Here is a 56,644-nt window from a genome sequence, read left to right on the forward strand (position 1 = left end):
GCCCGGTCCCATTCCGAACCCGGAAGCTAAGCCTGCCAGCGCCGATGGTACTGCACTCGACAGGGTGTGGGAGAGTAGGACACCGCCGGAACATAATTCCCTCTAGGGGCCCACATTTGTGGGCCCCTAGAGTGCGTTTCGGGGTATGTATCCAAGCCTGTCCGCGGCCCTGCTGGTCCGCTTGTGCTGGGATCGGCCGGATTGCACGGCCGGCGCTCATGGTGATCGCTGCGCGGAGATCTGGCCATGCGCCTCGTCGAGGCGCCGTTCCGGAGCTCGCACGCGCAGGGCCTAGACTCTGCCGGATGCGACTCGTGATTGCTCGTTGCCAGGTCGACTATGTGGGGCGGTTGACCGCTCATCTGCCGATGGCTCGCCGACTGTTGATGTTGAAGGCGGATGGGTCGGTGCTGGTGCATTCGGATGGGGGGTCGTATAAGCCGCTGAACTGGATGAGTCCGCCGTGCTGGCTGGAGGAGCGGGAGCCGGATGCCGCGGCGGGGCAGTTCAAGGAACTGTGGGTGGTGAGCAATAAGGCGGGGGAGGAGCTGCGGATCGGGATCGAGGAGATCGAGCACGATTCCAGCCATGAACTCGGGGTGGATCCGGGGCTGGTGAAGGACGGGGTCGAGGCGCATCTGCAGGAGTTGCTGGCCGAGCATGTGGAAACCCTCGGTACGGGGTTCAGCCTCATCCGTCGCGAGTACATGACCGCTATCGGGCCGGTGGACCTGCTGTGCCGGGACGCGGACGGGCGGACGGTCGCGGTGGAGATCAAACGGCGGGGCGAAATCGACGGGGTGGAACAGCTGACGCGCTACCTGGAGTTGCTGAACCGGGACCCGCTGCTGTCGCCGGTGGCGGGGGTGTTCGCGGCGCAGCAGATCAAACCGCAGGCGCGGACATTGGCCGAGGATCGCGGGATCCGGTGCTTGACCCTGGATTACAACGCTCTGCGCGGGACCGAGAGCAACGAATTCCGGCTCTTCTAAGCTGGAAGCCATGCCACGACGAAAACCGCGCAGCGGGCGTTACGGAGCGCAGCCGCAACGGTTGGGCACCGGGCTGGGCGATGTCTACCGCCGGACCGAAGCCGGACCGGACGGCGACGAGTACGTGGTGCGGACGGTGCCCGGCGCCCGGGCGGTGAAAAGGTACCGCTGCCCGGGCTGCGATCACGAGATCATGCCGGGAGTTCCGCATGTGGTGGCCTGGCCTGCCGGTAGCGGGGAGACGGACCGCCGGCATTGGCATCGGGGCTGTTGGAGCGGGCGGGGCACCCGGGGGATCACGCGACGGTGGTCCTGAGCCGGTCGTCGTGTCGGCCGCTTTCGTAACCTCGGACTACCACCGGGCTGTCCCGACACGGGATCGTCTGCGATACGCCCCACGGATGGACCTCGTCTTCGCCGCCACCGCCGGGCTCGCATATCTCACCTTCTGCACGACGGCCACGACTTCGAGCTCATCGGGGATCTCACCGGCCGACCCAGGGAACGGATCGTGCCCCACGGAACAGTGGGCTGAGCGGTGGAGAGCGTCCGGGGAAACGGGCCGGGTGAACACGGGCGCTACAGCGGCGTCGCCGGCTTCGTGGGCGGGTGCCCCAGCCGGACTCGGGGTGCTGATCAGAAGTCCGATATGAACCGGCGGGATGCGGCGACACAGCGAACTGTCCGGCGCCGGGGCGCACCCGGGCCGGACATGTCCGGTGGAGTGAGAAGGGACGCCGGGGATCGGCCACAACGATGTGCTGGGCTTGCTGCCCTGCCCGGCAGGGGGCGACGACACCCACGCGGTGGAGACCGCCATCGCCCGGCTTCGGGCGGGCGGGGGTTTTCGGTATGAATCCGGCCTTTGCAAGGCCGGGCGCGCGGTGTCTCGATATGAGGAAGGCCGCCCCCGTGGGGGCGGCCTCCGGAGTGATTTGTCGTGTCGCCGTACACGTTCCGACAGCAGCTCTGAGGGAGCTCTAGTTGCTGATGTCGGCGTTTTCGCGTTCTTCGTCGACGATATCTTCCGACTCGTCTTCGGCGTTCACCTCGGGGATCGCCTTCTGATTGTTACGGCCGGATACCGACTTGTTCTGCCCACTGCCGATCGATTTACGCGACTGTTCGGGCACCCCGTCGAGCAGTTCGCTCTCCCGGTTGACGGCAGCCAGCATGGCCGGCACCGAATCGAGCTGGCCGCGGATACCGAGCAGCTGGGCCAGGACGCGGCCACGCAGGACGCGCATCTCCTCGGCCAGTTCCTTGGCGTGCGCGATCTTGCGCTCGGAGGTCTGGGTGGCGGAGGTGATGAGGCGGTTGGCCTCGTCGGTGGCGTCCTTGATCCGCTGTGCGGCCTCGGCGCGGCTGGTGGCCTCCAGCTCCTCCATGGCGCGGGTCAGCTTGGTGCGACGCTCGGCCATGGTGACCTCGAAGTCCTGCTGCGTGGCCTTGCGCTTGGCGTCGGACTCCTTGGCCAGGCGCTCGGCCTCGGCCTGGGCGGCTTCGATGATCTTCGAGGATTCGGTACGTGCGTTCGCGAGGGTCTGCTCGTACTCGATTTCGAGGGCTTCGCGCTTCTCCTTGGTTTCGGCGAGCAGCGATTCGTACTTACCGCGCATCTCCGCGGCCTGCTGCTCGGCGATGGAAACCATCTCCGCGGCCTCGGCCTGCGCCAGCGCGCGGACCTCGGAGGCCTCGTCGGAAGCCAATCGCAGCATCCGGGAGATGCGATCGCTCATCCCTTCCGCGGTGGTCGGCGGGACGGACAGCCGGTCGACTTCCTTACGGAGCTCGTCGATTTCGTCGCGGGCATCCTCCAGCTGACTGGCGAGGTTGCGGGCCTGGGCGGCAGCGGCATCGCGGTCGGTGGCGGTGACCCGCAACTCGGCATCGAAACGGTCGAAATAGTTACGTACCTCGTCTTGCGCATAACCCTTGCGCACGACGGTGAAGGGCAGCGCAACGAAGCGATTGCGATCGGACTCGGGTGACGACATGGCCAACAAACTACAGCCTGAGACCGGCCCATGGTGAGCCGACCGGGAATGTTATCGGAGGTACGCCTAACGGTCCGATTACGATACTAGTGCGTAACATTCGGGTCCGGCTCGACCAACTCGACCAGCACACCGCCAGCATCCTTCGGGTGGACGAAATTGATGCGGGAATCGGCGGTGCCGCGGCGCGGCGCCTCGTACAGCAAACGCACGCCGAGATCGCGTAGATATGCGGAAACGGCGTCGATATCGGTGACCCGGAAAGCCAACTGCTGCAGGCCCGGTCCGCTGCGGTCGATGAATTTCGCGATGGTGGAGGTCGCATCCAGCGGTGCCAGCAACTGCAGAGCAGTCGAATCGTCCTCGGCGGCGGGAGCGGACAGCATCGCTTCCTGGACGCCCTGTTCGTCGTTGACCTCGCGGTGGGTTTCGACCAGGCCGAGGTTCTCGGCGTACCAAGCCACGGCCGTGTCCAGATCGGGTACGGCGATGCCTACGTGATCGACTGCGACGACGTAGTCGGCGGGAATGAATTCTGATGACGGGGTAGCGGTGCTCACTCTTCGAACGTAGCGCGTTCTGGTGCGCTGCCGGTGTGTACCCACCCGGATACCGGAAACTGATGGCGACTGCCGTCATGTCCTCGCAGGTGATCTGCGCATCCCTGCGGGCGGAATGCCGGGGTCGGCGGGTTACCGTGGAGTCGTCCGCACGATGCGTTACTCCCGGGTAGCGCGTCCGGTCGGCCTGGACGTCTCCAGGGGTCAATAGGGCCCCGACCCGTGCCGCCGGAGGCGGCGCCATAGATACAGGAGGCTTGTCGTGACCAACTCCGTGATCGTTGCCGGTGCGCGTACCCCGGTCGGCCGGCTGCTGGGTGGCCTGAAGGATTTCAGCGGCTCCGCACTCGGTGGTGTCGCGATCGCCGGTGCCCTGGAGAAGGCCGGCGTCCGTGGCGACCAGGTCGACTACGTGATCATGGGGCAGGTGCTCACCGCGGGCGCGGGGCAGATTCCGGCTCGGCAGGCCGCGGTCGCCGGCGGTATCCCGATGGATGTTCCGGCACTCACCCTGAACAAGGTGTGCCTGTCCGGTATCAACGCCATCGCGCTGGCGGACCAGTTGATCCGGGCGGGGGAACACGAGATCGTGGTCGCCGGCGGTCAGGAATCGATGAGCCGGGCTCCGCATATGCTCGAGAAGAGCCGCGAGGGGTTCAAGTACGGCGATGTGACGCTGCGCGACCATATGGCCTACGACGGCCTGCACGATATCTTCACCGATCAGGCGATGGGCGCCCTCACCGAGCAGCGCAACGAGACCGACCCGGTGACCCGCGCCGATCAGGATGCCTTCGCCGCGGCCTCGCATCAGCGGGCGGCCGCCGCATGGAAGAACGGGGTGTTCGACGACGAGGTGGTGCCGGTCGAGGTGCCGCAGCGTAAGGGCGACCCGGTGCAGTTCCGGCAGGACGAAGGTATCCGCGCCGATACGACCGCGGAATCGCTGTCGAAGCTGCGGCCCTCGTTCAGCAAGAACGGCACCATCACCGCGGGCTCGGCGTCGCAGATCTCCGACGGCGCGGCGGCGGTCGTGGTGATGAGCAAGACCAAGGCGCAGGAACTCGGGTTGAGCTGGATCGCCGAGATCGGTGCTGCCGGTATGGTCGCCGGCCCGGATTCGACGCTGCAGGATCAGCCGGCCAACGCCATTGCCAAGGCGTGTGCCAAGGAGGGCATCGCCCCGGCGGACCTGGATCTGGTGGAGATCAACGAAGCGTTTGCGGCGGTGGGTATCGCCTCCACTCGCGCGCTCGGGATCGACCCGGCGAAGGTCAATGTGAACGGCGGCGCCATCGCCATCGGGCATCCGCTCGGAATGTCGGGTGCGCGGATCGTGCTGCATCTGGCGCTGGAGCTGAAGCGGCGCGGCGGCGGGGTCGGTGCGGCGGCGCTGTGCGGTGGCGGTGGCCAGGGTGATGCGCTGATCGTCCGGGTCTGAACGTCCGGTATGACCGGTGTGACCGGTTCGACTACGACGCGGCGTAGTGGCTAGGGCACAATGGTGCGCATGAACTTTCTTGGTCTGCGCACCACCGCCGGCAGGTTCCGTTTCTTCGCCGTGCTCGAGGCGCTGTCCTGGCTGGGCCTGTTGACCGGAATGGCGTTCAAATACCTTCCGGAAGAGGGCAACGAGATCGGCGTGAAGATCTTCGGCCCGGTGCACGGCGGCGTTTTCGTCCTGTTCGTTCTGATCGCGCTCGTGACCGCGCGCGAGTTCGAATGGAACTGGAAGACCACCGTGCTGGCGCTGCTGTCCAGCATCCCGCCGTTCTTCACCGTGTTGTTCGAGGTGTGGGCCGTGCGTACCGGCAAGTTCGACCGGCAGGGTGCGGCCGGCACCGAGTCCCCGAAGACTCTCGCCGCCTCGTCGTGACAGACTGGAACCCGTGACTCGACCAGCACCACGCCGTCCTTCACCAGCCGCTGCCGCCGCCATGTCCGGGGCGGTGGATCTGTCCGCCCTGAAACAGCCGCCCGCGGGTGCGGCGGCCGCGGCCGGTGACCATACGGTCACCGAGGCGGATTTCGAGACCAAGGTTCTGCGCCGCTCCATGCAGGTGCCGGTCGTGGTGGCGCTGTATTCGCAGCGCAGCCCCGGCAGCATCGAATTGGTGCAGCTGCTGGAGCGGCTCCTGGACGAGGCGAACGGCACCTGGGATCTGGCCGCCGTCGAGGCCGAGAACAATATGCGGATCGCGCAGGCCTTCGGCGTCCAGGGCATTCCCACGGTGGTCGCCGTCGCGGGTGGCCAGCCGCTCGCCGATTTCCAGGGTGGCCAGCCGGAGGATCAGGTCCGGCAGTGGCTCGCCGCCGTCGTCCAGGCGGTGGAGGGCAAGCTCGAAGGTGATCCGGATGGTGAGCCGTCGGAGCCGCCCGCCGACCCTCGATTCGCCGCCGCCGAAGCGCTACTGGAGCAGGGCGATTTCGCGGGTGCGGAATCGGCCTACGAATCGATTCTTTCCCAGGAACCGGCCAACGCCGAGGCCAAGGCCGCGCTGCGTCAGGTGAAATTCCTCGGGCGGGCCCAGCAGCTGCCAGAGACGGCGACCGCGACCGCGGACGCGGATCCGGGCAATGTGGCGGCGGCATTGGACGCCGCCGATGTGGAGATGTTCCAGCAGCAACCCGAAGCCGCATTCGACCGGCTGATCGGTCTGATCAAACGGACCTCGGGCGATGAGCGGGCTACGGTGCGCACCCGGCTGGTGGAACTGTTCGAGCTGTTCGACCAGTCGGAGCCCTTTGTGGTCGCGGCCCGCCGGAAGCTGGCGACTGCCCTCTACTGACGTCGACAGGTACCGGGTATCAGCTCGGTGTGCCTCATGCAACTGGGCCGCCGCTGCGCCGAACGTGAGTGTGGACGGACGTTGTACGAACCACGAGGCGGCCGAAGCCGGGCCTTGCTCGCGAACTATGGGCGCGAGCGGCTTGCCCGGACGGTAGGGCCCGCGGCGGCGACTACTGCGGCCCCGGCACAGGAACCCGTGACGGCTCGAGGGCGTGTGTCTACGGACCGACCGGCGGATAGTGACCCGGCTGGTCCTGGATCGGTGCGGGAACTCTGAGGCTTCCGGGGACGGGGTGATCCGGTCAATGCCGGGGGACGAGCCAGATGACGCTGAGTGGGCCCACCGTGACCCCGGCGGATGCGGGGCGGTCGTGCAGGGGTACAGGCTCGGCGTGGACGACGCCGAGGTTTCCGGCGCCGGTTCCGCCGTACTCGAGGGCATCGGTGTTCAGAATTTCCAGCCAGTCGCCGGGGAGCGGCAGGCCGATCCGGTAATCGGTGTAGGTGTTGCCGGAGAAGTTGCAGACGCAGGCGACGACGCTGCCATCGGCGGCGTGCCGCAGGAACGCCAGCACGTTGGCGTCGCGGTCGTCGCTGCTGATCCAGGAATGGCCGCCGGGGGTGGTGTCCTGGCTCCACAGGGCCGGGTGTTCGCGGTAGCCGCGGTTGAGGTCGGCGACCAGGAGCTGGATACCGCGGTGCAGCGGGTTGTCCAGTTCGTGCCAGTCGAGGCTGTGATCGTGCCACCATTCGCGGTAGTGGCCGAATTCCTGACCCATGAACAGCAGCTGTTTACCGGGATGGGCCCACATGTAGGCCAGTAGCGCGCGGACGCCGCCGGCCTTGGCGAACTCGTCGCCGGGCATCCGGGTCCACAGGGTGCCTTTGCCGTGCACGACCTCGTCGTGACTGATGGGCAGCACGTAGCTCTCGCTCCACGCGTACATCAGCGAGAAGGTGATCTCGTTGTGGTGCCAGGTGCGGTGCACGGGGTCGCGGCTCAGATAGCCGAGCGTGTCGTGCATCCAGCCCATATTCCATTTCATGGTGAAACCCAGGCCGCCGACCTCGGTCGCCCGGGTGACACCGGGCCAGGTGGTGGATTCCTCGGCGATCGTCAGCACACCCGGGTACGAGCCGTGCAGGCTCTCGTTCAGTTCGGCGAGGAAATCGACTGCTTCGAGGTTCTCCGGGCCGCCGTGGATATTCGGCTCCCACCCGCCGTCGGGGCGGCCGTAGTCCAGGTAGAGCATGGCGGCGACCGCGTCGACCCGAAGCCCGTCGATATGGAATTCCTCGATCCAATAGCGGGCGTTGGCGACCAGGAAGTTGCGGACCTCGGGACGGCCGTAATCGAAAACGTAGGTGCCCCAGGCGGGTTGTTCACCGCGGCGGGGGTCGGGGTGTTCGTAGAGCGGGGTGCCGTCGAATCGGGCCAATGCCCAGGCGTCGCGGGGGAAATGCCCGGGCACCCAGTCGAGGATGACGCCGATCCCGTCGCCATGCATGCGGTCGACGAAGGCGCGGAAATCGTCCGGGCTGCCGAACCGCGCGGTGGGGGCGTAGTAGGAGGTGACCTGATAACCCCAGGAGCCGCCGAAGGGATGCTCGGCCATGGGTAGCAGTTCCACATGGGTGAAGCCGAGGCGGCGTACGTATTCGCTGAGTTGTTCGGCGAGTTCGCGGTAGCCCAGCCCCGGCCGCCACGAGGCGAGATGCAGTTCGAACACACTCAGGGGCGCGCGCGCCGGATCGGTGTGGGCTCTGTCGGTGAGCCAGCGCTGATCGGTCCAGTTGTGCTGTGTCGCCGTGACGACGGATGCGGTGGCCGGGGGGAGTTCGGTGGCGAACGCGACGGGGTCGGCGTGGTCGGCGACGCGGCCGTCGGCACCGTGCACGCGGTATTTGTAGCGATCACCGGGTGCGGCGCCGGGGACGAAAACCTCCCAGACACCCGAAGTGCCGAGGGCGCGCATCGGCCAGGTACCGCCCTGCCAGTGGTCGAAATCGCCGAAAACGGTGACGCCGCGGGCATTGGGTGCCCACACCGCGAACGACACCCCGGTGACCTCGCCGTCCAGGCCCGGATAGCGGCGGGGATGCGCACCGAGTACCTCCCACAACCGCTGATGGCGGCCTTCGCCGATCAGATGCAGATCGAGTTCGCCGAGGGTCGGTAGGTGGCGGTAGCCGTCGGCCAGCACCGTGGTCGGGTGGTGCGGGTAGGCGGTGACGACCCGGTAGTCCAGCAGTTCCGGGTAGGGGAGGGTGCCGCCGAAGACCCCGTGGCCCAGCGCAGCCAGCCGATGGTCGGCGCCGCCGACCCGGATCGACACCGATTCCGCTTCCGGCCGCAGCACCCGCACGATGGTGCCGTCCGGTGCCGGGTGGGCGCCCAGCACGGTATGCGGATCGGGATGGCTGCCCGCGGCCAGCAGCAGCAGATCGCGCCGGTTCACCGCAGCGTCCGCCGGTAGGCGAGGCCGGCGCGGGCATGATGCGGCACCGGCGGCAGGGCGATGACGTGGGCGACCGCACGGGCCGGGTCCAACCGGATGTAGTTGGTCTGCGCCCAGTGGTACTCCTCGCCACTGATCTCGTCGTGAACCACCGGATGGTCATGCCATTCGCGGCCGATGGCGGGCAGGTCCAGGGAGAGCATGCCCTGTTCGGCGGTGAACGGGTTCAGGTTCACCACCACCAGGGCGGCATCGCCGGTCGCCGGGTCGATCTTCGAATACGCCAGCAGGTTGTCGTTGTCGATGTGGTGGAAATGCAGGCAGCGCAGCTGCCGCAGCGCCGGGTGGCGGCGGCGGATCTCGTTGAGCCTGGTCAGCCACGGCTCCAGGGATTCGCCGCGGGCGCGGGCGTCGGCGAAGGGACGGGGGCGCAGTTCGTACTTCTCCGAATCCAGGTATTCCTCGCTGCCCGGGCGTACGGGTTGGTGTTCGTAGAGTTCGAAGCCGCTGTAGACGCCCCAGCTCGGGGCGAGGGTGGCGGCGAGGACGGCGCGGATGGCGAACATGCCCGGGCCGCCGTGCTGGAGGCTTTCGTGCAGGATATCCGGGGTGTTGACGAACAGGTTGGGTCGCGCCTCGTCGGCTTTCGCGGCGAGTTCGCGGCCGAACTCGGTCAGCTCGTGTTTATGGGTGCGCCAGGTGAAATAGGTGTAGGACTGGCTGAAACCGCGCCGGGCCAAACCGTACAGGCGGGCCGGATAGGTGAAGGCCTCCGACAACAGCACCACATCCGGGTCGGTACGGCGGATCGCGGCGATCAGCCATTCCCAGAAATCCGCCGGTTTGGTGTGCGGGTTGTCGACCCGGAAGATCTTCACGCCCAGTCCGGTCCAATACCGCACCACCCGCAGGACCTCGGCGTACAGGCCGTCGGGGTCGTTGTCGAAATCGAGCGGATAGATGTCCTGGTACTTCTTCGGCGGGTTCTCGGCGTAGGCGATCGTGCCGTCCGGCAGGGTCGTGAACCATTCGGGATGCGCGGTGACCCACGGATGATCGGGCGCGCACTGCAGCGCCAGATCCAGGGCCACCTCGAGCTTCAGGTCGGCGGCGGCGCGGACGAACGCGGCGAAATCGGCTTCGGTACCGAGCTGCGGGTGGAATGCATCGTGGCCGCCCTCGGCCGCGCCGATCGCCCACGGGGACCCCACATCGCCGGGACCGGCGGTGAGGGCGTTGTTGCGGCCCTTGCGGTTCACCCTGCCGATCGGGTGGATCGGCGGCAGGTAGACCACATCGAAACCCATTGCGGCGATACGGGGCAGCTCGGCGGTTGCGGTGGCGAAGGTGCCGTGCACGGGGTTGCCGCCGGCATCGCGGCCGCCGGTCGAGCGGGGAAAGAATTCGTACCAGGAGCCGGTGAGCGCGCGCGGCCGTTCCACCAGCACCGAGAACTGCGGGCCGCGCGTCACCAGATCCCGCAGCGGATTCGCGCGCAGGATCTCGGCCACCTCGTCGGTGAACGCGGGCGCGACCCGGGCGGGCAGCGGCTCGGTGCCGCGCAGCGCCGCCGCCACCGCCCGCAACCGCTCGAACTGCTTCTTACCGACCGCCTGCGCCGCCCGGTCGAACAGGCGCGCCCCGATCTCCAGATCGTTGGCCAGATCGGGTGCGCTCTGCCCGACCGCCAGTTTCGCCTCGACCGCCGACCGCCAGGTCGCGATCGAATCGGCCCAGCCCTCCACCCGGTAATGCCACAACCCGGGCCGGTCGGGGGTGAAGATGCCGTTGAACACGTCGGGTTCGTAGTCGGGAGTCATCGGGGCCCGGACGGACCGCGTCGACCCCGGTGCGCGGACCGCCAGGCTCGCGCCGACGGCACCGTGGCCGTCGCGCCATACGACGGCCCGCACCGGGAACACTTCCCCGACCACCGCCTTCGCCGGATACCCTCCGGGGATATACGGGGCGGTGTCATCGATGGCGATGCGTCCGGTCATCCACGCGATGATATTTGCGGCGCCTCCGGCGCCGCGGGTTCGGGGCCCTGAGGTCTCGAATCTTCCCTCCTCCGCTCCTCCGCTTCGCTCCCCCGCTCCGTCAGTCCAGATCCGAGACGGGCCCCGAACCACGGAGGTGGGCCCTTTGCTGTGGGCACCGAAATCGCGATCATCGTCGGTGGTGATCATGACTCGTGTTCGTTTGCCGTTTGGTGCAGGGGGAGGTGAGGCCAGTGTGCGAGGTCGGTGAGCATTTGCCTGTCGTGGGTGGCCACTACGACTGCTGCGGGGGTGTCCGAGAGGGCGGCGGTGAGTTCGTCTACCAGGGATATCGAGAGGTGGTTCGTCGGTTCGTCGCAGATCAGGACCATGGGGCGGAAGGCCAGCTGGAGGGCGAGGTGGAGTCGGCGCTGCTGACCTTGGGAGAGTCTGCCGACGGGGGTGTGCCGCGACTGTTTTCCAGCAGCCCGGTTGCGGTCAACGGGATCGGGTCGACGTCGTGGTGCAATTCGAGGCCCCGGATATGGCGGTCGTAGAGCTGCTGCGCGGTGAGTTCGGGCTCCCAGGCCGGCACCTCCTGATCGATCCGGACGATCCGGGCCGCGCCGTGATGGTGGATGCTGCCGGTGGACGGTTCGAGTTCACCGGCCAGAACAGCCAGCAGAGTGGACTTACCGGCGCCGTTGCGGCCGGTGACCAGTAGCCGATCACCCGCCACCAGAGCCAGACCGACTGGGGAATGCAGCCGCCCCGCCACGGTGACCTCCGCGCAGTGGAGCAATGGTGCGCCGGGCCGGACGGTGAGTTCCGGGAAACGGAGCCGCAGCGGGGGTTCCGGCACGGTCACCGTGTGGGCGTCGAGATCGGCCTGGCGCCGATTCAACGCCTGCACCAGACCCGGAGTGCGGGACTGCCGCTGATGTTTGCCGTGCCCCTTGCCGGGTCGCCAGCCGGTGCTGAGGCGGTCACGGGCGGTCGTGACGGCCTCGCGCAGGCGGGCGCGTTCGGCGAGTTGATCGGCGTACTCGTTCTCCCAGCTCTCCCGGGCCCGGCGCCGGCCCTCCTGCCAGCCGGTGTAGCCACCGGTGAACAGTTGCGGGCGGCCGTCGCGGCTCGGGTCCAGGTCGAGGAATTCCGTGGCGATATCGCGCAGTAGCGCGCGGTCGTGACTGACCACGGCCAGGCCACCCGCTCGGGCCCGCAGGCGTTCGGTCAGGAACACCAGCCCGTCCCGGTCGAGATGATTGGTCGGCTCGTCCAGCAGCAGGATGTCGTGGGCGGCGCCGAGCAGGCACGCCAGCCGGACCCGGTAGCGCTGTCCCACCGACAGCGTCGCCAGCGGGCGTTCCCGGTCGGTGCACGCGTGCAGGGCGGACAGGGCGATATCGACCCGCCGCTCGGCATCCCAGGCGTCGAGCCGGGTCGCGGCCTCCAGCGCTGCCGCGTACGCGTCGTCGGCGCCGGGCGCGCCGTCGGTAAGGGCGACGGTCGCGGTGTCGAGATCCCGCAGGGCGCGCAGGGCCGGTGCGATGGTTTCGGCGACCAGGGCCCCCACCGTTTCGCCGGTGCGGAACGGTACGGCCTGGCGGGCCACCCCGATGGTGCCCACCCTGGCCACCGTGCCGCTGTCGGGCCGATGCAGCCCGGCCAGTACATGCAGCAGGGTAGTTTTGCCCCGCCCGTTCTCACCGACGACGGCGAGCCGTGAACGCGCGGATACGGTGACGGACACGTCGGTGAGAACCGCGCGCGGCCCGACGGTCACGTGCACGGACGTCGCCCGGATATGGGCATGCGCGCCCGCCGGCAGGGCACTCGGTGCGAGGTCTTCCGGCAGAGGTCCGGGTGTAGACGGACCGCTGTGGCCGGAATGGGAGACAGAGGTAGGAGAAAGAGACACTGAAGCTCCGCGGCTCGAGTAGGGAGCCGGGACAGCGCAACGGCACCGCCCGGCACGACAGCTCGGACGGCGGCTTCAGAAGAACGTCGGAATTCCGGTCGCCGCCGTCAGCGGCGCGACCAGGGCTTCATCGACACAACACAGGAAATCACGCCCGAAACGATAACGAAGACGTCGCTCGATCGGCAATGTGTTTTCCACCGCGCCGCCGCGAGTGTCGAGTGCGGAAAGCAGGGACCGAGGGGGGCCAAAACCCCGCGCGCCGCAGGCGCGCCAGAATTACCTCATGAAGGCACTGCGTCGGTTCACCGTCCGCGCCCATCTGCCGGAGCGTTTGGCCGCGCTGGGCGAATTGTCGACCAATCTGCGCTGGTCGTGGCATGGCCCGACGCAAGATGTTTTCGCCGCACTGGACCCGCTGCGATGGGCGGAGTTCGGGCACGACCCGGTGCGGATGCTGCAGGAAGTGCCGGCCGGGCGGCTGACCGAGCTCGCCGACGATGCCGAGTACTGCGCGTCGCTGGACGCGGCGGCTGCGGACCTGCGGGATTACCTGGATCGGCCGGGGGCGGATTTCGGGGTGGGGGGGATCGCGTACTTCTCGATGGAGTTCGGGGTCAGCGAGGTGCTGCCGAACTATTCCGGTGGTCTCGGGATCCTGGCCGGCGATCATCTGAAGGCAGCCTCGGATCTGGGTCTTCCGCTGATCGCGGTCGGGCTGCTCTACCGGTCGGGATATTTCCGGCAGTCGCTGAGCGCCGATGGCTGGCAGGTCGAACGGTATCCGGCGCTCGACCCGCAGGGGCTGCCGCTGCGGCCGTTGACGGCCGACGGTTCGCCGGTCCTGGTGCATGTGGCGATGCCGGATCGGCGGGTGCTGGCGGCGCGGGTGTGGATCGCGCAGGTGGGCCGGGTTCCGCTGCTGCTGCTGGATTCCGATCTCGCCGCCAACGACCCGGATCTGCGTGCCGTCACCGACCGGCTCTACAGCGGCGACCAGGATCACCGGATCGAACAGGAGATCCTGGCCGGTATCGGGGGAGTGCGGGCGGTACGGGCTTACACCGCGGCGGCCGGTCTCCCGGATCCGGAGGTCTTCCATATGAACGAGGGGCATGCGGGCTTCCTCGGGCTCGAACGAATTCGCGAATATCTCGCCGCCGGGCACGATTTCGATACCGCGCTGGCCGCGGTGCGGGCCGGGACCGTGTTCACCACGCACACTCCGGTCCCCGCCGGTATCGACCGGTTTCCGGTATCGCTGGTGCACCGGTATTTCGGGGGGTCGGCGGGGGAGGCGGATTCGCCGCTGCTGCCCGGTATCGGTGTGGACCGCATCGTCGGGCTGGGCCGGGAAGCCGATCCGGCGGTGTTCAATATGGCGCATATGGGGTTGCGTCTCGCGCAGCGCGCCAACGGTGTTTCGCGGCTGCACGGGGAGGTGAGCCGGGAGATGTTCAATCCGCTGTGGCCCGGTTTCGATACCGCCGAGGTGCCGATCGGTTCGGTGACCAACGGTGTGCACGCGCCCACCTGGGCGGCGCGTGAATGGGGTGAGCTGCTGGAGGGTGCCGGCGGGTGGGCCCAGCTCGGTGACCTGGCGCCGGAGCGGCTGTGGGGGGTCCGCAACACCCTGCGCGCGACGCTGGTCGCGGAGGTGCGCCGGCGGCTGCGTGTCTCATGGTTGCAGCGTGGTGCGGCCGAAGCGGAATTATCGTGGGTGGACAATGTTTTCGACCCGCAGGTGCTCACTGTCGGCTTCGCGCGGCGGGTGCCGACCTATAAGCGGTTGACGCTCATGCTGCGCGACCCGCAGCGGCTTCGCGCGCTGCTCTTGGACCCGGACCGTCCGGTGCAGCTGGTGGTGGCGGGTAAGAGCCACCCCGCCGACGAAGGCGGTAAGGCGCTCATCCAGCAGGTGGTGCGTTTCGCCGACGACCCGGCCGTCCGGCACCGGATCGTTTTCCTGCCCGATTACGACATGTCCATGGCCCGGTACCTGTACTGGGGTTGTGATGTGTGGCTGAACAATCCCCTGCGCCCCCTCGAAGCGTGCGGAACCTCGGGGATGAAATCGGCGCTCAACGGCGGTCTGAACCTGTCCATCCGGGACGGCTGGTGGGACGAGATGTTCGACGGCGAGAACGGCTGGGCCATCCCGTCCGCCGACGGTGTCGGCGACGAACGCCGCGACGATCTGGAGGCCACCGCGCTCTACGACCTGATGGAACGCACCGTCGCTCCCCGGTTCTACGAGCGCGATACGCACGGTCTGCCGGTGCGCTGGCTCGAGCTGGTGCGCCACACCCTGCGCACTCTCGGCCCGAAAGTGCAGGCCGACAGGATGGTGCGCGATTACGCGCAGCAGTACTACGCTCCGGCCGCGGCCGCGTACCGGCGGGCCACCGAGTCGGAGCTGCGCGGTGCGCGCGAGGTCGCGGAGTACCGGAACCGGGTGACGCACGCCTGGTCGCGGGTGCGGGTGCTCCAGGCCGACGCCACCGGCCTGCCCGACGCTCCGGTTCCCGGTGCGCCCCTGTCGCTGACCGCACGCGTGGACCTGGGTGGGCTCGCGCCACAGGACGTGGTGGTGCAGGCGGTGCTGGGCCGGGTCTCGCCCGACGACGAGCTGTTCGACACCACCCTCACCACGATGTCGTCGACCGGCCGGGAGACACCCGAATCCACCGTGGAGGTGTTCACGGTCGAAACCCCGATACCGCTGCCGGGCTCGATCGGCTATACGGTCCGCGTGCTACCCGCCCACGAACTGTTGTCCTCGCACGCGGAGCTGGGTTTGGTCGCGAACGCATGAGTTGCGTCATATGGCTCGGCGCAGGGTGAGCCCGGGTAGTGCCTCGCCGGCGAGTAGAGCGGGCTGGTCGTATCGCGCGCCGGATTCAGACCCGTCGTCGTGGTCGGAATCGGGCGCGCACGAACTTTCGCGTGAGTCTACGGAACCGAGTGCGGCCGGGCGTCACCGGATCGCGGGTTTGCGGTCTGTGATTTCGGCCGTCGCCGATGCGCTACAGGACTACCGGCCCGGCGGGCGCGGGCGCGGTGCGACTTCGGTTCGTAACAAGTTTCCGATACCGTTCCACTGGCGCTGACCTGCGTCTAACCGCACCGGGGTGGGCGGCAACCGCCGGGACGGAGTTTTGCTAGCCGACTGGAGATGCCATGGCCACAGGTCTTCTGACCCGGACTCGCGGACGGGTGGATTCGTTCTTCGGAATCGGGATCCACGGCTCGACCATGCGACGCGAGTTGATGGCGGGGACTGTGACGTTCCTGGCGATGTGCTACGTCCTCGCGGTCAACCCCTCCATCCTCGGCGACCAGGGTGATCTCGGCGCGCAGGGTATCCCCACGCAGGCGGTGTTCACCGCGACCGCGGTGGCGGCGGTGGTGGGGACGCTCGTGATGGGCTTGTGGGCCCGGTATCCGGTCGCGCTTGCCCCCGGGATGGGCTTGAACGCGTTCTTCGCCTATTCGGTGGTGCTCGGCATGGGGATCCCGTGGCAAGTCGCGTTATCCGGCACGCTGCTGTCGGGTGTGATCTTCTTCGTTCTCGCGGTCACCAAGATCCGCGAGAAGATCCTGAACGCGATCCCGTTGCAGTTGAAACTGGCCGTCGCGGCCGGGGTGGGCACCTTCGTGGCGTTTCTGGGACTGAAGAACGCGGGCATCGTGGTGGACAATTCGTCAACCCTGGTCGGGCTCGGTGATTTCACCCAGGGCACCACGGTGCTGGCGTTGTTCGGACTCGTGCTGACCGTCGTCTTCCTCGTCCGCGGCTGGCACGGCGCGGTGCTGTACGGCATCGTGGCGACGGCGGTGATCGGCATGCTCACCGGTCTGGTGGATATCCCCGACGGGGTGGTCTCCATGCCGCAGGGTCTCGATGAGACCTTCGGCCAGGCGGTGGTCCATCTGCCCGACGCGTTCACCGCGCAGATGGCGGTGGTGGTGCTGACCATGTTGTTCGTGGATTTCTTCGATGCGTCCGGCACGCTGATCGGGGTGGCGAACCAGGCGGGCCTGCTGAACGCGAAGGGTGAGTTGCCGCGGGCGTCGAGTGCGCTGTCGGCCGATGCGGTGGGCACGATGGCAGGTGCGGTGATCGGAACCTCCACCACGACAGCCTATGTGGAATCGACGGCCGGTGTCTCGGCCGGCGGCCGGACCGGGCTCACCGCGGTGGTGACCGCCGCCTGGTTCGCGGTGGCCATGTTCTTCTTCCCGATATTCGCGGTGGTGGCGGGTTCGGGTGCGGTAACCGCGGCGGCGCTGATCGTGGTCGGGGTGCTGATGGCGCGTTCGCTCGGCGATATCGACTGGAGCCGTTTGGAGTTCGCGGTCCCGGCGTTCATCACGATCATCATGATGCCGCTGACGTATTCGATCGCCAACGGTCTGGCCATGGGGATGATCTTCTATCCCGTGGTGATGGTGGCGCGGGGCCGGTTCCGGGAAGTGCATCCGGTGATGTGGGTCCTGACGGTGATCTTCCTCGCGTACTTCTTCCTGCTCGCGGAATAGCCCGAAACGTGGCAAGGTTAGGCTAACCTGGCCGCGTTGACCGGAGCTCGCTCGTTTCGTCTCCCCGGCTGGGTAACTGCGACAACGAGGGGTTCCCGTGACTGCCGATACGACGCTCGAACGCGCCGCCACGACCCAGGGCGGGTCGATATCCGGTGATACCGGCCTGCTGATCCTGCGGCTGGTCTTCGGCCTGTTGTTCGCCGCCCACGGCGCGCAGAAGCTGTTCGGATGGTTCGGCGGCGAGGGTCTGGCGGCGAACAACGCGGGGTTCGAGAAAATGGGTTTCGAGCCGGGCAAGATATTCGGAACGCTGGCCGGAGTGAGCGAATTCGCCGGTGGGCTACTGCTCGCGTTGGGTGCGTTCACCCCGCTGGCGGCAGCAATCGTGCTGGGTACCGGAATCGTCATCGTCAACACGGGTTTCGGCAAGGGATTACTCGGCGGCTACGAGATGGGCTTGTTGTTCGCCGTGGTCGCCTTGGCGTTCGCCTTCACCGGTCCCGGGCGGTTTTCGGTGGACTACGGTCGCCCCTGGGCGCGCACCGGTCTGACGTGGGGTGTGCTCTCGGTGGTCACCGCGGTGGTGGCGGCCGGTGCCACGTTGATCGGCAAAGCGGCCCTCTAGCCCGGGCGGATATCGGAGCGGCCGGTGCCGGCCCCGCGGCCGGCGGGCTCCGGCACTGGCAGGCCGAGGCAGCTCCGGTGCCCACGGCAACCGTAACCAGTGCGGCGGCACCGATTGCATCAGCACTCGAGCGGCAAGCCGGTAGAACCGGAGCGGCAAGCCGGCGATCGGTCTCGAAGGCCCTACGGCGTCACTGAACTCGGTGCTACGACTGGACATTCCGGGCGGTCGTGTGGGTGCGGATACAGGTGTCCGCCCGGCTCGGCCGCGCCGCAGACATCAGACCGTTGCGGCGGAGTCCAGACGGTGCAGGGCCTTCAGCACGACTTCCGGGTCGGCGGTCTCCCAGTACGGGGGCAGTGAGGCACGTAGGTAACCGCCGTAGCGTGCGGTGGCGAGGCGCGGGTCGAGGATGGCCACGACGCCGCGATCGTCGACGCTGCGCAGCAGGCGCCCGGTGCCCTGGGCCAGCAGAAGGGCGGCGTGGCTGGCGGCGACGGTGAGAAAGCCGTTGCCGCCGCGGGATTCGACCGCGCGCTGACGGGCCGCCAGCAGCGGATCGTCGGGGCGCGGGAAGGGGATCCGGTCCAGGATCACCAGGCTCAGCGACGGGCCGGGGACATCGACACCCTGCCACAGGGAAAGGGTGCCGAACAGCGAGGTCTCCGGGTCGTCGGCGAATTTGCGCACCAACGCGCCGGTGGAATCCTCACCCTGGCACAGGATCGGTGTCTTCAGCCGGGAACGCAGGGCCTCCGTGGCCGATTTCGCGGCGCGCATGGACGAGAAGAGCCCCAGCGTACGCCCGCCCGCGGCCGAGACCAGCCGTTCGATTTCGTCGAGATAGGCCGGCGGCAGACCGTCACGGCCCGGAGCGGGTAGATGTTTGGCGACGTAGAGGATCCCGGATTTCGCATGGTCGAACGGCGAGCCCACATCCAGCGAGGACCAGCGGACGGTATCGGTATCCGCGGGGGCCTCCGCACCGTTGGCCAGTGCGGGATCGACCTTGCCGCCGGATTCCGGCGGCAGGCCCCAGGTGCGCGCCAGGCCGTCGAACGTACCGCCGATCTGCAGGGTCGCCGAGGTCAGGATGACCGTGGCCGTTCCGAACAACTGGCTGCGCAGCAATCCGCCGACGGCCAGCGGTGCCATATGCAGCGAGCGGCGGGTGACACCGCGGATCTCGTCGGCCGATAACCACACCACATCGCGGCGCGCCGCGGGATCGGGTTCGTCGAACGCGGTGAGGGCGCGGACCGCGCCGTCGTGGATCTCCTCGACCGCGGCCACGGCCATATTCCGGCCGGCGGCGGCTTCCGGATCGGATCCCGGCGCGGCGGAACCCTGCGGGTTGAGCGCGGTGCGTGCGTTCCAGGCGGCATCCCGGATGAGGGCGAGCACCTGGCCGATTCCGTCGGGCAGTGCCTCCCAGCGGTTCGGGCCGAGATCCTCGAGGGCGCCGTGCCAGGCTTCGGCGGCCGCCTCGAGCCGATCGACCTCCTGCTCGTCGATGAGTTTGGCGCAGCGCCGGGCGGCGGCGCTGATGGCCGTCGCGGACAGTTCGGCGGTCGCGACGCCGGTGACCCGGTCGACCAGTTCGTGCGCCTCGTCCACGACCACCACATCGTGTTCCGGCAGCACCTGGATACCGCTGATGGCGTCGATGGCCAGCAGCGCGTGATTGGTGACGACCACGTCGGCCTGCGCGGATTCGGCGCGGGCGCGTTCGGCGAAACAATCCTGACCGAAGGGGCAGCGGGATTTGCCCAGACATTCCCGCGACGAGACACTGACCTGCCGCCAGGCGCGGTCGCTGACCCCGGGGGCGAGTTCGTCGCGGTCGCCGGTCTCGGTATCGGAGGCCCATTCGTTGAGCCGTTTGACCTCGCGACCGAGCCGCGAGACCGCGAAGGCGTCGAACAACTCCGCTTCGGCCGGTTCCTCGGGGATGGCGCTGTTGATCTTGTTCAGGCAGAGATAGTTGTTGCGGCCCTTGAGGATCGCGAATTCCGGTGGCCGCCCGAGTGGTTTCGCCAGGGCCTGCGCCAGCCGGGGTAGATCCCGGTCCACCAGCTGCCGCTGCAGGGCGATGGTGGCGGTGGAGACCACCACCGTGCGCCCGGTGCGGACCGCATGCCGCAGGCTGGGCACCAGGTAGGCCAGGGATTTCCCGGTGCCCGTACCGGCCTGGACCGCGAGATGGCGTTTGGTCTCGATGGCATCGTCCACCGCGGCCACCATGGTCATCTGACCAGGGCGCTCCTTACCGCCGAGTGCGGTTACGGCGGTCGCCAGCAGGGTCGATACGGGCGGGAGTTCGGGCACTCGGGCAGCCTACTGCGCCCCACCGACACCCGTGCGCGGAGTCGCGAACCGTGCGGTCCGCCGAGGTGTCGAGAGGTGGGTGTCGCCCTTCACAGCGATCTTACTCGGCAGTAAGGTCGGGTCATGGCGTGGAAACCCGATCAGATGCCCGACCAGCGCGGGCGTACTTTTGTCGTCACCGGAGCCAACGGCGGCCTCGGTGCCGAGACCACCAAGGTCCTGGCCGGTAAAGGGGCCACCGTGGTGATGGCCTGCCGCAACACCGAGAAGGCCCGCGAGGTCGCCGACAGCATCGGCGGTGATCTCCAGGTCCGCCGGCTGGACCTGGCCGATATGTCCTCGATCCGCGAATTCGCCGAAACCACCGGTGAATTCGATGTGCTGGTCAACAATGCGGGCCTGATGAATGTGCCGTTCTCCCGGACCGTGGACGGTTTCGAAACCCAGTTCGGGGTGAACCACCTCGGGCATTTCGCCCTCACCGGACTGCTGCTGGACCGGATGCGCGACCGGGTGGTGACCCTCGCCAGCATCGCCCACAAACAGACACCCAAACTCTGGATCGACGACCTGAACTACGAGAACCGCCGCTACCAGCGCAACCTCGCCTACGCGCAGGCCAAACTGTCCAACCTGATGTTCGCGCGCGAACTGCAGCGCCGGCTGGCGGCCGCCGGCTCACCGAAACGGTCCTACGGGGTGCATCCCGGGGTATCGGCCACCGAACTGTTCACCCGCACCGAAACCCCGCTCGACCTGGTCAGCAAACCGGTGATCCGGCTGGTCGGGCACGCCCCGGCGAAGGCGGCGCATTCCACCTTGTTCGCGGCGACGATGCCGGATGCCGATCCGCAGACCTATTGGGGGCCGACCCGGTTGTTCCAGTCCCAGGGCCCGGTGGCTGCCTCGCCGTCGACCCGGTTGTCGAGGAACACGGGCCTGTGGCGGCGGTTGTGGGAAGAGTCGGAGCGGATGACCGGGGTCGTCTACGACCTCTGACCGGCGCCGACGGCCGGCCGCGCGACGCGCACCTCACACTACGGCCGGTGTAGTAGACGGGTACCGTGGTAGCCGTGTCCGAAACACCCCGCCGTACCGTGCACCGCCCGGCTCTGATCGTCCTGGCGGTTGTGCTCGCGGTGGCCGCGCTGGCATTGGGCTGGTGGCAGATGGAGCGGTTCTCCTCGGCCAGCGGGACAGCGCAGAACCTCGGCTATGCGATGCAGTGGCCACTGTTCGGCGCATTCGCGCTCTTCGCCTACTTCCGCTTCGTGCGGTTGGAGCAGGAAGCCGGGGCGGAGGATGCCGCCGGCGGCGAAACTGCAGACCAGGCCGCGGACTCGGCGGGCACAACCGGCGCGGCGGGATCGACACCGGCCGGTGCGGAACCGGCCGGCAACGACGGACCGGCACGGCCGGGTCGCCGTCGCACCACCGCTGTCCGGGAACCGCGCGAAATTCCGGCCGGTTTCCTGCCGGAACGGCCGAAAGCCGCCCGCGACGCCGACCCGGTGCTCGCCGAATACAACAGCTACCTCGCCCGGTTGAACGCCGGCGACCAAGCGGGCAGCGAAGCCCGCGATCCCGAGAGGAGCGCCGGTTGACCGCCAGCGAGAAAACCACCGTCGCCGCCGAGCCCGCGCGGCCCGCCGGAGACCGCAAGATCGCGGGTGCGCTGCTGCGCTACCGCGTGCTCGCCTGGGTCACCGGTCTGTGGCTGCTGCTGCTCACCGCCGAGATGATCGCCCAGTATGGGTTCGGCGTGGACACCCCGTCGTGGATCGCGCTGGTGCACGGCTGGGCGTACTTCATCTACCTGATCCTCACCGCCGACCTCGCGGTCAAGGTGCGCTGGCCGATCAAACGCACCATCGGCACCTTGCTCGCGGGCACGATCCCGCTGCTGTCGTTCTTCGTCGAGCACCGCAACACCGTGCAGGTGAAACGCGACTTCGCGGTCTGATCGGGGTACTTGCTCAGCCGGCCAGCCGGGTGAGCGCCGGCAGCAATTCGGCCAGCGCGCGGCCGCGGTGCGAGACCGCATCCTTCTGGGCCGGGGTGAGCTGAGCCGCGCTCAGCTCACCGCCGTCGGGATGGAACAGCGGGTCGTAGCCGAAACCGCCGTCACCCTGCGGTGCGCGGGCGATGGTTCCGGGCCATTCGCCGCGCACCACGGTCTCCGCGCCCTCCGGCAGCACCAGCGCGCACACCGAGACGAAGTACGCGCCGCGGCGATCGTCGGGCACATCGGACAGCTGTGCGAGCAGTAAGGCGTTGTTCGCGGCGTCGTCGCCGTGGCGGCCGGCCCAGCGGGCCGACAGGACGCCCGGCATCCCGTTCAACGCGTCCACCGCGATCCCGGAATCGTCGGCGATACACGGCAACCCGGTCGCCCGGGCGCCGTCGTGTGCCTTGGCCAGCGCGTTCTCCTCGAAGGTCGCCCCGGTTTCCGGAGCCTCCGGGTATTCCGGGACATCGTCGAGCCCGACGATCTCGAGCCCGGCGACACCGGCCTCGTCCAGGATCCGGCGCAGCTCGTTCAGTTTCTTGGCGTTGCGGCTGGCGAGCAGAACGCGACGGGTCATCTACTTCTTCTTCGCCGGTTCCGGCGCTTCGGGCAGCACACCCGGATAGGGCAGCGCCAGCGCTTCCTTCTGCACCGCGAACAGTTGCTCGCAGCCCGCGAGTGCGGAGTCCAGGAGCTTGTCGAGGGTGGAACGCGGGAAGGTCGCGCCTTCGCCGGTGCCCTGGATTTCCACCAGGGTGCCGGTATCGGTGGCGACGACGTTCATATCGACCTCCGCGCGCGAGTCCTCCTCGTACGGCAAGTCCAGCCGGACCCGGCCGTCCACGACTCCGACGCTGACCGCGGCGATCGCGCAGGAGATCGGCTGCGGATCGGCCAGCCCGCCCGCGGCACCGAGGTAGGTGACGGCATCGGCCAGCGCGACATAGGCGCCGGTGATCGCGGCGGTGCGGGTACCGCCGTCGGCCTGCAGGACATCGCAGTCGACGGCGATGGTGTTCTCGCCGATGGCGGCCAGGTCGATACAGGCGCGCAGGGACCGGCCGACCAACCGGCTGATCTCCTGGGTACGTCCGCCGACCTTCCCTTTGACCGATTCCCGGCTGCTACGGGTGTGGGTGGCGGCCGGCAGCATCGCGTACTCGGCGGTGAGCCAGCCCAGCCCGGAATCGCGCCGCCACGGCGGTACGCCCTCGGTGACGCTGGCCGTGCACATCACCCGCGTCTGCCCGAACTCGACCAGCACCGAACCGGCCGGATGCGTGGTGAAACCTCGGGTTATCCGTACCTCGCGGAGCTCGTCGTCCGCCCTGCCATCGGCTCGTCTCGACACGGGCTCAGCGTAGTGGGGTCCCCGTGCCGGTATCCGCCGGGGTCGCAGCGTCGGATCGCCGCGCCGGACCCGGTGAGAATGCTCCTGTATCTGCCCGGTGTGACCGAGCCTGCCCACCGGAACGGGTGGGCACTTCCGTCGTCCCAGGACCGATCGAGCACAGCGACACTACCGGTGCCCAAGGAGACCGAAGCTCCCCACCGAAACGAGCGGACACCCCGGTCGTCCCAGGACCGATCGTCCACAGCAGCGTTACCGCGGCGTGTGGCACAGGGTGCTCCCGGCCCACAGCCGACGTAATCGGCGGTGCCGAGCCCTATCGGACACCCGGCGGCTACACAGGCGTGGAAGCCCCACGCAACCAGCGGCGGCGCCGAGTCTTACGAGGCCCTCGAAGGTTTTGGCCCGTCCCTGCTGTCAGTGCTCGATGGGATGCGGCGCAGCCGCGAGTGTCGAGTGCTGACAGCAGGGACCAAAGGGGGCCAAAACCCCGCGCCGACGAAGTCGGCGCCAAAATTACAGCTCGAAGGTTTCGCCCGGTGTCACGGCGTGCACGGGGCCGGTGAATTCGGCTTTGGCCTCGGCGATGACGTCTTCGCGGGAAGTCCACGGCGGGATATGGGTGAGGAGCAGTTCCCCGACGCCCGCCGCGGCCGCGATCCGGCCGGCTTCGGTGCCCGAAAGATGTATGCCTTCGGGACGATTCGCCGGATCGTGGGTCCAGGAGGCCTCGGCCATGAGAACGTCCGCGCCCTGGGCCAGTTCTTGAACGGCCGAGCAGACGGCGGTATCGCCGGTGTAGACGAAGGTGCGGCCGGCCGCGGTGACGATACGCAGTCCGTAGGACTCCGGCGGATGGAACATACGGCGCGCGGTGAGAGTGTGGCCGGGACCGAACTCGACCGTTTCTCCCTCGGCCCACGGCCGGAAATCGATCACATCGGACCAGTCGTCGCATTCGCCACCGACCTCGGCGGAAGCATTACCGATCCGCAGCGGGGCGTCGGAGGGCCCGCGGACGATGGCCTGCCCGGTGGGCGGTGTCGGATGGTAGCGCCGCCAGACCAGCAGACCCGGCAGATCCAGGCAGTGATCGGCGTGCAGATGAGTGAGGAAGATGTCGACCTCGCCCGGATCGGCGTATCGCTGCAGCGCGCCGAGGATCCCGGGACCGAAATCGATGACCACCGGCGACATATCCGGGCCGGTGAGCAGATAACCCGACGCTGGGGAATCCGGGCCGGACACGCTGCCCGAGCACCCGAGGACCGTGAGGCGCATGCTCCCATGCTGCCACGATGTTTCCCGATTCAAGACTGCATCCCCCGAAAATACTGGCCGCATCCACGGTCACCGGGGTGGGACGGTTGTCCCGGTGCGCAGTTGCCGGCGGTGTCGACGTTCATCAGTGGAGAGTACCCAGCCGGCGATCACTCCACCCATTGCGCCGAAAAGGTGCCCCTGCCAGGAGATTCCGTCTTGACCTGGGAGAACGCCCCACAGTAGGGAGCCGTAGAAGACGAGGACCACCACGCCGAGAACGATCTGGCCGATCCGGCGGGCGAACCAGCCGCGGCAGATGAGGTAGGTGAGCCAGCCGAAGACCAGCGATGACGCGCCGATATGTATGGAGTTCGTGCCACCGGTGAGCCAGGTGCCCAGGCCCGCGACGATCCAGACGATCGCGGTGGCGGCCAGCCCGCGGCCGATACCGGTGGCCAGCGTCAGGAAGCCCAGGATGAGCACCGGCAGCGTATTGCCGATCAGATGATCCCAGCTGCCGTGCAGTAGCGGAGCGAACAGGATGCCGTCCAGGCCGTCGACGACACGCGGTTCGATCCCCGCGGTGCAGTCGAGGCAGTAGTCGATGATCGAATCCACCGATTCGATCAGATACAACAGGACGACGAACGCGGCCATCAGCACCGCGGCCCGCCCCCAGTCCCGGCCGGCGGTGAAACGGGGCCGACCGGCGGGTGCACCGGCGCCGCCACCGGAGGCCGGCCGGAGCCCGGAAATACGATCGGGGTCGAACGAAGCGCCCAGGGGTGCGCCACCGGTCATGACGATCTCCTCCTCGGCGCGACCAGGTCTCCACGCGCCTGATACCGAGGGTACTGGGTCGCCGACCCTGCCCCACGGTGTCGCGTGTGCCGCCCGAGGTATCGAAACGGCGGAGGAAGCCGCACCGCGCGCAGTCCCGCGTATCTCCGACCGACAATGCCATCGGCGGCAAGCTCGGCACCCCCGAGTCACCCACCCTGACTACAGCGGTGCCGCACCCCTCATCACCGCCGTACGAGGCCCACATACCCCGAAACCGGACGCAACCACGGCTGTGCCGAGTCTTACGAGGCCCTTGGAGGTTCACATAACCCCGAAACCAGAGGTAACCAGCGGCGCAGCCGAGTCTTACGAGGCCCTGAAAGGTTTTGGCCCGTCCCTGCTGTCAGTGCTCGATGCGATTGCGGCGAAGCCGCGAGCATCGAGTGCTGACAGCAGGGACCAAGGGGGGCCAAAACCCCGCGCCGCCGGAGGCGGCGCAGAAAACTCAAGCCCAGAGCTGGCCTTCGAGGCGTTCCTCGGCCTCTTCGAGGGTGCCGTCGTAGGCGCCGGTGGACAGATATTTCCAGCCGCCGTCGGCGACGACGAAGGCGATATCTGCTCGTTTACCGGCCGCGACGACTTTGCGGGCCACGCCCAGCGCCGCGTGCAGGATCGCGCCGGTGGAGATACCGGCGAAGATGCCCTCTTCCAGCACCAGCTCACGGGTCCGGCGGACCGCGTCGTACGGACCGACGGAGAACCGGCTGGTGAGTACCGATTCGTCGTACAGCTCCGGGATGAAACCCTCGTCGATATTGCGCAGCCCGTAGACCAGTTCCCCGTACCGGGGTTCGGCGGCGACGATTTCGATACCCGGGACCTTCTCCCGCAGGAACCGCCCGGTACCCATCAGCGTGCCGGTGGTGCCCAGACCGGCCACGAAATGGGTGATCTCCGGTAGATCGGCGAGGATCTCCGGGCCCGTGGTCTCGTAATGGGCGAGCGCGTTCGCGGGGTTGCCGTACTGGTAGAGCATCACCCAGTCGGGGTTCGCCGCGGCGATCTCCTTGGCCTTGGCCACCGCCTGGTTCGAACCGCCGGCGGCGGGCGAATCGATGATCTCGGCGCCGAACATGGTGAGCAGCTGACGCCGCTCCACCGAGGTGTTCTCCGGCATCACACACACCAGGCGGTAGCCCTTGAGTTTCGCCGCCATGGCCAGCGAGATCCCGGTGTTGCCGCTGGTGGGTTCGAGAATGGTGCAGCCGGGGGTGAGCCGGCCGTCGGCTTCGGCCTGTTCGATCATGCGCAGCGCCGGACGGTCCTTGATGGACCCGGTGGGGTTGCGGTCCTCGAGTTTGGCCCACAACCGCACCGGCAACTCACCCTCCCACTGCGGGGAGAGGTTGCGCAGACCGACCAGCGGCGTATTGCCGAGCGTCGCGATCAGGGATTCGTAGCGTGCCACCGGACCGTCAGGCCCCGCCCGCGACGGCCGGCAGGATCGTCACCGTCGCACCCTCGCCCACGGCGGTCTCGAGGCCGCCGGAGAACCGGACATCCTCGTCGTCGACATAGATATTGACGTAGCGGTTCAGCTTGCCCTCGTTGAGCAGGCGCTCGGCCAGACCCGGATGGTTGGCCTCCAGATCCTCGATCACCGCGGCGAGCGTGGACCCCTTGGCCTCGACACGTTTCTCACCCCCGGTGTGGGTGCGCATGATCGTCGGGATGGACACGGTGACCGGCATGAGTGCTCCTCGCTTGTTTTCTTCTCGGAAGTCGGTCGGAAGTTGTGGGGGTCAGGCGGATTCGTAGGCGGCGACGATCCGCACCGGTTCCTCGGTGACCTCGCCGTCGAGGATCCGGTAGCTGCGCAGCTCATGCTGCTCCGGGTCACGGGTCGAGACCAGCACATAGTGCGCGCCGGGCTCGGACGCGTAAGAGATATCGGTGCGGCTCGGGTAGGCCTCGGTGGCGGTATGTGAGTGGTAGATCACCACCGGCTCCTCGTCGGCGTCGTCCATCGCCCGCCACACCTTCAACTGTTCACCGGAATCGAACCGATAGAACGTCGGGGAGCGTTCGGCGTTGATCATCGCCACGAACCGCTCGGGACGATCGGACCCCTCGGGCCCCGCGATGATGCCGCAGGCCTCATCGGGATGGTCGGCGCGGGCATGCGCGACCATCGCATCCACCAGGTCGGCCCTGATCACGAGCACAATCGAACCTCTCCACACATCGTCTCGGCTCTCGCCGACCCATCACAGCCGACAACCGTCGAGGATATTCGGGTATTCCCGTGTTGTTGGCGCCGCCTCCGGCGGCGCGGGGTTTTGGCCCACTAAGTCCCTACTTTCAGCACTCGACACTCGCGGCTGCGCCGCATCGCATCGAGTGCTGAAAGCAGGGACGGGCCAAAACCTTCGAGGGCCTCGTAAGACTCGGCGCGCCTGGGGGTGCGTTCTCGAGGCGCGGTGCGTTGGTCTCGCCGCGTTCTCGAGCGGGCTGCATTCGGCGTTTTCTCGAGGCCTGGGCTGCATTCGGCGTGTTCGGGTGGGCTGGTGCTGCGGTGGGTGCGGTCGGGGGCTGGTGCCGCTGTGGGTGCGGTCGGGGGACTGGTGCCGCTGTGGGTGCGGTCGGGAGGGCTGGTGCTGCTGCTTTGTGTGTGTTCGGGTGGGCTGGTGCTGCTCTGGGTGAGTTCGGGAGGGCTGGTGCTGCTGCTGTGTGGGTGGGGGCGGTTGGGAGGGGCGGTGGTGGTTTCGGCGCGGTCGGATCGAGTGCCGGTGGTTCGGAGCCTGCTGACGGGCGGCCGAGCTAGGTAGATCACCGGGGTTGTCCACGTCGAGCGGCTGGGGGCTCAGCTTCCGAACAGTTCGCTGTAGGTCGGGATACCCGCGACCGGTACTGCCGACCGGATCGCGTCGACCACCGCCCGCTCCACGCAGACTGCGGCGGCGGTGCAGAGCTCGTCGAGCAGCGGGAGGTCGCCGGGGAAGGTCGCCGGAAGGGCCGGGAGGTCCGGTGGTGTTGCGGTGCCGGTGGCCAGGGCGAAGAATGTATCGCCGTCGAGGGGGGAATGCGCGGGGCGCACGGCCCGGGCCAAACCGTCGTGCGCGGTGGTGGCGAGGCGGCGGCAGCCCAGGGTGTCGAGTGGGGCGTCGGTGGCAACGACGCCGATGGTGGTGTTCAGGACGGTGCTCTTGACCGGGAGCGCGTTGGCCGTGGCCAGTTGTTCCGGTGTGGCCGGGCGTAACCCCGCGAACTCCGGGCCGTCGGTGCCGACGCCCCACGGCAGCCCGGTGCGCGGGTCGAAAACCGATCCGACCGGGTTCGCGACCACCAGCGCGCCGACGGTGACCCCGGCGGCGATACCGTCGGTGAAACGGATACTCGCGGTGCCGATACCGCCCTTGAGCGCACCCGCCTGCGCGCCGACTCCCGCGCCGACGCAACCGCGCAGGAAATCGGGTCCGGCCGCGTCCGCGGCGTGGTAGCCGAACTCGGCGGTGGGGCGGGTGGACCAATCGCCGACCGGTAGATCGAAGATCACCGCGCCGGGCACGATCGGCACCACCCGGGTGGGGTCGGCCGGGTCCATCGGGATGCCCTCGCCGTGTTCCTCCAGCCAGCGCATCACACCGTCCGCGGCCGCCAGGCCGTACGCGCTGCCGCCGGTGAGCAGGATCGCGTGCGCCTGCCGCACCGTATTGGCGGGGTCGAGCAGATCGGTTTCCCGGGTGCCGGGGCCGCCGCCGCGCACATCCACCGCGGCGACCGCGCCGCCGGGCGCGCGGACCACCGTGCTGCCGGTGGCGGCGCCGGAGCCGCGGGTGGCGTCGGGGTCGAGGACGTGGTGGTGGCCGACCAGCAGGCCGGCGATATCGGTGAGCGCGTTACGCGGTCCGGGTGCGCCGGTCACGGGGCCATCGCCTGCAGTAGGGAGTCCTGCATCCAGGTGAGCCAGTGATAGACATCCAGATGGGGGGCGCGGGGGTCGTCCGGCGGGAACTGCTCGGGGGTGTCGGCGTCGATTTCCAGGACCACGCCCAGGGCCAGCCGGATATCGGTGAGGGCGGCGAGCCAGGCGTCCGCTTCCTCGGGTGTCAGCGCGACCTTGCCGCCGTCCTCCGGCACGGTGCGCAGGACGACCGCGGCGGCCGCCAGCTTCTCGTCGATGATCTCCGGTTCGTGCAAACCCCGTAGCGCGCTGTTGAGATCGGCGCGATCGGCGTCGGGGGAGCCGGGTTCGGCGCGATGGAAATCGGGGAGCAACCGGGCCAGCCGGGGATCGTCCGGCGGGAGGGTGTTGCCGCTGCGCAGACCGGTGAGGGCGGCGAGTTCGTCCTCGGGGGCCGACGATGCGCGCTCACCCAGCAGACCGGAGACCGCGCCGACCAGCGAGCGCAGCACGCTCGCTTCGCGCGCGTCCAGCTCCGACCGCAGCTTGAGACCGCTCAATGAGTTCTTCCGGCTCCATTTACGCACGTCGCTACGGTAACCGTCCGATCAGTCGTCTCGTTGCATGGTCGCCCACAGGCCGGCCGCGTGCAGCCGGCGGACATCCTGTTCCATTTTGTCCCGCGAACCGGACGATACGACGGCTTTACCCTCGTTGTGCACTTTGAGCATCAGCTCGGTCGCCTTGGCTTTGCTGTAGCCGAACAGCTTCTGGAAGATGTAGGCGACGTAGTGCATCAGGTTGACCGGATCGTCCCACACCACGGTGACCCAGGGGCGGTCCTCGGCCTCCAGGATCTCGGTGGCCTCCACGGCCTCGGGGGTCGCCTGTGCCGCCGACAACGTAGCGCCGGCGGCGCCTACGCGGACCTCGATCGTCCGGGAGCGGGGTGCTGTGTTGCACAAGGCCATGAAACCAAGGGTACGACGCGCGGAGTAATTCACAACACCCGGAGCAGGAACAATACGGCTGCCTCTGGCCTTACCGGAGTCCGCGCGCAGCCCGGGCGGCACGGCCGGGAAAGCGGTGCCGGATTGCCCGTCGTCCCGGGCGTGGCGGGTGGTTCACCCGAACGGTGGCCGGGCCTGTTTACAGTGACAACCGTGGACCCGCGCGATACCGCCGCCAGCACCGCACTGCTGACCGACCAATACGAGCTCACGATGCTGGCGGCCGCGCTGGCCGACGGTTCCGCGGCGCGGCGCTGCACCTTCGAGGTGTTCGCCCGGCGTTTGCCACACGGTCGCCGGTACGGTGTGGTGGCCGGGACCGGCCGTCTCCTCGACGCCCTGACCCGCTTCCGGTTCGGCGAAGCGGAGCTGGAGGTCGCCGCCGGGTTCCTGGATACCAAGACCATCGATTGGTTGCGGGATTACCGCTTCACCGGCGATATCGACGGCTACCGCGAGGGTGAACTGTATTTCCCGGGATCGCCGATCCTGTCGGTGACCGGGACCTTCGCCGAATGCGTGGTACTGGAGACCCTGGTGTTGTCGGTCCTCAACCACGACAGCGCGGTCGCGTCCGCGGCCGCCCGGATGGTGAGTGCCGCGGCCGGGCGCCGCATGATCGAGATGGGGTCGCGCCGCACACACGAACTGGCGGCACCGGCCAGTGCGCGCGCGGCTTATCTGGCCGGTTTCCACGCGACCTCGAATCTGGAGGCCGTACGCCGCTACGGAGTGCCGGGCGCCGGTACCAGTGCGCACGCGTTCACTCTGGTGCACAGCGGACCCGACGGGGAACACGAGGTGGCGGCGTTCCGCAGCCAGGTGGCGGCGTTCGGCCCGGGAACGACACTGCTGGTCGACACCTTCGACATCACCCGCGGTGTCGACCTCGCGGTGCAGGTGGCCGGACCGGAACTGGGGGCGGTGCGCATCGATTCCGGTGATCTGGGCGTGCTGGCCCGGCAGGTCCGGCAGCAACTGGACGGACTGGGGGCGGTGAACACCCGCATCGTGGTCTCCGGCGACCTGGACGAATACGCGATCGCGGCCCTGCGCGCCGAACCCGTCGATGCCTATGGGGTCGGTACGCAGCTGGTCATCGGTTCGGGTGCCCCGACGGCGGGCATGGTGTACAAGCTGGTCGAGGTCGAGGGTTTACCGGTGGCCAAGAGGTCCAGCCACAAGGAGTCGCGGGGCGGGGCGAAACGAGCGGTGCGCCTGGCCCGGTCCACCGGGACGATTGTCGAGGAGATCGTGTATCCGGCGGCCGGCCGATACCCGGACCCGGGCGACCTCGAGGTGCGCGAGCTGCCGGTCCCGCTGGTCCGCGGTGGTGAACTGCTCGACCGGCCGCCGCTCACCGAATCCCGTGAGCTCGTGGCGCGCGGCCTGGTGAGCCTGCCCTGGGAGGGCATCAAACTGTCCGGCGGTGACCCGGCGGTCTCCACCACTTTTGTGGCCTGACCGGCCGGGTCGGGGGAAAATGGGGGTATGGAACGCGCGCTGATCGTGGTGGATGTGCAGAACGATTTCTGTGAGGGCGGTTCGCTGGCCGTCGCCGGGGGCGCCCGGGTAGCCGGGCTGATCAGCGAATATCTGCGCGACGCCGAGTACGACGCGGTGGTGGCGACCCGGGATTTCCATATCGATCCTGGTGGCCACTTCTCCGCGACCCCGGACTATGTCGACAGCTGGCCGCCGCATTGCCGGGTCGGTACTCCGGGCGCGGAGTTCCATCCCGAATTCGACACCGCCACGGTGCAGGAGATCTTCTCGAAGGGTGAGTACTCGGCCGCCTACTCGGGTTTCGAAGGCGCCGCGTCCGACGGCACGCCCCTCGCCGTCTGGTTGCGCACCCGGGGGATCACCTCGGTGGATATCGTCGGTATCGCCACCGACCACTGTGTCCGGGCCACCGCCCTGGACGCGGCCGGAGCCGGGTTCAGCACCCGTGTCCTGCTCGGCCTGACCGCGGGCGTCGCACCGGCGACGGTGGAATCGGCCCTGCACCAGCTCGATCGGGCCGGGGTCGAGCTCGCGGGTACGGTGGGCGGCGCGTGAATCCGCGTTCGGCGCGATCACGCCTGTCGGTGTGCCGGGGCACAATCCGTCCATGACTGCTTCCGGGGATGACGCACGCGCTTATGCTCTTTCGCTGCCGGGGACGTGCGAGGAGTTCGCCTGGGGGATGCCGATCTTCCGGGTCGAGCGCCGGTTGTTCCTCACCCTGCCCGAAGACGAGACGTCGATGGCTGTGCGCTGCCCGATCGTCGACCGCGACGAGTTGGTGGTCGCCGAACCCGCCAAGTTCTGGATCGCGGGGCACGAAGCGGGGAATGCGTGGGTCCGGGTGCGGCTGTCCGCCCTCGACGACCACGATGAGCTGCGGGCAATAGTCCGCGATTCGTGGCGTCAGGCCGCCCCACCTGATCTACTCGATCGCGTCTGATCCGGCCTACGGGTCGCCAGTGCGCGAGTGTGCTCGTTGCCCGGTTCCTGAAGTCGCTGTTGCCAGTGCCGGGACCCGCGGTCGATCGTCACTGTGTATGTCCAGGTGAGAATGGCAGGCATGTCAGGCGTCATGAGGGCCATGTGGGCTGCGGCCGACAGACTGTTGAAGACACTTCCCGACGAGGCCCGGTACTTCGCCGGCCACTTGGAAAGTACGGGGAAAAGCCTGAACAAGTCCGCGGATATCTTCGAGGCGGCCGAGTGGAAGCAGCTCGTTGCCGACGGAAAATTCAAGGAAAGAACACAGGCCCGGCTGGCCGACGGTGCAGACGAGAATCGGCCGCATTGGTTGCTGTCGGAGGGCGACAACGCAGTTGTGTTCACAGTGCATTACAAGAAGCACAATCTTCCACAATCAGGCGGTTTGTTGAAGGAATTCAACAAGTGGCTCGCGAGGACCGAAGGCAAGGATCGCGTCGTTCGCCACGAAGGTCGCCGGCCGCCGGAAGCGACGAATGTCAAAGAGGCTTTCAGGTCTGAGCGAGGCGAGATCGCGGCCCTCATCCACATCGCCGACAAGAAAGGCGTCGAGTCCACGCCGACGGAGGAGGACGAAGGTTTTCAGTTCTCCGAGCTCCTGAAAAACCATCGACCGGAACATGTTCTCGGATATTACGTGCTGCGCCAGATGCCGCAGGGGTTGGCCGCTAAGAGGAATGACCCCAGTTTCGACATGGCGGCCTATCTGGATCAGACACTCGACAGGTTCGCGCCCTACCTGCCCGAGGGGCTCGATGCCCGGCAGACGTTCAACGACTTGATGGCCCGCGAGTACGCCCACACCGGCTTCGCAGGGGTTTTCCGCATCGAGGATGAGGGCTGGCTGATGCGCGAAACGAACGACCCCGGTGTGACCGGGAAGGCCGAGACCCCGGTGCAGAAAGTTGCCCTGGAATGCAACGAGCGACGGGACGCGCACTTCGTGAAGGAGTTTCAGCGGGATGTGGATGCGGGTAAGGCGGTGTTCGGGCAGTTCGGCGTGATCCACGTGAGCGGGATCGCCCCGAACATAGACGCATTGGCCAACGGTTCGATGAAGGCGGTCTACAAGCCGTGATCCATCCGGGCAGGCTGTCCTGTGCCCGGAGTGACGGCAGTGTCGATTCAGGGCGTCAGCAGCAACCACTACAGGGCTGAGGAAGTCTTCTTGCGGGCGGGTACTCGTATACGTATATTCGTAGGCGAGTAAGGAGGTCGCGATGGCGAAGAAGCGCACGGTGAACAACCTGCTGGCGCTGGCCGTACTCGCGGTCATGCAGGACGAGGCCATGCACCGGTACCAGATCGCGGCACGGCTGCGTGAGTACGGCAAAGACCAGGACATGGACATCAAATGGGGGTCGCTGTACACGGTGGTGCAGAACCTGGCGAAGGCCGGGTTTCTCGAGGTGGTGGGCAGTGAGCGTGCCGGGTCCCGGCCCGAGCGGGTGATCTACCGGATCACCGACTCCGGCCGGACCGAACTCGTGGACTGGACTCGGGAACTGATCGCCGAACCGGAGCCCGAACGCGGCCGCTATATCGCCGGCCTGTCGATCCTTGCCGTGCTGCCGCCCGACGAGGTGGCGGAATTACTGGGCCGCCGGCTCGCGGTGCTGGAGGAGCAGATCGCGCAGGTGCAGAAGGACCTCGCCGACCTCTCCACGAAACTACCGCGGCTGTTTCTCATCGAAACGGAGTACGGGCTCGCCGTACTGGAGGCCGAGGCCGAATGGACCCGCGCCCTGCGCGCCGAACTTCTCGAAGGAACCTTCCCCGGCCAGGCGGAATGGCAGTCATGGCACGGCCGCGGCGGTGTGGATACCGCGCGTGCCCGCGAATACGTGGAAGGAGCTGATACCACCCACTGATTCATCACACCGGCCCGATGGTGGTGCGCCAACACCACCATCGGGACCGGATCACCGTCTCGGACCGTGCCCGCGCAACGCACACCCGGCCGCGAGTTTGGCAGAACACAGGATAACCGGGAGGCGGGGCGCAGGTCGGTTCGGTGACGAGTACCAGTTCGGGCGCGCGGTTCCCCGCACACCGGTGCGGACCGGCGGCCCGCGCGGCGCCGCCACCGGCGGCGTCGCCCACTCTGCATCTCTCGAGGAGTACTCCTGTGTCCAGAACAGAAACCGCGCTGGTGATCGGCGGTGGAATCGCGGGGCCGGTGGTGGCCACCGCGCTGCGCAAGGCGGGTATCGACGCCCGCGTCTACGAGGCCTATCCGGGGCCCGCTTTCACGATCGGCAGCGGGCTGGCCTTGGCACCCAACGGTGTGGCCGCGCTGGATGTGATCGATGCGGGCGACGCGGTCCGCGATATCGCCGTGCCGGTGCCCCGTATGTGCCTGTCGGTCGGCGGCAAACTGCTGCCCGCGCCCAGCCTCCCGGACCAGCCGCCGTTGCAGTTGGTCGATCGCGGGGAACTGCATCGAGTACTGCACGACCGGGCCGTAGCGGCCGGCGTTCCGGTCGAATACGGCAAACGCCTGGTGGCGGCCGACCATACCGCGAGCGGTGTCACCGCACGATTCGCCGACGGAAGTACCGCCACTGCCGATGTACTCGTCGGTGCCGACGGAATCCGGTCCACCGTGCGCCGCCTGATCGACCCGGCCGCTCCGGGCCCGGATTTCACCGGGATGCTCGGTTTCGGCGCCACAGTCGAATGCGATATCGCGACCCCGGACGAAACGATCGTCTTCGCCTACGGGAAACGCGCCTACTACCTGTATTGGCCGCTCGGCGACGGCCGCATCGGCTGGGGCGCGAATCTTCCCAGCGCGGAATATCTTTCGCTGACCGAAGCCCGCGACACCCCACCGGAGCGCTGGCTGGAGATCCTGCGCGACACCTACAGCGCAGACCACCCGGGCGGCCCGCTCGCCCGGGCGACCACTCCGGACCAACTGGAGGTCACCGGCGCACTGCACATCATGCCGCCCGTGCCGCACTGGTACCGCGACCGTATGGTGCTGATCGGCGATGCGGTGCACGCTCCGTCCAACAGTTCCGGGCAAGGTGCTTCGCTGGCGATCGAGAGCGCGATCCAGCTGGCCCGCTGCCTGCGTGATCTCCCCGATCTCGAAACGGCTTTCGCGACCTACGAGCGGTTACGCCGCTCCCGGGTGGAAGGCGTGGCGGCGCGCGCCGCCAAAATCAACCACAGCAAGACCCCGGGACCTGTCGCCCGCAAGATGATGCAGCTGATCATGCCGATCATGGCCCGGACGATGAACCCGGAGAAACTGGCCGGCACCGAACAGCGCTACCGCATCGAGTGGGAGGACAAGGTCGTCGCCTGACGCCCTCTGGGCCCGACGCGCGGGCATGCCGACCTCAGCACTCGAAGGGGACCGTACTGCCCGCGGCGTCGCGGGTTCCGGTCACCTGTGCGATCGCGTCCGCCAATTCGGCGCAGGACTTCCAGGTGCGCGGGGTGGTGTCATCGAGATTGCCGATCGTGTACCACTGCTCGGTTTCCCGGTAGCGGACCAGACCGTAACCGTCGGGGTCGAGGGTGATATCCAGGGCACCGGAGATCGTCCCGGCTTCCCGGGTCATGACCGATGTCTTATTCGGCAACTCGATGACTTCGGCTATTTGAACTCACCTCGTTTTATACAGTCGTCCACGGCGGTCCGCAGTGCGGTCTGCTCGTCCTTATCGACGCTCAGTCCGTACTTTAGCTTGACCTGCACGTACTGGGAGATATATCCGCACCGGAAACTTCCCGGCGGCAGATAGTCGGCCGGGTCCTGATCGCCTTTGGAGCGGTTCGCGGAGGGATCGGAGGCGATGAGATTCTGGGCATCGTTGGCGATGCGGCGCCGGGTGTCGGTGTCGAGGCTCTTGGCGCCGGAGCGCCAGGCTTCGGCGAGCGGGACGATATGTTCGGCGTCGACACCCGACGATTCGGTGATGAACTTGTACGGCTTCAGTTTCCCGGTTTTGGTGTCCATGACACCGTAGGTGTCCTGCCAGCCGCCGCCCTTGCCGATTGTCAGATCGCAGGTCTTCGGGTCGAGGGTCACCTCGCCGGAGGCATCGCGCAGCATCATCACCTCGCGGGTGGTGCATTTGCTGTACTGGGCGAATTCGGGGCCGAAACCGTGTTCGGCGGCGTTGTCGTCCCAGTGCGGGAACTTCTCCCGGCTGTAGCCGGTCATGGCGACTTCGGTCTTGACGGGGAGGCGGTCCAGTGCGGACTGTACGTCGGCGGCCGTGGCGCTCGGGGCGTCCGCGGCGTCGGCGGCGGGATCGGTTGTGCTGCTGCGTCCTTCGAGGAAGTAGCCGCCGGCCAGGACGATCACGATCAGGATCGGTACCGCGACGGCCGCGAATTTGCGTACCGGAGCGGGTAGTGCGGAAAGCAGCGAATTCACCGCGCCACCTCCGCGAATCGGGCGCCGATGGGCGATACGCCCGATTGCTCATATGTTGTGGGCTTCAACGAAATTCCTTGCCGAGGTGCCGGGATGTGCCGAGCGTCAAGCTACCGTCTCGTCCAGCTAACCCGAAGCTAATCTCCGGTGTGAGATTCGGCATAGTGTCCACGGCACCACCTCCGAGTCGCCGTGCCGGCGCCGACTCGGAGGTGGGCCTGCCACGAACGAGGGCTTGCGTCCCCGGTGCGATTCGCGGCCCGGTTGTCCGGACCGGGTACCGCGCCGACGCCCGCGGGGCTTGATGAGGGGGAGTCCCGTGGTCGCCTGTGCACCGGATGTGCTCGTCGTGACGTCTGTGGGCCGGAAGGTTTCCGGCGGTTTTGTGGTGTGGTGAACAATTCACCGAAGGCTGGTGTGTACCGGCCGGCGGTTCGTGAAAAGCATAGGGAATTCCCAAGTTTGGGAGCCAACCGGGGGTGGGTTAACGCTCGTTTCAGCTCGCGGCCTCGTCGTCGGGGACGATCTGGGCGGTCGGTGGAATGCCGGTATCGAGGAAATGGATCAATCGTGCTATCCGGTCGGTGTGTTCCAGGCTGCCCGCGAGCCGGTGCCCGACCAGCGCGAGCGCGATGGCGGTATCGGTGGTATCGCCGGTGTCCGAAAGTGCGGTGTGCAGCTGCTGGTTCAGGGCCCGCATGGCCGCCGGCGCGTCCTCGTCGGCGGCGCTGTAGCGGCCGGTGGTCACCGCGCGTTCGGCCCGTTCGGTGGCCGCGGCGGCGAGTTCGGCCATGGCGCCGAGTGGGTCGAGGACCGGTGCGGCGGCGACCGGTTCGGGATGGCTCAGATAGACCTGGTCGGCAACCCCGCTGAACAGATGGCCGATCCGGGACAGTTCACCGGCGATCTGGATGGCGGTGACAACGTGGCGCAGATCGCGCGCCACCGGTGCCTGGAGCGCCAGCAGGACGACGGTGCGGGCTTCGCAGGCGCTGTACATGGTCTGTAGTCGTTCGTCGAGGGCGAAGACCTCGTAGGTCGCGGTGAGATCGGCCCCGACGAGGGCGTCGGTCATCCGTCCGGCCGCCTCGTGGGTGATGCGGCACATCTGTGTCAGATCCGCGGTCAACGCGACGAGCTCGTTGGTGAACTGAGTTCGCACGGGGGAATTGTCGCCCATGGCGTGCGTATCGGTCGAATATTCCGCCCAATCGGCCTCCGAGGCCGCCCGGGTGCGGTTGTGTGGCGAATCGCCGGCGCGCGTGATCGCCCGAGTTTGCAGGCTGTAAATTTTGGTAGAACCTGTTCTCATTTACTTCCCGGCACCGAGTGGCGCGACGCACAATCGATTACCTGCCATGCGAAACGGCAATTTTCCGTGGTCACTGTCACACTGCCGCAAATTTGTTTGTCACCTCCCGTAACGATTAGCTTGCTCTCCATTGGCATCGATGCCGGACCGGAGAGATTGAACGCATGAACTTCACAACCTTGCGTGCCCTCGTGGCGGTATACGGATCTCGGCGATGACTCCCGAGAGCCCTACCGCGGCGATTGATACGGACCGGCCTTCCGGCTCCACCGGGCCGCAACCCACCCGCCGCACCGAAACCGCGCGGGAAATCGTCGGCAAGAATTTCTCGGGCACCATCGTGTCCTCGGTGCGGACCTTCGGCCGGGGCGTCGGAATGGCCCGGGAATCTGTCGGCGGTGCGGTCTCGGATCTGGCCCGCGGCCGCTTCCAATGGCAGGAAATGCTGGTGCAGGCGTGGCGGCTGGTGACGGTCACCGCGTTCCCGGCCATCCTGATGGCGGTGCCGTTCGGCGTGATCGTTTCGGTGCAGGTCGGCAATCTGATCCACAATCTCGGCGCCGATTCGCTGATCGGTGCCACCGGCGGCCTCGGGGTGATCAAACAGGGCGCGCCTCTGGCCACCGGCTTCCTGCTCGGTGGTGCCGGGGCCGCGGCGATCGCGGCCGACCTCGGTGCCCGCACGATCCGCGAGGAGATCGACGCCCTGAACACCATGGGGATCAGCCCGGTGCACCGGCTGGTGATCCCGCGCATGGTGGCGATGCTGCTGGTCGCGCCGCTGCTGAACATTCTGGTGATCTTCGTCGGCATCGTGGCCGGCTATCTCGTGGCGATCGGTGGGCAGGGGGTCACGCCCGGCTCGTACTGGGCCGCGTTCGGCTCGTTCACCACCGCCGCCGATGTATGGGTTTCACTGCTCAAGGCGGTGATCTTCGGCTTCCTCGTGGTGATCATCGCCTGCCAGCGCGGGCTGGAAGCCAAGGGCGGCCCGCGCGGGGTCGCCGACGCCGTGAACGCCGCGGTGGTGCTCTCGATCGTCGCGATCGTCATCGTCAACCTGGTCATGACCCAGGTGACCACCATGTTCCTACCCACCAGGCTGGCGTGATGGCGGCGACCTCGTACGCCCCGAAGGGCCTCGGATTCCTGGCGCGCTACTTCCGCCGCGGCAGCCGGATCCTGAGCGCGGTGGATTCGCTGGGATTCGCCGTCGTGTTCTGCTGGCAGGTGCTGTCGTCGATTCCGCTGGCCCTGCGCCGCTACCGCGGCGAAACGTTGCGGATCATCACGAATATGACGTGGGGGCGCGGTTCGGTCATCGTCGGCGGCGGAACCGTCCCCATGATGATCGTGCTCGGAATCGTGATCGGCGCGTCGATCGGGGTGGAATCTTTCGCCACCCTGGACATGCTCGGGATGGGGCCGGTCACCGGGATCGTATCCGCCTTCGCGACCACGCGGGAGCTGGCGCCGATCGCGGCCGCGGTGGGTTTCGCCGCGCAGGCCGGCTGCCGGATCACCGCGGAAATCGGGTCCATGCGGATCTCCGAGGAGATCGACGCCATCGAGGCGCTGGGCCTGCGGTCGGTGCCGTTCGTGGTGACCACCCGGGTGATCGCCGGCGCCATCGCCATCGTGCCGACCTTCCTGATCGCGCTGATCGGCTCCTACTTCGCCTGCCGCGGCCTGATCACCCTGGTACACGGCCAGTCCGCCGGCGTCTACGACCACTACTTCTTCCAGTTCATCGCGGGATTCGACATCATCGCGGCCACGGTGAAGGTCGCGGTATTCGGCATCGTGGTGATCTGCGTGCACAGCTATTACGGATTCTTCGCCACCGGCGGACCCGAAGGTGTCGGTATCGCCTCGGGCCGGGCGGTACGAGCCAGTTTCGTCGCCATCATCGCCCTCGACATGGTCCTGACGATCGTGCTGTGGGGATTCAACTCGGCGATCAGCTTCACGGGATAGGGACAGATGCCGAAGTACGGAATGCCCGGGGTCGCCGCCGGTCCGCGTAGTGCGCGGCGGGTCGGCGTACTGGTCGTCGCGGTGGTCGTGGTCGTCACGCTGGCGGGCTACGGCTACCGGGCGATCACCTCGGACGACGGGCTGCGGGTCGCGTTGCGCACCGAGCAGATCGGCGACGGTGTGGTCGCCGGAACGCTGGTGCGGGTGGACGGCGTGCAGGTCGGGGAGGTCACCGATATCGCGCCGGCGGGTCGCGGCACCCAGCAGATCAGCCTTTCCCTCGACGAGAACCGGTTGCACGGGATCGACGACAGCATGGTGGTGGACTACGCGCCCGCCAACCTCTTCGGTATCAGCGAAATCGAACTGCGGCCCGGCGCCGGTGGTATGCCGCTGCGTTCCGGTGCGGTGGTGGATCTGACGGGCCGCCGCGCCGCCGATGTGTACGACGCGACCATGGGCGCGTTGCTGCGCAGCATGTCGCAGACCAGCGGCACCGTGTTCACCGCCGATATGGCGCGGGTCATTTCCCAGGCCGCCGCGGACGTCAAGGCGTTCACCCCGCTGGCCGAGGCGCTGATCACGGCCGGGCGGGTGATCGCCGAACACCAGTCGATGCCGGCGAACGAACTGGTGGGGCAGCTGGGCCCGGCGTTCCAGGGCGGCGGGCAGTTCGCCGGCGCCACCATCGAGGTACTAGACCAGATCGTGGATATCGATGTGCTGCGCACGAACCGGCCCGATTTCGATGCCGGGGTGAAGGCGCTGACCGGCGATATCCTGCCCGCCCTGACCGGCACGATGAACAGCGCGAGCCAACTGTCCGGATACACCGATATGCTCGCCCCCACCCTGAACCTGCTGGCCTTGGCCGTACCGGACCCGCAGCAGTCGGCCGCCGATCTGCGCACCCTGCTCACCCGGCTGGGGGTCGCGTTCAAGGAGGGGCCTGACGGGCCGGTACTCGACCTCGAGGTCGAAGTGGACGGAGCCGCGGGAGGACAGCGATGACCGCGCGAGGCGCCGCCTGGCGGCTGGCCCTGTTCGCCGGCGTGATGGCATTGGTGCTGGCCCTGGTGATCGGTGCCATCAAACGGCCGGTGGACGGCGAAACCGACACCCATCACGCGCTGTTCACCGACGCCAACGGTTTGAAAACCGGTGACGATGTGCGGATGTTCGGTGTGCAGGTCGGCAAGGTCGAGGCCGTCACCCTCGACGGCGACCGGGCGAAGGTCCGGCTCACCGTCACCACCGACACCCCCGTCTACGACAACAGCATCCTGGCCATCCGCTACCAAAATCTCACCGGCCAGCGCTATATCGATCTGCAGCAGCAGCCGAACCCGGGGGTCCGGCTCGCCGACGGTACGGATATCGGGCCGCAGCAGACCATTCCGTCGTTCGATGTGACCAGCCTGTTCAACGGCCTGCAACCGGTTCTGAAAACACTGTCGCCGGAGGCGCTCAACCAGTTCACCGAGAGCATGCTCGCGGTGATCGAGGGCGACGGCGCGGGTATCGGCCCGGCGCTCGACGCCATCGGCACGCTCAGCGAATACGTCGAAGACCGCCAGCATGTCATCGGGACCCTGGTGCGCAATATGTCCGACCTGGCCGAACGGGTGGGCGGCCGGCTGTACCACCTGGTGCCGCTGCTGGCCCGGCTCACCGATATCTTCGAGGCGTTGCAGCGCAATGTCGGGGGCCTCGCGGATTTCGCGATGAGCGCGCCGTCGGTGCTGGAACCGGTGGATCGCCTGCTGGCCGCGGTGGGCCTGAGCCCGGAGATGGGCCCCGATATCGATGCGATGATCCGCAACCTGTTCCCGGATCCGCAGCAGGCTCTCGACACATTCGGCCGGATGCCAGGTTTGCTGGCCGCGGTGGATACCGCGTTCCCCCGGACCCCGTCCGGTTTCCGGCCGGACTGCAGTAAGGGCGAAGCCGAGGTACCGGCCCCGGTGCGGGTCCTGATCGGCGGGCAGCAGGTGGCGATATGCAACGGATGAATATCACCCGGCTGAAATCGGCTCTGGGCCGCTGGTTCGACCGGGACCAGCCGATCACCGACGAACCCACGAAACTGCGTAAGCAACTTCGGTTGGGTATCGCCGGACTCTGCGCGGTGGCAGTGCTGGGTGTGGCGGTCGGCGCGTTGTATGTGATCCCCCTGGGCAAGAAGACCTACACCGCCGAACTCAGCGAGGCGCAGTCGGTGAAGGCCGGTGACGATATCCGGTTGGCCGGGGTCCCGGTGGGGGAGGTGGAATCCCTCGAACTGGAACCGGATCGGGTGCTGATGCGGTTCACCGTGGATCGCGATGTTTTCGTCGGTGACCGGAGTTCGCTGGATATCCGCATGCTCACGCTGGTCGGCGGCCACTATGTCGCGCTGTTCCCGGCAGGAGACAAGCCGTTGGGCGACAACCCGATTCCCGCCGACCGCGTCCGGCTGCCCTACAGCCTGATGGAAACCTTCCAGGACGCCACGGCCCCACTGCGGGAAACCGACGGTGACACGCTGCGCAACAACCTCGCCGCACTCGACACCTCCATCGAAGGCGCACCGGAAACACTGCGCAGTGTGCTGGATACCGTCGGCAGCTATCTCGACGCCATCGAACGCCAGCGCACCCAGGTGTCGAACGCCATCGCGACCGCCGACGAATACGTGACCATGTACGACGGCGCGAAAACCGATCTGGGCCGGTTGATGGACAACGTCAATCTCATGGAGACGGTGCTGCTGGACAAACGCGCAGAACTGCGTGAGGCGTTGGGCCTGCTCAGCTCGGTGGTGCAGCGGGTGACAGCTCTGGCCCCGAGCTGGGATCAGACATTGAAGCCGAAGGTGCAGCAGCTGGCCGACGCCCTGCCGCGGCTGCAGGAGTACGGCGACCAGCTGGAACCCATGATCGCCTCGGCGCAGAGCCTCAGCGCGAAACTGCGCGAACTGGTCGGGCCCGAGGGCGGTGTGCAGGTCGATCAGTCGGGGACCACGGTGACCGCGCCCGGCCTCGATCCCGGTGCCGTCGTCTGCGTCCCGCTTCCCGGGAAGGTGTGCTGATGCTGAAACGGATGCTCGCCTCACCGGCCCTGATGTCGATCGCGGGAGCGGTGGCCCTGGTGCTGCTGGTGTCCGCCGGTTATGTGATCGCGTTCGAACCGTTCAAGCAGACACGCGCCTACTGCGCGATCATGCCCGACAGTATCGGCCTCTACCAGGGCAATCAGGTGTCGATGCGGGGTATCACGGTCGGTTCGGTGACCCGGATCGCCCCGGCGGGCGCGAAGGTGCGCGTCGACTTCGAGGTCGACGCCGACCATCCCGTATACGCCGGCGCCGGTGCCACCACGGTGTCCGACACCGTGGTCGCCGACCGGGAACTGGCGGTGCTGCCGGGGGCGAACACCGCCGACGAGCACGATCCGGGGCAGTGCCTCACCAACACTCTGACGCCGAAGAGTCTCACCCAGACGGTGACCGCGCTGGCCCAGCTGTCCGATCAGATCGGCGGCACCGAGGACCGGCCGAATGCGCTGGCGGGCGGACTGGACGCAGTGGATTCGGCCTCGGCCGGCACCGGCCCGCAGATCAACGAGCTGATCAACCAGCTGGGCCGGGTCATGGAATCCCCGGACGCCGATATCGCCCATCTGGCCGGTATTTTCGACGCCTACGCCTCGGTGTCGAACAAGGTCGCCGACCACTGGGGGGATTTGAAACTGATGCTCACCCGGTTGGGGCCGACGCTCGAGATGTCGCATGCCGAGCTGCTCACGCCGGGGATCGAGCTGTTCGACGGGCTACGCGAAATCCTGCCGATGCTCAACGATCTCTCGGTGATCCTGGCGGATCCGCTGATGGCCGGCCTGGACAACCTGGTGCCGTTGGTGAAACTGCTGCGCGCCAATGTAAGTTCGCTCAGCGAAATCGTCGCCACCACACCGGTGCTGACCTCGGCGCTGCGCACGGTCACCGATCCGGCGACCGGTGCGCCCGGTCTCACGTACGCACCGCCGCGGGTCGCGATACCGCAGGAGCATGCGGAACAGGTGTGTGCCGCGGTGAACGCGCTCTCACCCGGCCGCTGCGCCGGTGCGGCGAACGGCATGGTGGATCTGGATCTGGTGCGGCTGGTACTGGGATCGGCGGGTGCGCGATGACACGGCGAATATCCTTCGATACGACGAAGCGGATCACGTTCGACCGCACCCGGTTGCGGCGTGGGCTGGCGGCCTGCGGGCTTGCCGCGACCCTGGCTGTCTCCGGATGCGCATTCGATCCCTCTGATATCCCGGTCCCCGGTGCCACCGTCACCGGCGGGAGTTATCCGCTGCGGATCGAATTCGCCAATGTCTTGAACCTGCCCGCGCGGGCGAAGGTCATCGCCAACGGTGCGGAGATCGGCAACGTCGAAAATGTCGAGGTCGTCCCCGGCGACGCCACCACCACCGGCTATGTGGTGGTGGATATCGAGATCGACGACGAGGTCGAACTACCGGCCACCACCATCGCGGAGCTGCGGCAGAACACCGTGCTCGGCGATATCCACGTCGCGCTGACCACCCCGCCCGACGGCTACGACACCCTGCTGCACCCCGGTGACACCATCACCCGCGACCGCACGAAACCACCGGTCCAGCTCGAGGACACGATGGCGGCGATCGCTTTCTTCGTCAACAGCGGAGCGGTCGGGGATCTGCAGGACATCGTCAACCGGCTCAATTCGGTACTGCCACAGGACCCGGCGAAAACCCAGCAGATCGCGCAGGTGCTGGCCACGGACGCGGTGGACCTGGCCGCACATCTGGACCAGGTGGATCTCCTGCTCAACGGTGTGGCCGAGAACGCGGAGGTCATGCACGGGATCCAGGACGAGCTGGACAATATTCTGCGTCCCGAATCGGTGCAGCAGATGAACGACGCCACCGCCTCCATCGCCGAGGTGACCGAAATTTTCGGCGGCCTGGGGCCGGTCGGGCAGTCGTTGAGCTGGCTGGCGCCGCTGGCGCAGTCCGGCGGCGCGGCCGCGGCGGCGTTCGTACCGCTGGCCACCGGGGGGCCGCTGGATCTGCGGCAACCCTCGAATCTGAACATGCTGGTCGCGCTGCTCCGGGACAAGATCATCCCGTTCGTGGAGAACGGCCCGAAGGTGGATATCAGTGCCGTCCGCACGCCGGGACTGTCCACCGACGACCAGGTGAACCGGATCATCGAAACCCTGCGCATGATCGGAGCCGTCCGATGAAACTGGGTCCACTGGCGTCGCTGGGCGGTATCGCGGCCATCACGGTGCTCGGCGCGAGCTACCTGACCTTCGGTGTGGTGCGTGCCGATCCGTTCCGCGACTACCTGAACGCCTCCCTGGTGCTCGAGGATTCCGGCGGTCTGGGCGTCGGCTCACCGGTTCTGCTCACCGGTATCGAAGTCGGTCGCGTGACCTCGGTCGACCGCATCACCGACGGTGTGGAAGTCGGTTTCCGGGTGCAGGATTCGCACCGGCTACCCGCCGACAGCGTCGTCACCATCGAGCATCTGTCCGCGCTCGGCGAACCCTATGTCCAGTTCGCGCCGAAAACCGGTGCGGGGCCTTATATATCCGACGGGCAGCGGCTGGAATCGGAAGATATCCACAGCCCGCTGTCCATCCCCGAGGCCGCCCGCATGGTGACCCGGACCATGAACCAGCTCGACCCCGCCACCATGGACTCCCTGGTGCGCACCATGAGCGAAGCCCTGCACGGCACCGACGCGGTACTCCCCGAACTCACCCGCGCCGCCGACCTGCTCGCCGCGGCCATCATGTCCCGCGAACCGCGGATCGCCGAACTGCTCGACAACTTCGAAACCGCCGCCGCCGACGCCGAATGGGCGGGACCCGCGACCTCTGCGGCGGCCACCGAATTCACCCGGTTCGCCGAAGTACTCGACGATTTCGTGGAATCGGTCGGCAGGGTCACCGGAGCCGAGGGGTCGCCGGAGAAGTACCTGGCGGATGGCGGGGTCGTCCCGTTACTGGAGCGCCTGCGCACCGTCCTCGACGAAATCGGCCCCGAACTCGCCGCCCTGCAACCCGGTTTGGCTCCGCTCACGGAGAGCCTGGGCAATACTGCGCCGCAGGTGAACATCAGTACCTTGATCGAGCAGGCGCTGGCGAGTACCGACGAGGACTCCGTGCAGGTCCGCGTCGGACTGAAGTAGTTTCGCCGCGGTCCGTGGCGGTGCGCGGCGAGATCATCGAAAGCGCACGGCCTCATGCCCCGTCGCGGAACTTGTTGTTCTGGCGGCTTGATATCGCGCTGCCTGTCGGGCCGCTGCGCCGGCGGTTCACCGGTTCTCCCGGGGTTCCGGTTCGGGCCGGTCGAGGATGGCCTGCGTCCGGCTGTCCAGATCGCCGAGAGTGGACAGCAGTTCGAGGGCACCGAGTTCCGGGGGTGGTTCGTCGGCCATCTGCCGTAACTCGGCCAGCACGGTGTCGATATCGTCCTCCGGCACCGGCCGGCCACGCGGCGCGACGGGAGTATCGACAGGTTGCCAGGCAATGGCCTGCTGCCACCACGGATCGCGGATGGCCCACGCCCAGATCGTCTTGCGCACCAGCGGCGCGTTATCGGTGTAGAGACGGAAGAACGCATCGAGATCGCGGTGCTCGAGTTCGAAGATCTCATCGGGCAGGCGGCGGGCCCGGATATGGCACATCGGGGCGCGGGTCACTTGAAGGGCGGGATCGCGCGGGTCCGGAGGTGTTTCCAGGATCTCGTCGAGAATGCTCTCGGTGAGATAGGGGAGGGTGATATTGCCGGTGGTGACCTGGATCCGGGTGGCGCCGCGCGGGTTGTAGAGGCGCCGCGTCGCGACGTCCAGAACGGCCAGGTCGCGGTCGGCGGTGAGTGCCAGCAGGGCGCGCAGGCAATCGAACCGGTCGCGGACGGTGGCTTCCAGCAGGGCGCCGCGGGCGTCGGGGCGGCGGTGGACCCGCAAACCGGTCCCGGAACGGTGGATCAGGGTGCACACCACACCCACCGCCCGCTCCGGTGGACTGGGCTCGGGTGCTTCTACCAGGGACAGATACCGCGCGTAAGCCTGCTCGGCCGAATCGAGCGCGGCCGCCGGCAGTACGGCGAATAAAGAACTCACCCGCCAAGTACAGCAAAATAAGCGAATTATCGCTGGTTCACTTCAAATAAATTCCGCACCGGGGCAACGGATCTCGCAGGCGATCAAATACCGGCCACATCCGCCAGCTGTCCGATACCGTAGGTGACCGCCATGGCCAGTGCCCCGCCGAGCACCACCCGGGCCACCGCCCGCACCCGGTTACTGCCGCCCAGCCAGGCGCTGATCGAACCCGTCAACGCCAGCGCGAGCAGCACCGCGACCATGGTGACCGGGATCCGCGCCGCGGTAGGCGGCAGCAGGATCGCCAGCAGCGGCAGCAGCGCACCCAGGGTGAAAGCCACCGCCGACGAGAACGCCGCATGCCACGGATTGGTCAGCTCGTCGGGATTCAGGCCGAGCTCGGCCTCCGCGTGGGCGGCGAACGCGTCGTAGGCCGTCAGTTCCTCGGCGACCTGCCGGGCGGTCTCGGCGGACAGGCCTTTCGCGTGATAGATCGCGGTGAGCTCGGCCAGTTCGTCCTCGGGATCCTCCTTCAGTTCCCGGCGCTCCTGTGCGAGCAGCGCCGTTTCCGCGTCCCGCTGGGTGCTCACCGACACGTACTCACCGACAGCCATGGAAATAGCGCCCGCGCTGATCCCCGCGATCCCGGCGGTGAGAATTGTGCTGGTACTGGATGCGGCCGCCGCGACACCCACTACCAAACCCGCGGTCGATACGATTCCGTCGTTGGCGCCCAGCACCCCGGCTCGCAGCCAATTGAGCTTGGCCGCGAACCCCGTCTGCGGGAGATACCGCTCCTCCGCTGCCTCGGTCATGCCTGAAGGCTATGACAAAAGTGTCAGCTGAGGACATCCTTCCCGGCGGGCGGAGCGCCCTCGAGTTCGGCTTGCACCGGCTCAACTCTTCGGCGGTGAAACCGCCGTACTCCGCCTCGTACCGACGGATATCCGCGGCCAGGAGCGCCCGGCGAATCGCCCGGTCCAGGGTGGCGGTGCTGTGTCCATGCACGAGGGCAATCCTGATCGGGCTGTGTGCGCTGCTCCGGGCTACTGCGGAACTGCGTAGAGGTAGAACAGGGCGATCGTGACCAGGCCCATCGCCGGGGTGAGGACCCAGGTCTCCACTTTGTTCCCGGTGCGGGAGATGATCGGGACGGCCAGGCGCGGCTTCAGCGGCCACAGCAGGGGGCAGCCGCGGTCGGTGAGGCAATCCCCGACGATATGGATGAGGGCGCCGAGGCCGATGGCGAACGGGAGCCAATACGGGGAGTCGGGGAGCCAGCGGTCCATCAAAACTGTGCCGCCGCCGGCCAGCAGCACGCACAGGCACCAGGCGCGGAAGGAGTCACCTCGCGGCGTCAGATGCAGGGCCCGGATACCGAAGGCGAGCATGACGAAGATGACGCCGAGGGTGAAGTATCTGCCCAGATAGTGGACGCCCGCCCAGGTCGCCCAGCCTGCCAGCAGGACGAACAGCAATCCGTGCGTGCCCTTGCGATGCCCACCGGAAACAGTCGCGACGCCCTTCGCCACCGCATTACTCAACGGGCCCAGCGAATCCCCGATTGTGCCGCCCGGATGATCGATATCGGGCAACAGCGCCGCACCCGCTGTGATCAGCGCCCCCAGAATCAATTCGAGCGCGCTGACATCGACAGGGCCGCGCACGAATTCCATCACCGGGACGGGTACGACGGTAGCGGCGGTGGCGAATGCCAATGCGCCGCTGGTGGCATGGGAATGGCCGAGCAAAACATCTCCCGGTATCAAGGTGCGATCGGACGTAGCGATCAAAGCTAGCAATCGATGCCGACACCTCCGACCGGCGGACGACTCGCCGGAAGCGTTCGATCACGAGACACGCCGCACCGACGGTGGTTTCGATAAGAAGCCCTCGGGAAATCTGTACGTCGGCATCCATCGATGCAATGCTGACGCGACCGGAGCGCCGGTGGAGCGATCCGTTCTCGCCAGGGGGGTGTCGAATGCGTGATGGCCGGCCGATTCTGTATCGGGTGCCCGATTTCGAACCGTCGACGGAACCATCTGAGGGGTTACCGCCTGCGCGGCCCTGTGGGATCGAGCCGCCTGCCGTGCCTCCGCCGTCGATATCACTGTCGCCCGCAGTGCCGTCGGGCGGAGCGCAGTCGCCGGGACCGTCGTCGGCTGGAACGTTGTCGCCCGGAGCGCCGTCGGGCGGAGCGCAGTCGCCCGGAGCGCCGTCGGCTGGAACGCTCTCGCTCGGAGCGTCGTCCGCTGGAAGGCTCTCGCCCGGAGCGCCCTCGGCCGAAGCCCGATCGGGGAGAATGCTCTCGCCCGGGACCCAGCCGCCGGCACCGGGGACGCCGTCGGTGCAGGCCGGGATACGGAGGAGCAAGAGGGGCCGTGGGACGAAACCGGTGCCGAGCGAATCCCCCGGTGCAGTCTCTGCTGCACCGGCATCTACTTGCGCACCCGCGGAAACACCCGCTGGTTGCCGTCCCCGGATAGACCGCAAATCCCTGCGCGCCAACCGCAGCGCACCGGCGGGGATCCGCCGTGCACACCGCGCCGCGCATACCGCCGACGACCGCACCGAACCGAGCGAGGCCAGGGAATTCGCCGGCAGGGCCATACGCATCCTGCTGGAGGTCCTGGACCGCCGCCGCCCGGTAGCGCAGCTGAACTCCCTGTGCGCTTCGGCGCTGGTCCACACGGTCGGTGTCGTGGTAGCGGGCGACCACGCCCCCAGCCGGACACTGGGCGCCGCAGTGCTCACCAAGTTCCGCTTGTTCCCGGCCGGCGACCACGCATTCGAACTGATAGCCATGTACCAGCGCGGCCCCCGCCGGCTCGCCCTCGCCGGCCGCGTCGAACACACGGCAACCGGCTGGAAACTGACCGCCCTACGCCTGACCTGATCCGTCCTCCGGGCGTTACCCTGCTCGGGTGGACCTGACCTGGCAGGGGGCCCAGAGCCGAGAATCGTTCTACGAGAGCGTGGTCGCTCATCGAGATCACCTAGCGGACGCCGCGCGAAACGGCGACTGGGACCGCGTTTTCGCGATGATCACCGAGCCCGAGTATGCGAATTCGACGAGGCTCGGCGGCCCGTCCGGGTTCGCGCCGTTGCACCAGGCGGCCTGGTTCGGTGCACCCGCAGAGGTTGCCGACCGCCTGGTTGCGCTCGGTGCCTGGCGCACCCTGCGTACCTCTGCGGGCGATACACCCGCCGATATTGCTGCCGCTGCCGGTGACGAGCACCTTCGTCGATCGCTCACGCCTCGGTTGTTCCGCGCCGTCGCGCCGCCCGAACTGGCCCAGCTCGAGGCGCAATTACACGCGCTCATCCTCGGCCGGGTGTATGAGCTGTGTCGCAAGGTCCGGTACCGGCCGCCGCAATTGGGTCCACTACTGGAATACAGCAATCAGCGGATGTGGGCTCCGATACCCGGAATGTATGGGGGGTTCGCCATCGAGTTCGCTGCAGAGGGCGAACTGGTGGTGGAAAGCTGGAGCCGGGTTTCCGGAGGGTCCGGGCAGCGTCACCGAGTCCGGCGCAATGGTTTCGAACTGGTCGAGGAGAGCCGCGATGATCGCCGAGGTGTCAGCGATGAAGAAGCTCATAGTGGTTGGGGGGACAAGGAACGTCCGGCTGCATACCATGAGGGCACGGGAGGCTCCGTCGACGGGAGAGCGTGATGAACGACAGTGCGGGCGTTGTGGATCCGAATACACCGAGCATCGCGCGGGTGTATGACTATCTGCTCGGGGGGAAGGACAATTATCCGGTCGATCAGAAGATCGGTGACCATTTCAAGGTGGACCTGCCCGGTTCGGTGGCGATCGCTTTCGGGAACCGGCAGGCGCTGGTGCGGGGTGTGCGTGATATGGCTCGCAGTGGGGTGAAACAGTTCATCGACCTGGGCAGTGGTCTGCCGACCGCGGACAATGTGCACCAGGTTGCGGCGCGATATATCGACGGCGCGAAGGTCGTCTATATCGACAACGATCCCATCGTGCTGGCACACGGTCGATCGCTGCTGGCCACCGATGACAGCACCACCGTGGTCCAGGCCGATGTGCGCGAGCCGGAGCGGATCCGCAACAGCGAAGAGGTGCGCCGGCTCATCGATTTCGACCAGCCGGTGGCGATGGTTTTCAGTGCGATCCTGCACCACCTCAACGACGACGAAGACCCGCACGGTGTCGTTTCTTATTGGTGCGATCAGATTCCGTCCGGGAGTCAGGTGTTCATTTCGCATTTCCGGTCCGGCGGTAATGCCGAGACCGAGGCGGCGGAACAGAAACTGCAGTCGACGTTCGGGCGTGGACGGTGGCGCACCGATGATGAAATCCGGCAATTGTTCGGTGCGCTGGAAGTGCTCGAACCCGGAATCGTGCCCGCGGTACTGTGGCGGCCGGACACCGCGGACGAATCGGATTCGCCGATGCGCAGTATCGGTACGGCGGAACGGGAACCGACCGTCTGGGATCAGCTCATATCGGCCGGATTGGCTCGCAAACCGTGAGCGCGGAGACAATGTATCCAGGTACCGCCGGACGTACATACGTGGTCACGGGTTCGGCTTCCGGTATCGGTGCCGCGACCGCTGCCATGCTTCGTGAACGCGGTGCGCACGTGATCGGCTGCGATATCGACGACGCGGATATCCGGACCGACCTGTCGACACCGGCCGGCCGGCGGTCGCTGGTGGATGAGGTCACTGCGCGCGGTCCGATCGACGCGGTGCTCGCCATCGCCGGAGGCGGTCGCACAGGTCTGCTCGAAACCAACTTCTTCGGCGCCGTCGCGACTCTGGAAGGGCTTCGGCCTCTGCTCGCGCAGAGTCCTGCGCCGCGAGCCGTGGCCGTATCGTCCACCTCGGCACTGTCCCCGATGGACGAGCGCGCGGTGCAGAAGTGCATCGACGGTGACGAGGCCGCCGCGGTCGCCTATCTCGAAGCCGATCCCTCCCTTGCCGGGCCGGCAGGTGGCTACGGTGTCGCCAAACGCGCATTGAACAGATGGGTGCGCACGGCCGCTCCGTCGCCGGAATGGGCTGGAGCGGGGATCGCGCTCAATATTGTCGCGCCGGGTGTCGTGGACACTCCGGCGGCCGCGTGGATTTTCGCCGACGAGGCCACTCGGGAGACGGTGGAAGCGGCCGCGCCGCAACGTTTCGGCGGGTTTCCGGGGCGCCCGGAGTGGGTGAGTGAGCTGATCTGCTGGCTGGCCGGTGCGGAGAATCGTTTCGTCACCGGCCAGATTGTTTTTGCCGACGGAGGCGGCGAGGCCGCGGCGGTCGGGGACCTGCACTGGCGCTGATCGCTCGGATTGAGACCGGTGATTCAGGTCTGTTCGGCGCGGGACAGAAGTACTACAATTCGTAGTATCAACTGGACGGTAGCCGCACGAGCGGCTCGACACCGGAGGTCGTCATGACCGAAACGTCCGTTCGAACACCCGCTACCACGACCGGATTACGCTGGGCTACCGGTCTGTTCGCCATTGCTCTGCTGGTCCACGGTGCGGATCATTTCCGCCGCGGTATGGGTTCCATCTCGACGACAGTGATTACCCTGGGCTCACTGCAGACCGCGCTCGCCCTGGTCACCATCGCCTTGGTGCTCGCGGGACATCGCTGGGCGCCCCCGGCCGCAATCGCTATTGGTTTCACCAGCGCTATCGGTTTCACCCTCGTGCATCTGTTTCCCGACTGGTTCGGCCCGTTCAGCGATAGCTTCATCGATCCGCCCGCCGACGCGGGGGTCACCGGATTTTCCTGGTTCGCGGCAATTTTCGAGGTGATTGCCGACCTGCTGATCGGTTTCGCGGGCCTGCGTGCGTATCGCCGTAGCCGGTGATATCGGCCGTCTGCGGGAATGAACTGCGAATGGTCCGGCGGACCCCGGAAACGTGGTGCTTTTCCGGAGTGTTCGGGGCAGACTCGGACGAATGCAGGCGCGTAGTGTGGGCGAATTGATCGGCGCTTCCGACCGTGAGCGGGTCAAGTACCTGCCCTTCTGGGGCCACCAGCCGCGTCCCGACGGGAGGGTCGGCGCGAGTTGCCTGAGCCAATGGTGGCCGGTGCGGTTCACGGTCGACGGCATGGAATTCGCTACAGCCGAGCATTACATGATGTGGCGGAAGGCGTTGCTCTTCGACGATTACGGTACTGCGGGAAAGATAGTGGCCGCGCCGCATCCGGGTGCGGCCAAGAAACTGGGTCGCAGTATTCAGGGGTTCGCCGAGGATACGTGGGTGGAACACCGGTACGGCATCGTGGTGAGCGGCAATTCGGCGAAATTCGGGCAGCACCCCGAGCTGAAGCGTTTCCTGCTGGATACCGGGGATCGGGTCCTGGTGGAGGCCAGCCCGGTGGACCGGATCTGGGGAGTCGGGCTGACCGCCGACGATCCCCGGATCGAAAGCCCGGCCGAGTGGAAGGGGCTGAATCTGCTCGGGTTCGCGCTGATGGAAGCCCGGGCGGTATTGCGCGGCTGACGGCCGCCGTTCGCACTCGGGCCCCGGGTGCACATCAGCCCTGGGCACGCGGTGGGGCGGGGCGATGGGCTCGTAGGTCCACGGGGCGGCCGTCGGGGTCGTGCGCCGTCATGGTCCACTGAGTGGGGAGGGTTTCGATCGGGCCCACCTGCACTCCGGCGGAGAGCAGTACTTCGCGTACGGTGCACAGCTGGTCATAGGTCGGCACCCGCAGACCCCAGCCGGCGCGGCCGAGAAGGCCCGGCCGAGCGGGGGGTGGATCATTCGTTTCCACCAGCATGAGGTGGTCGGCGCCGCCGACATCGAGTATCGCGATTCGAGGGTCGTCGGTTGTGGCGGGGCGTTCGAAGGCGAGTCGGGCGCCGAGTGGACCGGTGTAGAACGCGGTGAGGCGGTCGAGATCTGTTGTCGCCAGGGTCAGGTGGTTGATTCCGAGAAGTTCGGGCATGGTGTGCCGAGCTTAATTCGGGGATTGTTGCGGAGTCCATAGCATGGGCTGCCTGCTTTGTCCCGATCCGGAATGTGTTTACGCTGCTTGTCCTGGTGTCGGTGATCGGAGGACAGATGGGCGGCGGAAACGAGGCGGGCGGCCGGAGGCGGGATTCCGCGGCTACCCGGGCCGCGATTCTGGGGGCGGCGCAGGAATTGTTCGCCGAGCGAGGATACGAGCGGGCGACCGTGCGGGATATCGCGACCCGTGCGGGGGTGAATCAAGCGTTGCTGTTCCGGTATTTCGGGAACAAGGACGAACTGTTCCGGGCGACGATGACCGATCGGGGCCGGTCGATGCTCGAATCCGGGCCGGTGGAGACATTGCTGTCCAGATTGCTGGAGAAATCGCTGGAGCCGAGTGAAGCGGCCGCGCACGGGACCTGGTTGCAGGCGGCGTTGCGGTCGAGTGGGCACGAGGCGAGTGCGTCGGTGATTCGCCGGGAGTTGGGGGAGGAGTACATCCGGGCGTTGTCGTCGCTGACCGAGGGGGAGGGTGCGGAGTTACGTGCCGACCTGCTGCTGGCCTGGTTGCTCGGCATCGGGATGGTGCGTTCGGTGCTGCGCCGGGAGCCGCTGGCCGGTGCCGATCCTGCGGAGATTGCGGAATATGTGCTGCGTGCGGCGGGTGTGCTGCTGGAGCGCAACGATCCGGGATTCCCGCCGGAGTGAGGGGATCGCGTCGTTGACGCGTGATCCCACACACCCTTAACCTAGCTAAGTAAGCAGCCGCTTACATCGCTGGGTGTCCGGTCTCCGGGCGCCGCGGAAGGGAGATCGCATGACCGTGAACACCGAGGTGCGCCACTACCCCTTCGGTGCACCGACACGTCTCGATATGGACCCGCTCTACGCGAAACTGCGCCGCGAGGAGCCGGTCAGCCGGGTCGAGTTGCCCTACGGCGGCCAGGGCTGGCTGGTCACCCGCTACGACGACGTGCGCACGGTGCTCGGTGATCCGCGATTCAGCCGCGCGGCGACCGTCGGCCGCGAAGACGTGCCGCGCGCCACCCCCGCTCCCGCACAGGCCGATTCGCTACTGAGCCTGGATCCGCCCGAACACAGCCGGCTGCGCAAACTGGTCGCCAAGGCGTTCACCGGTCGCCGGGTCGCGGAACTGCGCCCGCGCACCCGGCAGATCGTCGACGAGAAACTCGGCGAAATGGAACGCGCCGGTTCCCCCGCCGACCTGGTGCAGGCGCTGGCCCTGCCGCTGCCGGTCACCGTGATCTGCGAAATGCTCGGCGTACCGGCCCGGGAACAGCACCGTTTCCGGGACTTCTCCGACGCCATCCTGTCCACCACCGCCTACACCCGCGAACAGATCGAAGCCGCCCGCGGCTCGCTCGAGGGCTACCTCGCCGAACAGGTCGCCCAGCGCCGCGAACACCCCACCGACGATCTACTCGGCGCCCTGGTCGCGGCCCGCGACGACGAGGACCGGCTGAGCGAAAAGGAACTGGTCAACCTGGGAGTCGGGATCCTCATCGCCGGCCACGAGACCACCGCCAACCAGATCGCCAACTTCACCTATGTCCTGCTCACCCAGCCCGAATACTGGCACCAGCTGCGCGTCGACCCCGAGCTGATCCCGGGCGCGATCGAGGAACTGCTGCGGCACACCCAGCTCGGCGCCGGCGGCGGGCAGCCGCGGGTGGCGACCGAAGATGTGGTGCTCAGCGGGGTCACGGTGCGGGCAGGGGAGGCGGTGTTCGTGCACACCCAGTCAGCCAACCGGGACGAAGCCGTATTCGAGGACCCCGAAACTCTCGATCTCACCCGGCAGCGCAACCCGCATATCGCCTTCGGGTACGGGGCGCATCACTGCCTCGGCGCGCAGCTGGCGCGGATC

General features: G+C 67.5%; 56 protein-coding genes, 1 rRNA gene and 1 pseudogene (1 of these 58 cut by a window edge). 34 read left to right on the forward strand and 24 right to left on the reverse strand.

Features of this window, described 5'->3' with window-relative positions:
- From rrf to ACFWPH_RS21280, 3 genes are all read left to right on the forward strand, one after another.
- A 5S ribosomal RNA gene (rrf, locus tag ACFWPH_RS21270) occupies window positions 1-91 on the forward strand; the annotation flags it as partial.
- 214 nt (window positions 92-305) lie between these two features.
- Entirely contained in the window at window positions 306-992 is a 687-nt protein-coding gene (gene nucS / locus ACFWPH_RS21275) for an endonuclease NucS (RefSeq protein ID WP_378753570.1), read from the forward strand.
- Between the two features lie 10 nt (window positions 993-1,002).
- Complete coding sequence (locus tag ACFWPH_RS21280; protein ID WP_062980390.1) at window positions 1,003-1,308, forward strand: hypothetical protein; 306 nt, start codon at window positions 1,003-1,005, stop codon at window positions 1,306-1,308.
- Window positions 1,309-1,972: 664 nt separating this feature from the next.
- Here the strand turns inward: ACFWPH_RS21280 and ACFWPH_RS21285 are convergent.
- Window positions 1,973-2,989, reverse strand: coding sequence for a hypothetical protein (locus tag ACFWPH_RS21285; protein ID WP_378753573.1), 1,017 nt, complete (start codon window positions 2,987-2,989; stop codon window positions 1,973-1,975).
- A gap of 86 nt (window positions 2,990-3,075) precedes the next feature.
- Window positions 3,076-3,549, reverse strand: coding sequence for a methylmalonyl-CoA epimerase (gene mce / locus ACFWPH_RS21290; RefSeq protein WP_378753575.1), 474 nt, complete (start codon window positions 3,547-3,549; stop codon window positions 3,076-3,078).
- Window positions 3,550-3,811: 262 nt separating this feature from the next.
- On the opposite strand from mce, the gene ACFWPH_RS21295 reads away from it, so the two are divergent.
- The 3 genes from ACFWPH_RS21295 (at window position 3,812) to ACFWPH_RS21305 (ending at window position 6,338) form a co-directional block, all read left to right on the forward strand.
- Entirely contained in the window at window positions 3,812-4,990 is a 1,179-nt protein-coding gene (locus ACFWPH_RS21295; protein ID WP_378753577.1) for an acetyl-CoA C-acetyltransferase, read from the forward strand.
- A 69-nt stretch (window positions 4,991-5,059) separates the two neighbouring features.
- Window positions 5,060-5,425 carry a DUF3817 domain-containing protein gene (locus tag ACFWPH_RS21300; RefSeq protein WP_378753579.1) on the forward strand — a complete coding sequence of 122 codons (366 nt, stop codon included), beginning with the start codon at window positions 5,060-5,062 and terminating at the stop codon, window positions 5,423-5,425.
- Between the two features lie 61 nt (window positions 5,426-5,486).
- Window positions 5,487-6,338, forward strand: coding sequence for a co-chaperone YbbN (locus ACFWPH_RS21305; protein ID WP_378754246.1), 852 nt, complete (start codon window positions 5,487-5,489; stop codon window positions 6,336-6,338).
- A gap of 304 nt (window positions 6,339-6,642) precedes the next feature.
- On the opposite strand, the gene glgB is transcribed toward ACFWPH_RS21305, so the two are convergent.
- The 4 genes and pseudogenes from glgB to ACFWPH_RS21325 all read right to left on the reverse strand — a co-directional run bounded on the left by glgB (window position 6,643) and on the right by ACFWPH_RS21325 (window position 12,900).
- The gene (gene glgB, locus ACFWPH_RS21310; protein WP_378753581.1) at window positions 6,643-8,799 is read right to left on the reverse strand and encodes a 1,4-alpha-glucan branching protein GlgB; all 2,157 of its coding nucleotides are present in this window, start codon (window positions 8,797-8,799) and stop codon (window positions 6,643-6,645) included.
- Entirely contained in the window at window positions 8,796-10,799 is a 2,004-nt protein-coding gene (locus tag ACFWPH_RS21315; RefSeq protein ID WP_378753583.1) for an alpha-1,4-glucan--maltose-1-phosphate maltosyltransferase, read from the reverse strand. Before ACFWPH_RS21315 ends, glgB begins: the two co-directional genes overlap by 4 nt.
- A gap of 185 nt (window positions 10,800-10,984) precedes the next feature.
- Window positions 10,985-12,636: pseudogene (locus ACFWPH_RS21320) on the reverse strand (ABC-F family ATP-binding cassette domain-containing protein).
- Between the two features lie 138 nt (window positions 12,637-12,774).
- Complete coding sequence (locus ACFWPH_RS21325; protein ID WP_378753585.1) at window positions 12,775-12,900, reverse strand: hypothetical protein; 126 nt, start codon at window positions 12,898-12,900, stop codon at window positions 12,775-12,777.
- 85 nt (window positions 12,901-12,985) lie between these two features.
- On the opposite strand from ACFWPH_RS21325, the gene glgP reads away from it, so the two are divergent.
- The 3 genes from glgP to ACFWPH_RS21340 all read left to right on the forward strand — a co-directional run bounded on the left by glgP (window position 12,986) and on the right by ACFWPH_RS21340 (window position 17,869).
- Entirely contained in the window at window positions 12,986-15,514 is a 2,529-nt protein-coding gene (gene glgP / locus ACFWPH_RS21330; protein ID WP_378753587.1) for an alpha-glucan family phosphorylase, read from the forward strand.
- A gap of 365 nt (window positions 15,515-15,879) precedes the next feature.
- Complete coding sequence (locus tag ACFWPH_RS21335) at window positions 15,880-17,241, forward strand: NCS2 family permease (protein WP_378753589.1); 1,362 nt, start codon at window positions 15,880-15,882, stop codon at window positions 17,239-17,241.
- Between the two features lie 97 nt (window positions 17,242-17,338).
- Window positions 17,339-17,869 carry a DoxX family protein gene (locus ACFWPH_RS21340; protein WP_378753591.1) on the forward strand — a complete coding sequence of 177 codons (531 nt, stop codon included), beginning with the start codon at window positions 17,339-17,341 and terminating at the stop codon, window positions 17,867-17,869.
- 279 nt (window positions 17,870-18,148) lie between these two features.
- On the opposite strand, the gene ACFWPH_RS21345 is transcribed toward ACFWPH_RS21340, so the two are convergent.
- Window positions 18,149-20,197 (reverse strand): ATP-dependent DNA helicase, encoded by a 2,049-nt coding sequence (locus ACFWPH_RS21345; protein ID WP_378753593.1) that lies wholly within the window; start codon window positions 20,195-20,197, stop codon window positions 18,149-18,151.
- Between the two features lie 123 nt (window positions 20,198-20,320).
- Here ACFWPH_RS21345 and ACFWPH_RS21350 point away from each other — a divergent pair, with 123 nt between their 5' ends.
- The 3 genes from ACFWPH_RS21350 to ACFWPH_RS21360 all read left to right on the forward strand — a co-directional run bounded on the left by ACFWPH_RS21350 (window position 20,321) and on the right by ACFWPH_RS21360 (window position 22,160).
- The gene (locus ACFWPH_RS21350) at window positions 20,321-21,196 is read left to right on the forward strand and encodes an oxidoreductase (protein ID WP_378753595.1); all 876 of its coding nucleotides are present in this window, start codon (window positions 20,321-20,323) and stop codon (window positions 21,194-21,196) included.
- 74 nt (window positions 21,197-21,270) lie between these two features.
- Complete coding sequence (locus ACFWPH_RS21355) at window positions 21,271-21,801, forward strand: transcriptional regulator (protein WP_378753597.1); 531 nt, start codon at window positions 21,271-21,273, stop codon at window positions 21,799-21,801.
- The gene (locus ACFWPH_RS21360; RefSeq protein ID WP_280413866.1) at window positions 21,798-22,160 is read left to right on the forward strand and encodes a DUF3817 domain-containing protein; all 363 of its coding nucleotides are present in this window, start codon (window positions 21,798-21,800) and stop codon (window positions 22,158-22,160) included. The genes ACFWPH_RS21355 and ACFWPH_RS21360 overlap by 4 nt, the downstream gene beginning before the upstream one ends.
- A gap of 13 nt (window positions 22,161-22,173) precedes the next feature.
- Here ACFWPH_RS21360 and rdgB read toward each other — a convergent pair whose 3' ends face one another.
- The 10 genes from rdgB to clpS form a co-directional block, all read right to left on the reverse strand.
- Window positions 22,174-22,782 carry an RdgB/HAM1 family non-canonical purine NTP pyrophosphatase gene (gene rdgB / locus ACFWPH_RS21365; RefSeq protein ID WP_378753599.1) on the reverse strand — a complete coding sequence of 203 codons (609 nt, stop codon included), beginning with the start codon at window positions 22,780-22,782 and terminating at the stop codon, window positions 22,174-22,176.
- Window positions 22,783-23,556: a ribonuclease PH gene (rph, locus tag ACFWPH_RS21370; protein WP_062979532.1), complete on the reverse strand. Its 774-nt coding sequence runs from the start codon at window positions 23,554-23,556 to the stop codon at window positions 22,783-22,785. It lies immediately after the preceding gene.
- Between the two features lie 516 nt (window positions 23,557-24,072).
- Window positions 24,073-24,837 carry a cyclic nucleotide-degrading phosphodiesterase gene (locus ACFWPH_RS21375; RefSeq protein ID WP_280415327.1) on the reverse strand — a complete coding sequence of 255 codons (765 nt, stop codon included), beginning with the start codon at window positions 24,835-24,837 and terminating at the stop codon, window positions 24,073-24,075.
- Between the two features lie 69 nt (window positions 24,838-24,906).
- On the reverse strand, window positions 24,907-25,620 hold the full coding sequence (locus ACFWPH_RS21380; protein ID WP_378753602.1) for a rhomboid family intramembrane serine protease: 714 nt from the start codon (window positions 25,618-25,620) through the stop codon (window positions 24,907-24,909).
- A gap of 487 nt (window positions 25,621-26,107) precedes the next feature.
- Complete coding sequence (locus ACFWPH_RS21385; protein WP_378753604.1) at window positions 26,108-27,070, reverse strand: PLP-dependent cysteine synthase family protein; 963 nt, start codon at window positions 27,068-27,070, stop codon at window positions 26,108-26,110.
- Between the two features lie 7 nt (window positions 27,071-27,077).
- A complete protein-coding gene (locus tag ACFWPH_RS21390; protein ID WP_378753606.1) occupies window positions 27,078-27,353 on the reverse strand; it encodes a MoaD/ThiS family protein in 276 nt (91 codons plus the stop codon).
- Between the two features lie 51 nt (window positions 27,354-27,404).
- A complete protein-coding gene (locus ACFWPH_RS21395; RefSeq protein WP_280413820.1) occupies window positions 27,405-27,827 on the reverse strand; it encodes a M67 family metallopeptidase in 423 nt (140 codons plus the stop codon).
- Window positions 27,828-28,465: 638 nt separating this feature from the next.
- Entirely contained in the window at window positions 28,466-29,527 is a 1,062-nt protein-coding gene (locus ACFWPH_RS21400) for a P1 family peptidase (protein ID WP_378753608.1), read from the reverse strand.
- On the reverse strand, window positions 29,524-30,093 hold the full coding sequence (locus ACFWPH_RS21405) for a DUF2017 domain-containing protein (RefSeq protein ID WP_378753610.1): 570 nt from the start codon (window positions 30,091-30,093) through the stop codon (window positions 29,524-29,526). Before ACFWPH_RS21405 ends, ACFWPH_RS21400 begins: the two co-directional genes overlap by 4 nt.
- 21 nt (window positions 30,094-30,114) lie before the next feature.
- Window positions 30,115-30,477, reverse strand: a complete 363-nt coding sequence (gene clpS / locus ACFWPH_RS21410; protein WP_062979355.1) for an ATP-dependent Clp protease adapter ClpS — start codon at window positions 30,475-30,477, stop codon at window positions 30,115-30,117.
- A 192-nt stretch (window positions 30,478-30,669) separates the two neighbouring features.
- Here clpS and ACFWPH_RS21415 point away from each other — a divergent pair, with 192 nt between their 5' ends.
- The 6 genes from ACFWPH_RS21415 (at window position 30,670) to ACFWPH_RS21440 (ending at window position 36,322) form a co-directional block, all read left to right on the forward strand.
- A complete protein-coding gene (locus ACFWPH_RS21415) occupies window positions 30,670-31,980 on the forward strand; it encodes a nicotinate phosphoribosyltransferase (RefSeq protein WP_378753612.1) in 1,311 nt (436 codons plus the stop codon).
- A gap of 27 nt (window positions 31,981-32,007) precedes the next feature.
- Window positions 32,008-32,577, forward strand: coding sequence for a nicotinamidase (locus ACFWPH_RS21420; protein WP_378753614.1), 570 nt, complete (start codon window positions 32,008-32,010; stop codon window positions 32,575-32,577).
- A gap of 52 nt (window positions 32,578-32,629) precedes the next feature.
- Window positions 32,630-32,965, forward strand: a complete 336-nt coding sequence (locus ACFWPH_RS21425) for an MmcQ/YjbR family DNA-binding protein (RefSeq protein WP_378753616.1) — start codon at window positions 32,630-32,632, stop codon at window positions 32,963-32,965.
- Between the two features lie 120 nt (window positions 32,966-33,085).
- The gene (locus ACFWPH_RS21430; RefSeq protein WP_378753618.1) at window positions 33,086-34,084 is read left to right on the forward strand and encodes a hypothetical protein; all 999 of its coding nucleotides are present in this window, start codon (window positions 33,086-33,088) and stop codon (window positions 34,082-34,084) included.
- Window positions 34,085-34,226: 142 nt separating this feature from the next.
- Window positions 34,227-34,877: a PadR family transcriptional regulator gene (locus tag ACFWPH_RS21435; protein ID WP_378753620.1), complete on the forward strand. Its 651-nt coding sequence runs from the start codon at window positions 34,227-34,229 to the stop codon at window positions 34,875-34,877.
- A gap of 257 nt (window positions 34,878-35,134) precedes the next feature.
- Window positions 35,135-36,322 carry an FAD-dependent monooxygenase gene (locus tag ACFWPH_RS21440; RefSeq protein ID WP_378753622.1) on the forward strand — a complete coding sequence of 396 codons (1,188 nt, stop codon included), beginning with the start codon at window positions 35,135-35,137 and terminating at the stop codon, window positions 36,320-36,322.
- A 34-nt stretch (window positions 36,323-36,356) separates the two neighbouring features.
- Here the strand turns inward: ACFWPH_RS21440 and ACFWPH_RS21445 are convergent, their stop codons facing one another.
- The 3 genes from ACFWPH_RS21445 to ACFWPH_RS21455 all read right to left on the reverse strand — a co-directional run bounded on the left by ACFWPH_RS21445 (window position 36,357) and on the right by ACFWPH_RS21455 (window position 38,564).
- Window positions 36,357-36,581 (reverse strand): hypothetical protein, encoded by a 225-nt coding sequence (locus ACFWPH_RS21445; RefSeq protein ID WP_378753624.1) that lies wholly within the window; start codon window positions 36,579-36,581, stop codon window positions 36,357-36,359.
- 35 nt (window positions 36,582-36,616) lie between these two features.
- A complete protein-coding gene (locus ACFWPH_RS21450; protein ID WP_378753626.1) occupies window positions 36,617-37,402 on the reverse strand; it encodes an HNH endonuclease family protein in 786 nt (261 codons plus the stop codon).
- A gap of 496 nt (window positions 37,403-37,898) precedes the next feature.
- Window positions 37,899-38,564 carry a phosphate uptake regulator PhoU gene (locus tag ACFWPH_RS21455; protein ID WP_378753628.1) on the reverse strand — a complete coding sequence of 222 codons (666 nt, stop codon included), beginning with the start codon at window positions 38,562-38,564 and terminating at the stop codon, window positions 37,899-37,901.
- Between the two features lie 364 nt (window positions 38,565-38,928).
- On the opposite strand from ACFWPH_RS21455, the gene ACFWPH_RS21460 reads away from it, so the two are divergent.
- The 8 genes from ACFWPH_RS21460 to ACFWPH_RS21495 are packed head-to-tail and all read left to right on the forward strand — an operon-like array spanning window position 38,929 to window position 46,899.
- Window positions 38,929-39,825: an MlaE family ABC transporter permease gene (locus tag ACFWPH_RS21460; RefSeq protein ID WP_378753630.1), complete on the forward strand. Its 897-nt coding sequence runs from the start codon at window positions 38,929-38,931 to the stop codon at window positions 39,823-39,825.
- Window positions 39,825-40,691, forward strand: a complete 867-nt coding sequence (locus ACFWPH_RS21465) for an MlaE family ABC transporter permease (protein WP_378753632.1) — start codon at window positions 39,825-39,827, stop codon at window positions 40,689-40,691. The genes ACFWPH_RS21460 and ACFWPH_RS21465 overlap by 1 nt, the downstream gene beginning before the upstream one ends.
- A gap of 6 nt (window positions 40,692-40,697) precedes the next feature.
- Complete coding sequence (locus ACFWPH_RS21470) at window positions 40,698-41,702, forward strand: MlaD family protein (protein ID WP_378753634.1); 1,005 nt, start codon at window positions 40,698-40,700, stop codon at window positions 41,700-41,702.
- The gene (locus ACFWPH_RS21475) at window positions 41,699-42,703 is read left to right on the forward strand and encodes an MlaD family protein (RefSeq protein WP_378753636.1); all 1,005 of its coding nucleotides are present in this window, start codon (window positions 41,699-41,701) and stop codon (window positions 42,701-42,703) included. Before ACFWPH_RS21470 ends, ACFWPH_RS21475 begins: the two co-directional genes overlap by 4 nt.
- Window positions 42,691-43,761, forward strand: a complete 1,071-nt coding sequence (locus tag ACFWPH_RS21480) for an MCE family protein (RefSeq protein WP_378753638.1) — start codon at window positions 42,691-42,693, stop codon at window positions 43,759-43,761. The genes ACFWPH_RS21475 and ACFWPH_RS21480 overlap by 13 nt, the downstream gene beginning before the upstream one ends.
- Entirely contained in the window at window positions 43,761-44,861 is a 1,101-nt protein-coding gene (locus tag ACFWPH_RS21485) for an MlaD family protein (RefSeq protein WP_378753640.1), read from the forward strand. The genes ACFWPH_RS21480 and ACFWPH_RS21485 overlap by 1 nt, the downstream gene beginning before the upstream one ends.
- The gene (locus ACFWPH_RS21490; protein WP_378753642.1) at window positions 44,858-45,946 is read left to right on the forward strand and encodes an MlaD family protein; all 1,089 of its coding nucleotides are present in this window, start codon (window positions 44,858-44,860) and stop codon (window positions 45,944-45,946) included. Before ACFWPH_RS21485 ends, ACFWPH_RS21490 begins: the two co-directional genes overlap by 4 nt.
- Window positions 45,943-46,899, forward strand: coding sequence for an MlaD family protein (locus ACFWPH_RS21495; protein WP_378753644.1), 957 nt, complete (start codon window positions 45,943-45,945; stop codon window positions 46,897-46,899). The genes ACFWPH_RS21490 and ACFWPH_RS21495 overlap by 4 nt, the downstream gene beginning before the upstream one ends.
- A 126-nt stretch (window positions 46,900-47,025) precedes the next feature.
- Here ACFWPH_RS21495 and ACFWPH_RS21500 read toward each other — a convergent pair whose 3' ends face one another.
- The 3 genes from ACFWPH_RS21500 to ACFWPH_RS21510 form a co-directional block, all read right to left on the reverse strand.
- Window positions 47,026-47,835, reverse strand: a complete 810-nt coding sequence (locus ACFWPH_RS21500; protein ID WP_378753646.1) for a hypothetical protein — start codon at window positions 47,833-47,835, stop codon at window positions 47,026-47,028.
- 83 nt (window positions 47,836-47,918) lie between these two features.
- Complete coding sequence (locus tag ACFWPH_RS21505; protein ID WP_378753648.1) at window positions 47,919-48,632, reverse strand: VIT family protein; 714 nt, start codon at window positions 48,630-48,632, stop codon at window positions 47,919-47,921.
- Between the two features lie 231 nt (window positions 48,633-48,863).
- Complete coding sequence (locus ACFWPH_RS21510) at window positions 48,864-49,568, reverse strand: metal-dependent hydrolase (RefSeq protein WP_378753650.1); 705 nt, start codon at window positions 49,566-49,568, stop codon at window positions 48,864-48,866.
- Between the two features lie 647 nt (window positions 49,569-50,215).
- Here ACFWPH_RS21510 and ACFWPH_RS21515 point away from each other — a divergent pair.
- The 6 genes from ACFWPH_RS21515 (at window position 50,216) to ACFWPH_RS21540 (ending at window position 54,303) form a co-directional block, all read left to right on the forward strand.
- Entirely contained in the window at window positions 50,216-50,716 is a 501-nt protein-coding gene (locus ACFWPH_RS21515) for an Rv3235 family protein (RefSeq protein WP_378753652.1), read from the forward strand.
- A gap of 28 nt (window positions 50,717-50,744) precedes the next feature.
- Complete coding sequence (locus ACFWPH_RS21520) at window positions 50,745-51,497, forward strand: hypothetical protein (protein ID WP_378753654.1); 753 nt, start codon at window positions 50,745-50,747, stop codon at window positions 51,495-51,497.
- Window positions 51,497-52,327, forward strand: coding sequence for an SAM-dependent methyltransferase (locus tag ACFWPH_RS21525; RefSeq protein WP_378753656.1), 831 nt, complete (start codon window positions 51,497-51,499; stop codon window positions 52,325-52,327). Before ACFWPH_RS21520 ends, ACFWPH_RS21525 begins: the two co-directional genes overlap by 1 nt.
- Window positions 52,324-53,124: an SDR family oxidoreductase gene (locus ACFWPH_RS21530; RefSeq protein WP_378753658.1), complete on the forward strand. Its 801-nt coding sequence runs from the start codon at window positions 52,324-52,326 to the stop codon at window positions 53,122-53,124. The genes ACFWPH_RS21525 and ACFWPH_RS21530 overlap by 4 nt, the downstream gene beginning before the upstream one ends.
- Before the next feature lie 224 nt (window positions 53,125-53,348).
- Window positions 53,349-53,663, forward strand: a complete 315-nt coding sequence (locus tag ACFWPH_RS21535; protein WP_378753660.1) for a hypothetical protein — start codon at window positions 53,349-53,351, stop codon at window positions 53,661-53,663.
- A gap of 91 nt (window positions 53,664-53,754) precedes the next feature.
- A complete protein-coding gene (locus tag ACFWPH_RS21540; RefSeq protein ID WP_378753662.1) occupies window positions 53,755-54,303 on the forward strand; it encodes an NADAR family protein in 549 nt (182 codons plus the stop codon).
- Window positions 54,304-54,337: 34 nt separating this feature from the next.
- On the opposite strand, the gene ACFWPH_RS21545 is transcribed toward ACFWPH_RS21540, so the two are convergent.
- Entirely contained in the window at window positions 54,338-54,751 is a 414-nt protein-coding gene (locus ACFWPH_RS21545) for a VOC family protein (protein WP_378753664.1), read from the reverse strand.
- Between the two features lie 95 nt (window positions 54,752-54,846).
- Here ACFWPH_RS21545 and ACFWPH_RS21550 point away from each other — a divergent pair, with 95 nt between their 5' ends.
- A complete protein-coding gene (locus ACFWPH_RS21550) occupies window positions 54,847-55,464 on the forward strand; it encodes a TetR/AcrR family transcriptional regulator (protein WP_378753666.1) in 618 nt (205 codons plus the stop codon).
- A 109-nt stretch (window positions 55,465-55,573) separates the two neighbouring features.
- Window positions 55,574-56,644 carry the 5' portion of a cytochrome P450 gene (locus tag ACFWPH_RS21555; protein ID WP_378753668.1) on the forward strand. It continues 132 nt past the right edge of the window, so only the first 1,071 of its 1,203 coding nucleotides appear in the window; its start codon is at window positions 55,574-55,576; the stop codon falls past the right edge of the window.

The sequence above is a fragment of the Nocardia sp. NPDC058499 genome, from assembly GCF_042719915.1.
Taxonomy (GTDB): domain Bacteria; phylum Actinomycetota; class Actinomycetes; order Mycobacteriales; family Mycobacteriaceae; genus Nocardia.

Coding starts and splice junctions, on each gene's coding strand:
- nucS (WP_378753570.1), top strand. CDS start 306: ATGCGACTCGTGATTGCTCGTTGCCAGGTCGACTATGTGGGGCGGTTG.
- ACFWPH_RS21280 (WP_062980390.1), top strand. CDS start 1,003: ATGCCACGACGAAAACCGCGCAGCGGGCGTTACGGAGCGCAGCCGCAA.
- ACFWPH_RS21285 (WP_378753573.1), bottom strand. CDS start 2,989: ATGTCGTCACCCGAGTCCGATCGCAATCGCTTCGTTGCGCTGCCCTTC.
- ACFWPH_RS21300 (WP_378753579.1), top strand. CDS start 5,060: ATGAACTTTCTTGGTCTGCGCACCACCGCCGGCAGGTTCCGTTTCTTC.
- ACFWPH_RS21305 (WP_378754246.1), top strand. CDS start 5,487: ATGTCCGGGGCGGTGGATCTGTCCGCCCTGAAACAGCCGCCCGCGGGT.
- ACFWPH_RS21315 (WP_378753583.1), bottom strand. CDS start 10,799: ATGACCGGACGCATCGCCATCGATGACACCGCCCCGTATATCCCCGGA.
- glgP (WP_378753587.1), top strand. CDS start 12,986: ATGAAGGCACTGCGTCGGTTCACCGTCCGCGCCCATCTGCCGGAGCGT.
- ACFWPH_RS21335 (WP_378753589.1), top strand. CDS start 15,880: ATGGCCACAGGTCTTCTGACCCGGACTCGCGGACGGGTGGATTCGTTC.
- ACFWPH_RS21350 (WP_378753595.1), top strand. CDS start 20,321: ATGGCGTGGAAACCCGATCAGATGCCCGACCAGCGCGGGCGTACTTTT.
- rdgB (WP_378753599.1), bottom strand. CDS start 22,782: ATGACCCGTCGCGTTCTGCTCGCCAGCCGCAACGCCAAGAAACTGAAC.
- ACFWPH_RS21375 (WP_280415327.1), bottom strand. CDS start 24,837: ATGCGCCTCACGGTCCTCGGGTGCTCGGGCAGCGTGTCCGGCCCGGAT.
- ACFWPH_RS21380 (WP_378753602.1), bottom strand. CDS start 25,620: ATGACCGGTGGCGCACCCCTGGGCGCTTCGTTCGACCCCGATCGTATT.
- ACFWPH_RS21390 (WP_378753606.1), bottom strand. CDS start 27,353: ATGCCGGTCACCGTGTCCATCCCGACGATCATGCGCACCCACACCGGG.
- clpS (WP_062979355.1), bottom strand. CDS start 30,477: ATGGCCTTGTGCAACACAGCACCCCGCTCCCGGACGATCGAGGTCCGC.
- ACFWPH_RS21420 (WP_378753614.1), top strand. CDS start 32,008: ATGGAACGCGCGCTGATCGTGGTGGATGTGCAGAACGATTTCTGTGAG.
- ACFWPH_RS21425 (WP_378753616.1), top strand. CDS start 32,630: ATGACTGCTTCCGGGGATGACGCACGCGCTTATGCTCTTTCGCTGCCG.
- ACFWPH_RS21430 (WP_378753618.1), top strand. CDS start 33,086: ATGTCAGGCGTCATGAGGGCCATGTGGGCTGCGGCCGACAGACTGTTG.
- ACFWPH_RS21435 (WP_378753620.1), top strand. CDS start 34,227: ATGGCGAAGAAGCGCACGGTGAACAACCTGCTGGCGCTGGCCGTACTC.
- ACFWPH_RS21445 (WP_378753624.1), bottom strand. CDS start 36,581: ATGACCCGGGAAGCCGGGACGATCTCCGGTGCCCTGGATATCACCCTC.
- ACFWPH_RS21460 (WP_378753630.1), top strand. CDS start 38,929: ATGACTCCCGAGAGCCCTACCGCGGCGATTGATACGGACCGGCCTTCC.
- ACFWPH_RS21465 (WP_378753632.1), top strand. CDS start 39,825: ATGGCGGCGACCTCGTACGCCCCGAAGGGCCTCGGATTCCTGGCGCGC.
- ACFWPH_RS21470 (WP_378753634.1), top strand. CDS start 40,698: ATGCCGAAGTACGGAATGCCCGGGGTCGCCGCCGGTCCGCGTAGTGCG.
- ACFWPH_RS21475 (WP_378753636.1), top strand. CDS start 41,699: ATGACCGCGCGAGGCGCCGCCTGGCGGCTGGCCCTGTTCGCCGGCGTG.
- ACFWPH_RS21480 (WP_378753638.1), top strand. CDS start 42,691: ATGCAACGGATGAATATCACCCGGCTGAAATCGGCTCTGGGCCGCTGG.
- ACFWPH_RS21485 (WP_378753640.1), top strand. CDS start 43,761: ATGCTGAAACGGATGCTCGCCTCACCGGCCCTGATGTCGATCGCGGGA.
- ACFWPH_RS21490 (WP_378753642.1), top strand. CDS start 44,858: ATGACACGGCGAATATCCTTCGATACGACGAAGCGGATCACGTTCGAC.
- ACFWPH_RS21495 (WP_378753644.1), top strand. CDS start 45,943: ATGAAACTGGGTCCACTGGCGTCGCTGGGCGGTATCGCGGCCATCACG.
- ACFWPH_RS21505 (WP_378753648.1), bottom strand. CDS start 48,632: ATGACCGAGGCAGCGGAGGAGCGGTATCTCCCGCAGACGGGGTTCGCG.
- ACFWPH_RS21525 (WP_378753656.1), top strand. CDS start 51,497: ATGAACGACAGTGCGGGCGTTGTGGATCCGAATACACCGAGCATCGCG.
- ACFWPH_RS21535 (WP_378753660.1), top strand. CDS start 53,349: ATGGGTTCCATCTCGACGACAGTGATTACCCTGGGCTCACTGCAGACC.
- ACFWPH_RS21540 (WP_378753662.1), top strand. CDS start 53,755: ATGCAGGCGCGTAGTGTGGGCGAATTGATCGGCGCTTCCGACCGTGAG.
- ACFWPH_RS21545 (WP_378753664.1), bottom strand. CDS start 54,751: ATGCCCGAACTTCTCGGAATCAACCACCTGACCCTGGCGACAACAGAT.